This is a genomic window from Nocardiopsis potens DSM 45234, from assembly GCF_000341105.1.
Taxonomy (GTDB): domain Bacteria; phylum Actinomycetota; class Actinomycetes; order Streptosporangiales; family Streptosporangiaceae; genus Nocardiopsis_A; species Nocardiopsis_A potens.
Genome location: NZ_ANBB01000068.1, coordinates 1 through 56,936 on the forward strand (window position 1 = coordinate 1; position 56,936 = coordinate 56,936).

Genomic DNA, 56,936 nt, shown 5'->3' on the forward strand with positions numbered 1-56,936 from the left:
CCGTTGGTCTTGACCTTCGCTCTGCGGGGCGCCGCGCCGGACCGACCGGCCGGTCCCCCTCCCCGCCGTCGCCGCCTGCTTGAACCCCCGCTCCGCGAGGCGCCGCGCCCGGACGGGGATCCTCCCGTCCCTCGGCCCTTCCCGGGATCCTCGGTGCAACGGCCGCTTGCCGACGAGGCGCTCTGATGGGGCCGCAACGTCGAGATCATCGCCCTGGGGCGGACCCGCGGACCCGCGGACCCGCGGACCCGCGGGTCCGCGGGTCACATCCTGTCGACGCCGGTCACCTGGAGCACCGCGTGGCCCTCCTCGTCGGAGGCGGTCAGGTCGACCTCGGCGCTGATCCCCCAGTCGCGGTCGCCCGCCGGGTCCTCGAAGACCTGGCGGACCCGCCACAGGGCGTCCTCCGGGACCTCCTCGATCAGCAGCAGCTTGGGGCCGCGGGCGTCGGGGCCGGTGCCGATCGACTCGTGCTCGGCGTAGTACTCCTCCAGCGCCTCCCGCCACTCCTCGGCGTCCCAGCCGCCCTCGCCGTCGAGGCGGCCCAGCTCGGTGTAGCGGCGCAGCGCGGCCAGCTCGACCCGGCGGAACATCTCGTTGCGGACCAGCACCCGGAACGCGCGGGTGTTGGCGGTGACCGGCTTGTGCCGCTCCTCCAGGGCCGACTCCCGCTCCTCGTCCTCCTGCGGGTTGGTCAGCTGCTCCCACTCGTCCAGCAGGCTGGAGTCGACCTGGCGGACCAGCTCGCCGAGCCACTCGATCAGGTCGCGCAGCTCCTCGGTGCGGGCGTCCTCCGGGACGGTCTGGGCGAGCGCCTTGTAGGCGCCGGCCAGGTAGCGCAGCACCAGCCCCTCGGAGCGGGCCAGCTCGTAGAAGCCGACGTACTCGGTGAAGGTCATCGCCCGCTCGTACAGGTCGCGCGCGATCGACTTGGGCCGCAGCGGGTGGTCGCCGACCCACGGGTGCCCGCGCCGGTACACCTGGTAGGCGTGGTCGAGCAGCTCCTCCAGCGGCTTGGGGTACTCGATCTCCTCCAGCCGCTCCATCCGCTCCTCGTACTCGATGCCGTCGGCCTTCATCTCGGCGACGGCCTCCCCGCGGGCCTTGTTCAGCTGCGCGCCGAGGATCTGCCGGGGGTCGTCCAGGGTCGCCTCGACGACGCTGAGCACGTCCAGCGGGTACTCCGGCGACTCCCGGTCCAGCAGCTCGAACGCGGCCAGCGAGAAGGTGGACAGCGGCTGGTTCAGCGCGAAGTCGGGCTGCAGGTCGACGGTGAGCCGGGCGGTGCGGCCGTCCGGACCGGGCTCGGGGATCCGCTCCACGATGCCGCCGTCGATCAGCGACCGGTAGATCGCGATCGCCTCGCTGATCTGCCGCCGCTGCGACGCCCGGTCCTCGTGGTTGTCGGTGAGCAGGTGGCGCATCCCGGCGAAGCAGTCGCCAGGGCGGGCGATGACGCTGAGCAGCATCGCGTTGCTCACCTTGAACCGGGACTTCAGCGGCTCGGGGGAGGCGGCGATCAGCTTCTCGAAGGTGGACTGGTCCCAGCCGACGAAGCCCTCGGGCGCCTTCTTGCGCACCACCTTGCGCCGCTTCTTCGGGTCGTCGCCCGCCTTGGCCAGCGCCTTCTCGTTCTCCACCACGTGCTCGGGGGCCTGGGCGACGACCTTGCCCACGGTGTCGAAGCCGGCCCGCCCGGCCCGCCCGGCGATCTGGTGGAACTCCCGCGCGCCGAGCCGGCGCACCCGGGTGCCGTCGTACTTGCTGAGCGCGGTGAACAGCACCGTGCGGATCGGCACGTTCACCCCCACCCCCAGGGTGTCGGTGCCGCAGATGACCTTGAGCAGCCCGGCCTGGGCCAGCCGCTCCACCAGCCGCCGGTACTTGGGCAGCATGCCCGCGTGGTGCACGCCGATGCCGTGCCGCACGTACCGGGAGAGGTTCCGGCCGAACCGGGTGGTGAACCGGAAGTTCCCGATCTCATTGGCGATCGCGTCCTTCTCCGCCCGGGTGCACATGTTGATGCTGGTCAGCGACTGGGCGCGCTCGACCGCCTGGGCCTGGGTGAAGTGCACGATGTAGATGGGGGCCTCCCGGTTCTCCAGGAGCTCCTCCAGGGTCTCGTGCAGCGGGGTCTTCCGGTAGTCGTAGTAGAGCGGGACCGGGCGCTCCGCGGAGCTGACCACGGAGGTGGTGCGGCCGGTGCGCCGGGTCAGGTCGTCCTCGAACCGGGTGACGTCGCCCAGCGTCGCCGACATCAGCAGGAACTGGGCCTGGGGCAGCTCCAGCAGCGGCACCTGCCAGGCCCAGCCGCGCTCCGGGTCGCCGTAGAAGTGGAACTCGTCCATCACCACGGTGCCGATGTCGGCGTCGGAGCCGTCCCGCAGCGCGATGTTGGCCAGCACCTCGGCGGTGCAGCAGATGATCGGGGCGTCGGCGTTGACGCTGGCGTCGCCGGTCATCATGCCGACGTTCTCGGTGCCGAACATCGCGCACAGGTCGAAGAACTTCTCCGACACCAGGGCCTTGATCGGGGCGGTGTAGAAGGCGCACTCGTCCCGGGCCAGCGCGGCGAACAGCGCCCCCGCCGCCACCAGGCTCTTGCCCGACCCGGTGGGGGTGCTCAGGATGACGTTGCTCCCCGAGACCACCTCGATCAGGGCCTCTTCCTGGTGCGGGTAGAGGGTGAGGCCACGCTCCTCGGCCCAGGAGGCGAAGGCCTCGTAGACGGTGTCGGGCTCGGGCCGGGCCGGAAGAAGATCGATGAGACTCACGCTCTCCATACTGCCCTCTTCAGGACACCTCGCGATCCATTCCGCCGCGGCGCCGGTCCGGGCGGGCGTCCGTCCGGATGTGCCGGCCGGACACCGGCGGCGGGCCGTCCGCGACGGGGACGCGGCCGGACGGCGCGCCCTCCGCGGGCAGCGCGAAGTCCAGCTGGACCAGGCCGTCGCGGGCCATCGGGATCCGGGACGCCCGCGGGGCGTGGCCGGGAGCGGACACCAGCAGGGTGAGTCGGCCCTCCGGCAGGCCGCGGCCGAGGTAGGAGCCGTCGGCGCGGCTCTCCAGTACGGCGATCTGCGTGCCGGAGGGGTCCACCACGCCGACCACGGCGCCGGCGACGGGGGTGCCCGCCTCGTCGGTCACCCGGCCGATCAGGGAGAGCGGGGCGCCGGGGAACCGGTCGGGGTCCCCGGCGGCCGCGGCGGTGCGCCGGCGCGAGCGGTCCCGCCAGGTCGCGGCGGCCAGCAGCGCGGCGCCCAGTGCCAGCCAGCCGCCGAGCACCGCCAGCGCGGGGAGCAGCCCGGCGCCGTCGAAGTAGAGCACGGCGCGGATCGCGTCCAGGGCGCGGCCCATCGGCAGCACCGGGTGCAGCGCCTGGAAGAACTCCGGGACCATCGGCAGCGGGATCGCCCCGCCGCTGGAGGGCATGCTGAGCAGCACGAACAGTGACATCGCCACGCCCGGCAGCCACTTGGTGACGAACGGGGCCAGGCCCAGGCAGGTCCAGGAGACCGCCTGGGTGAGCAGGAAGGCGATCGGGACGACCCGCAGGTCGTGCGGGATCGCGTCGATCGAGACCGCCACCGCGTAGCAGAACGCCGAGGTGAAGGCGCCGAAGCCGAGCACCGCGAGCAGCTTGCCGCCGCGGCGCATGGCCGGCGCGTGCGCGGACAGCATCAGCACCGCGATGTAGCCGGTCAGAGTCCAGGTCAGCACCAGGTAGAACAGCGACATGCCCATCCCGTCGCCGGGGGCGGCGGGTGCGGTGTCGGTGATCTTCAGTTCGGCGCCGTCGTGCGCGGCGACCGGGGTGAAGGCGGCCACCGCGGTCTGCTCCAGGGCGGCGCCGAGCGAGCCGGCCACGACGAGCTCGTGGCCGGCGGGGGAGTAGCCGGCGACGGCGTCGCGGTCGTGCACCGCGCGCTCGGCGTCGTCGACCGGGGTGACGTCGAACCCGCCGGGGGCCGCCTCCTCCAGCGCCACCGAGACGGCGGCCGCGGCCTCGCCGCCCTGGACCGCCACCGGCAGCTCGCGCGGGTGCGGGCTGTGGAACGGCAGCAGGTAGCAGAACATGAAGCCGACGGCGAAGAGCACCGGGAACCACAGCGCGTTGGCCAGGGTCTTCACGGTCTGCAGGGCGGTAGAGGCGGTGTCGGAGGGCGGCACGGTCTCAGCGGGCAAGGCTCACCTCGGGGTTCACGGGGCACGGGGAGGGGACGGCGCAGAACGGGGGATCATCCCACCATAGAGCCGAACCTGCAGTACTGCAAAAATGCAGTAGTGTAATCTTCGGTGGAGCGAGAGGGGCGGCCGATGCCGAAGGACGGCCCGGAGGGCCTGCGCGAACGGAAGAAGCGGATGACCCGCGCGGCGCTGCGCACCGCGGCGGTCCGGCTCTTCTCCGAGCGCGGCCCGGAGGCGGTCACCGTCGAGGAGATCTGCGCCGAGGCGGGCGTCTCCCCGCGCACCTTCTTCAACTACTTCGCCGCCAAGGAGGAGACGCTCCTCCCGTTCACCCGGGACGACTGCGAGCGGTTCGCCCGGGAGGTCGCCGAGCGCCCCGGGCACGAGCGGCCGCAGCAGGCGGTGCGCGCGGTGCTGGAGGCGGCGATCGGCCGCGCGGTCGCCGGGCCCACCTGGAGGGAGGAGGCCGCCCTGCTCCGCCGCCACCCCGCCCTGGCGCACCGCGGCGTCGCGGCCACCCGGTCGCTGCGCCGGGCGCTCACCGAGGGCCTGGCCCGGCGCCTCGGCCCGCAGGCGCCCCGGCTCTACCTGCACGTGGTCGCCTCGGTGTCGGTCGCCGCGATGCAGGCGGCGGTGAACGCCTGGCAGGAGGACCCGGAGGAGGGCGACGTGCTCCGGCTGCTCGGCGAGGCGTTCGACCGGGTGGAGGCCGGGCTGGCCCCGCCGCAGGACTGACCCCGGAGACGCCGAAGGGCGCGCCCCCGGCGGAGGGGACGCGCCCGAGCGGTCGCGGCAGGCTCAGACCAGGCCGAGCTTGCGCACCGCCTCGCGCTCCTCGACCAGCTCCTGGACCGAGGCGTCGATGCGCCCGCGGGAGAACTCGTCGATGTCGAGGCCCTGCACGATCTCCCACTTGCCGTTCTTGGAGACGACCGGGAAGGAGGAGATGAGGCCCTCGGGGACGCCGTAGGAGCCGTCCGACGGGATGGCCGCCGAGGTCCAGTCGCCCTCCGGGGTGCCGTTGACCCAGTCGTGGACGTGGTCGATGGCGGCGTTGGCGGCGGAGGCGGCCGAAGAGGCGCCGCGCGCCTCGATGATCGCCGCGCCGCGCTTGGCGACCGTCGGGATGAAGTCGTTCTCCAGCCAGGACTGGTCGTCCACCGCCTTGGCCCCGGTGGTGCCGTTGACCTCGGCGTGGAAGATGTCCGGGTACTGGGTGGCGGAGTGGTTGCCCCAGATGGTCAGCTTCTTGATGTCGTTGACCGTCACGCCCAGCTTCTTGGCCAGCTGGGTCAGCGCCCGGTTGTGGTCCAGCCGGGTCATCGCGGTGAACCGCTCGGCCGGGACGTCCGGGGCGTGCGCCTGGGCGATGAGCGCGTTGGTGTTGGCCGGGTTGCCGACCACCAGCACGCGGATGTCGTCGGCGGCGCCGGCGTTGATCGCCTCGCCCTGCGGCTTGAAGATCCCGCCGTTGGCCTCCAGCAGGTCGCCGCGCTCCATGCCCTTGGTCCGCGGGCGCGCGCCCACCAGCAGGGCGACGTTGCTCCCCTCGAAGGCCTGCCGGGCGTCGTCGAAGATGTCGATCCCCTGGAGCAGCGGGAACGCGCAGTCGTCGAGCTCCATCGCGGTGCCCTCGGCGGCCTTCACGGCCTGCGGGATCTCCAGCAGGCGGAGCTTGACCGGGGTGTCCGGGCCGAGCAGCTGACCGGAGGCGATACGGAAGAGCAGCGCGTAACCGATCTGCCCGGCGGCACCGGTGACGGTGACATTGACGGGTACTTGGGCCATGACCTTCTTCTTCTCCTGGCTACGTAGGTGCGACCCGCGATGTTACTCCGCGGTTCGCCACGGCACGGCGGCCGCCCCCGGCCGAACCCGCACCCGCGCGCCCACCAGGCGACCCACCGCCCCCACCCTATTGCTCCAGCCCCGGGCCCGCCCCGGGAGCCCCCTTCCCGGCAAGCCGACGGCCGCCAGGGCCGTTCCCTATCGTCCGAGCGGCCGGGTCCGGCCGATCGGGGCGGGTAGGCGGAGGCCGCCCGCCCGAGTACCCTGGTCCTTGGATGAATGCAGAGGGGCCCCGCCGCGCGGCGGGGCCCCTCCTTCATGCCGCGGCTACAGATCGCCGCAGCGGACCTCTTCCAGGAAGGCGCGCCACTCGGTCGTAGGGAACTCCAGGTGGCCGAGCGTCCTGTTCTGCGTATCGCGGACCGCGGCCCCGCCGACGAAGTCGGCGACCTCGACGCAATCGCGGTTGGTGCTGCTGTAGCTGGACTTGCGGAAGTTCAGGTCGGATGAATGCATGTCGGCTCTCTACAGGTCGTTGTACAGGGACTTCATGAGCGTCACCGATTCGGCGGCCGAGAGGGCGGTCACCTGAAGATGGTCGAACACGTGCCGGTATTCGGCCACCTCGTCGGGCTCCTCCAGGAACAGGCCGTCTGTCCGTGCCTCCAAGAACACCAGGGACGAATCGAGCTCGTTCGGGAAATCCAAGATCACGAACGGCCCGGAGATCCCCGGATGGAGCCCTGCCGTGAACGGCAGTACCTGAACGGTGATCCCGTTGTCGGGGTCCTCTGCGGTGTCGATGAGGTGGCGGAGCTGGTCGGCCGCCACATCGTCTGCTGAGGGGAGGCGGCGGATGCACGATTCGTCGATGATCGCCCACACTGTCGGTGTCTGGTCGCCGACCAAGATCTCCTGCCGTGCGAGCCGGGCCTCGACCATGCGCGGCACGTCGCCGGAGGAGGCGTTCAGTCCGGCGCGCACGGACGCGGTGGCGTAGCCCTCGGTCTGCAACAGGCCGGGGATGACGATCGGCTGGTAGGTCGAGATGACCGACGCCTCACCCTCGAAGCCGACCAGTGAGTCACTGCCGAAGACATCGCGGAACTTGGTCCACCACCCGCGCTCCCTGCTCTGGCGAGCCAGGTTGAGGATGGCCTCGCGTTCTTCCTCGTCGTGGACTTCATAGAGGTCGAGGAGCTGTCGGATGTTCCCGACGTCGGGGCGCGTCCACTTGTTGCCCTCCATGTGAGCGAGGCGGCCGCGGCTCCACTCCAGGTCATCGGCGGCCTGCTCGATGGTCTTGCCGCTGGAGTGGCGGTAGGCGCGGAGGGCGGCAGACAGGCGCCGGCGGCGGACTGTGGGGCTGAATCTCCTGGTCATGGCACCTCTTCGCACGGTGGTAGGTCGATCGTACGGCGATCTACGCACAAGGGCATCTTTCGGAAACCTGGGTTCGGATTTCGTTCTCGTGCTTGCAAAGATTGGATTCCTAAGTTCATCATAGAAGGGCATTCATCCACGCCGCTTCCATCCAGCGGCCCATCACCAGGAGTTCGCCATGCGACTCTCGTTCCTGATCGCTGCGGCCGCGCTGCTGCGGCTCATCCCTCCCCCCGCGTCCCGGCGCGGCCGGCACGCCCGCCCGGAAGAAGGCGGCGGGGGCGGGGGCGGCGGCTCGGCGCCGCGCCCCCGCCCCTACGCCGACCAGGCCCCCGACTACAACGCCCTGTGCGACGCCACCGTGCGCCACGCCGCCCGCTGGTCCCTGGCCTACGAACCCGAGACCGCCGCCTGCTATGTCGCCCGCTCCCTCGTCGACGACGGCGTCGTGCTCGCCGCCTCCGAAGTGACCGAACTCGACCGGCTGCTCATCGAGTTCGTCCCGCCGCCCCGCATCCGCCCCTACGCCGTCGACCCGCAGGCCGCCGCCATGGCCCGCGCCTCTGAGCAGCGCCTGCTGGCCCGGATGATCCGAGAGGCGGCAGCGGCATGAACCACCGCGCAGAGGAAGGGCGGGCGGTCCGATGACCTCCGCCGAGAACCGCGCCGTCATCCGCGTCCCGCGCCCGGACGCCGTCCGCGCCGAACCCGCCCCCGAGGCCCGCGCCGTGGCCCTCGTCCTCGCCCCCGAGATCGAGGTGCTGCTCGCCGGCCCGGACGCCGCCGCCTACCTCACCCGGCTCGCTTCGGCCATCGCCACCGCCCGCGGCATGCTCCACCCGCAAAGGGGCGGGCGGTGACGCGGCGACACCCGCCCCCTCAGGAGCCGGTGACGGCGGAGCCCACCCGGTGCGGGGCATGGCTCCCCGGCCACCCGCACTCCTGCGCCCGCACCGCCGGCCACTCCGACGCACACGAGTCTGTCACCGGCCTCACCTGGGAAACCGCAGCGGAAGAGCACCCCGCCCGCCGCACCACCCCGCCGCTCCGGCCGGGTGGCGGGCGGGGCGAGCCACCGCGCACCTGAACCGCCCGCGCGCCGGAAAGGGGAACCCGGCGCCGACCCGGCCGGCACCTGCCTGAGAAGGACGAAGAGGCCGGCCACCGCCCGCCCGGGACGTCTCCACGCCCCGGGCGGGCCCGGGGCCGCCGGGGACGCCGTCGATGAAGGCGGCGTCCTGGCGGGTGCCGGTGCCTCGTCGCCCCAGGCGGTGGAGGCCGGGCGGCGTCAGCGCATTTCCGCGGAGGCGCGGACGGGGAACCTGACCCTGACCCGCAGGTGGTTCCCGAGGATGAACATCACGCGGACCTCGTCGCCGGGTGCGACGGGGCGGAACGGCTCCTCCAGTACGAGGCGGCAGCGGCCCGGCGCCATCGCGAACTCGCCCCCGGCGGGGACGGTGAACGTGTCGAGATCGACCGGCTCGGAGCCCTCGCCGCGGTCCACCGTCCGGCGGACCGCGACCTTCCGGTAGTCGGGGCTCAGGACCTTGACGACCTCGGCGTCCTCGCCGCCGGTGTTCCGGAGCGTGATGTAGCCGGCCGCGGGCAGGGCACCGGGCAGCCACCGGACCCAGAAGCTCCCGTCCACGGGTCCGATGTGCCGGGCGTTCATCCTGGAGGCCCAGAGGCTCTGCGCGGGCGCGCCTTCCGTCGCCACGAACACCTCCCTCACCGGAGGCCCCTTGCCCCCCGCGGCGACCCTATAAAGCAGAGAAGACGGCGACCGGCCCGGCCCAAAGGAGCCGCCCGGCAGGCTCTCCCGGTCGGCCCTCTCGCGTTCCCCGGCCCCCGGGAAGCGGCCCAGAGCCCCGGAACCCGCGTCGGCGGACATGACCGCGGAGAGCCTCCCTTCACGTTCGGTCGTCGGGGGAACCTCCGCTGTGTCACCGTCGTGCTACTGCGCTAGACTCGGCTCCGCTTGTGGATCGCCTACTGTGCAGGCGATTCCCGGGGCGGTAGCTCAGCTGGTCAGAGCAGGGGACTCATAATCCCTGGGTCGCGGGTTCGAGCCCCGCCCGCCCTACCTGCCCTGAACACGGAAAAACGCCGTTGACCTGCTGAGACAGGTCAACGGCGTTCTTGCGCCATGTGCGGCCGACCACGGCCGGATGCGGCCTCATCCGGTCGGCCGTGTCGAATACGTGCTGAAGTTCGGCTGCTGGGCCGCCTCCGCCTCGGGCTGTCCCCGGCCCCTGCCACCATCCGGGCATGACGTTCACGATCCCCGGCTCCCATGCCGAAGTCGGCCTGCTGACCGACTGGGCGCGGAAGAACCGCCCCGCCTCCCTCACCGCCGCGGAAGAGGCCCTGGAAGGGATGCGCGAGGGGCTGCCCGGTGCCCACCACCGGGCCGACGGGTTCCTCCGCTCGATGGAGCACTACTACGCGAAGAACCTGCCGCCGGAGCTCGAACCCTGGTTCTGGGACAGCGTCGTGCAGGGGCTGCTCCTGATGGGCGGCCCCAAGTGCCTGTGGGCCGCGGCCCGTGCCTATGCCAAGGCCAGGCAGGCCGAGGCCGACTACGGGCTGCCCATCGATACGGAGCACCACACCGGGCAGGCCCTCTTCATGGCCCGCCGCGGGGCCCTGCCCGCCAAGGAGGTGCGTGCCTTCCAGAAGTGGATCGCCGAGACCCTTCCTCCGCAGCGCGCCTACCCGGCCCTCCTCGAGCTGATGACCGCCCGCGCCGCCGGGGGCAGCGCCCCGGCGGCCAACGCCCACGGTCTTCTGGCCAAGAGCGCCAAGGCCGCCGGGGTGGGAGCGGAGGAGCAGGCCCGGGCCCTCGCCGGGCTGCTGGCCGCGTCCCGGGGCGCCGACGTCCCGGCGGCCCTGTTCAAGGGCGCGGCCAAGGTGTTCGCCAAGACCCGCCCCTCAACGGAGCACCTCGCCGCGTTCTGGGAGCTGTTCCCGCCTGGCCGATACTCGAAGAACGACGGCGGCGCGTGGCTGCACCTGCTCGACGCCTCCGGGGCGGTCGACGCCCTGGTCCGCGGTGAGATCACCCCCGAGGGCGGGGTGGCGGGCTGGCTGCAGCGGTTCAGCCGGCTGCACAAGCACGTGCGCAGCGGGCAGGGGGTCATGGCGCAGCGGATGCCGGCCGAGCTGTACGGCATCCTCCCCCGCCTGGCCCCGCGGCTGCGGGAGGAGGGGCACCCGATCGACACCTGGTCCTCGGAGGTGTCCTACAGCACGCTCGACGCCGCGTTCCTCGCCGCCTGCCTGGCCGAGGGGGTCCCGGTGCGGATCCCGGCGCGCGGCATGGAGTTCTCCTACCTCGAGGGCCCGCACCTGAGCGCCCTGTTCGCCCACCCGGTGCTGGGGCCGCGCGCGGAGCGGCAGGTCTCCCGCTACCACCGCGACCCGCACGACACGGTGCGCACCGGTGCGCGCAGCGCCGTCGGGCTCTTCCCGGAGGTGCCGGAGCTGGTCCCCATGGTGCGCTCCCGGGCCGAGCGCCTCATCGGCGAGCTCGGCGGCGCCGGCCTGCCCCGGGCCGCCGACAGCCTGCGCACCCTGGACAGCCTGCTGGACGCCGCCGCCGTCGCGGCGCTGGAGGGGATCGAGGACGACCTGGCCGCCGTCGACCCGGCCGGCCCGCTGCTGCGCGCCCTGCGCTCCGGGCTGCCCGAGGAGCTGGGCTGGCCGGCCTTCGACGCGGCCGTCGCCGAACTCGGCGGCCCGGACGCGGTGCTCCGCCTCTGCCCCTCCTGGCCGACCCTCACCCTGGTGGGGCGGGACCGCGCGATCGCCGTGGACCACACCGGGCGCCTGGCCGAGCTCGACCTGCCCCCGGCGGAGGGGACGGAGCAGGGGAGCCCCCCGGTGGTACGCCACCTGGACGGCCGCTTCCTCGTCGCCGGGGTCGGCGGGCGGCCGGGGACGGCGTACTGGTCCGACCGGCCCGATGAGGCCTTCGTGCCGGACCGGGAGCAGGACTGGGAGGTGTTCGACTGGAGCCTGGAGTACTCGGCCTACTCCAGGAGCGAGTGGTCCGGATACCGGTTCCGGCCGAGCCCGCTGCACTACCAGGGCGAGCAGATGACCGACGGCGCCACCGCCTGGTTCGGCGAGCACGGGATCGGCTCTTCCGACTGGTACGCCTGGACCGGGAGCGGCCTTGAGCTGGACCCGAGCCTGCCCGGCTTCTTCGCCGGCGGCCCGGGCGACGGCATGCGCTGGGACGGCAGGAACCTGTCCCTGGTCCGGCTCCCGGAGGGGGTGGACTCGCCGCTCGGCCACGCCGGCGGGCTCTCCGGGTTCCGCATCGCCGCCGCCACCGACCGCCCCGGCCCCTACTCCGACGACTACGTCATCGAGGGGGCCGACGGCCGCCGCGCCCTGCACCACCGCCCGCGCGCGATGGGCGCCCCCTACGCGATCCTGCGCTTCCCCGGCACCGGCACCGACCTCGTCGTCACCCAGGGGCGCGACACCGCCCACGACGAGGAGGCCTGCTGCTACTCGGCGGAGGACGGCACCCTCCAGTGGGAGGTGCTCGCCGCTCCCGCCCTGCGCCGCGAGCGGACCAGGGGAAGTCTGCCGTTCTACCCGCCGGTCGGCTTCTGGCACTTCCTCCGCCCCCGCGACCCGGACTCCTCCCGGGCCCTGCGCGGCGCCGGCCCCGACGAGGCCCGGGCCCTGCTGGAGGCGCACCTGGCCGGCGGTGGGGAAGGCGTGCTCCGCACCCTGGACGAGCGGCTGCCCGGGGTGGCGCACGGACCGGTCCGTACGGGCGTGGTCCGGGCGGTGGCCGCCACCGCCGGACTCCTGCGCGGCCGGGAGGAGCTGGTGCAGCGGGTCCGCGCCGACCGCGCCGGCTGACCCGCGCGGGTCGCCCGGGGATCTTGCGGGGCGGATCCACGAGCCCGGGTCCGGGCACCCGGAGAACACCCTCGACGGGGCGCGGGCCGCCTCCGGCGCCGGGGCGATCCCGGCCCGCGGCGCCGGGGACCGGCCCGGCGCCGCGGGCGCGGCTCAGCCCAGCCGGGCGGTCCAGGAGCGGAGGCGGTCGAGGAAGGTGCGGGCGGTGGGCGGCGGGGCCTCGGCGAGGGCCGCGGCGTGGAAGGCGTGCGGCATGCCCTCGTACAGGTCGACGGAGGCGTCCGTTCCGGCCTCCGCGGCGGAGGCGGCGAGGCGGAGGGTGTCGTCCAGGAAGAGCTCGTCCCCGCCGACCGGGAGGAGCAGCGGGGGCAGCCCGCGCAGGTCGCCGTGGAGCGGCGACTGGGGCGCCCGGTCCGGTGCCGCGCTGGCCAGGTACTGCGGGACGATGTGGCCGAGGGCCGAGGCGGGGAGCAGGTCCCGGCCCTCGTTGGCGGTGATGGACGGGGCGGAACCGGTGAGGTCGTTCAGCCCCGAGGCCGCGACCGCGCCGGCCGGGAGCGGGGTCCCCTCCTCCTTGAGCACCAGCAGCGCCGACAGCACCAGGGTGGCGCCGGCCGACTCCCCGAAGAGGACGATCCGCGGCGCCGGGACCCCCTGGGCGAGCAGGGCGCGGTAGACCGCCGCCACGTCCTGCACCGGGGCGGGGAACGGGTGCTCCGGGGCGAGTCGGTAGCCGGCGCGCAGCGCGGGCCGTCCGGCGGCCCGGGACAGCCGGTGCGCCATCACCCGCTCCAGCGCCGGGTTCTCGTGCTCGAACCCGCCGCCGTGCACGTACAGCAGCACACCGGCGCCGATGCCGGTCCGGTCGGCGTCGATCCAGTCGCAGGGCACGCCCCCGGTCTCCGGGAGCAGCGGCTCGGTGCCGGCGCCGTCCGGCAGCGCCGCGGAGAACAGCGCACCGGAGGTGAGCAGCTCCCGGACGGCGGTGCGCTCCTGCTCGGAGGCGGTGATGCGGGTGGTGGTCGGAAAAGCGGAAATGGCGGAGTTCCTTTCTGAACGGCTCATTCGGTGCAGTGGGAGCGGGTTTTCGGGCATGGCGGTGCGGCGCCGGAAACACCTCGGCCGGACCCCTCGGGAAAGGGGTCGGAAACGGCCGTCGGGAATGCCGGGGGCCGTTTCGGGAAGGAGGGTGCGGCGGCGCGGGCGCCGATGCCGGGAAGAGCGCGAAGTGCGCGATCGCCGACCGCTGCGGCGCCGGGGCGCCGACGGCGGCGTGGAGGAGGATCTAGAGCAGGCCGGGGAAGACCGTCACGGCGGCATCAACTCCTCAGGGTCGGGTACCGCCCGGCCGCTTTCCGGTCACGGAAAGGGGCGGTGCGATACGAGAGAAGATTGAAGCCGCTCTGCGCAATTCTGTCAAGGGAAAGTTCGGGGCGCGGCGGAGATTCCGGCCGGAATGAAACGGCCGGGCCGGTGCGGAGAGGCGGGGGAGCGCCTCTTCCCCGGGCGCGGCGGCGCCCGGGGAAGGACGGGGTGGGGCGGGGGCGGTCAGCGGCCGGCCGGGACCGGGGCGGCGGCCTCAGGGGAGGCGGCGGCGCCGGTGTCGGCGCCGGCCGGGGTGCGCCGCTCCAGGGAGCCGGAGACCAGCGCCAGCACCAGCGCGCTGCCGGCCAGCACGGCGCCCACCCAGTTGGGGGAGGTGTAGCCGAGCCCGGCGGCGATGGTCAGCCCGCCGAGCCAGGCCGCCAGAGCGTTGCCGAGGTTGAAGGCGCCGATGTTCATCGCCGAGGCCATGGTGGGGGCGGCCGAGGCGTGGTCCAGGATGCGCTTCTGCAGCGGCGGGACGGTGGCGAAGCCCAGCGCGCCGACGAGGAAGACCGTCGCGGCGGCCGCGGTCCGGTCGTGCGCGGTCAGGGTGAACAGCGCGAGCACCACGGCCAGCGCGGTGAGCGAGGCGTAGAGCATCGGCATCGGCCGGTGGTCGGCGAAGCGGCCGCCGACCAGGTTGCCGGTGACCATGCCCAGGCCGAACAGGACCATCAGCCAGGTGAGCGCCGAGGCCGGGTAGCCGGCGACCTCGGTCATCATCGGGGCGATGTAGGTGATCGCGGCGAACACGCCGCCGAAGCCCAGCACCGTCATCGCCATCGCCAGCACGACCTGCGGGCTGCGGAACGCGGCCAGCTCGTGCCGGATCCGCACGCCCTGCGGCTTGGGCAGGTCGGGGACGAGCGCGGCGACGCCCACCAGCCCGGCCACGCCCAGGGCGGCGACCGCGACGAAGGTGGTCCGCCAGCCGGCGGTCTGGCCCAGCAGCGTGCCCAGCGGTACGCCGACGACGTTGGCCACGGTCAGGCCGGTGAACATCAGCGAGATGGCGGTGGCCTGCCGCCCGGGGGCCACCAGTGCGGCGGCGATCACCGAGCCGATGCCGAAGAAGGCGCCGTGCGCCAGCGAGGCGACCACCCGGCCGGCCAGCATCAGGCCGAACGCCGGTGCGGCGGCGGAGAGCAGGTTGCCCGCGATGAACAGCACCATCAGCAGCATGAGCATCCGCTTGCGGGAGACCCGGGTCCCCAGGGCGGTCATCACCGGCGCGCCGGCCACGACGCCGAGGGCGTAGCCGGTCACCAGGAGTCCGGCGGTGGGGACCGAGACGCCGTACTCCGCCGCGACTTCGGGCAGCAGCCCCATGATCACGAATTCGGTGGTGCCGATCCCGAAGGCCCCGATGGCGAGGGCCAGGAGCGCGATGGGCATGAGTCGTCCTTAGAAAGATGTCTGCGCTGGTAACAAGCGAAGACAATAGTTGCAGACGCGGTATATATGCAAGCGCTGTACGATGGATCATGTCTTCGTGTGACGGCCGCCCCGCTTCCGGCGGCCGCCGACCGCTGAGGAGGTTCGGATGACCGCCACGGACCCGGCGATGACCGCTCTCGCCCAGGGCTGGTGCGCCCTGTCGCTGCTGCACGGGCGGATCGAGGCCCGCGTCGAGCGCGGCCTGCAGCGGCGGCACGGCATCAGCGTGCGCGAGTTCTCCCTGCTCGACGTGTTGAGCCGGCAGCACGACGGGGAGGGCGGCCACCTGCAGATGAAGCAGGTCGCCGACGCGGTGGTGCTCAGCCCGTCGGCCGCCACCCGGCTGGTCACCCGGCTGGAGGAGCGCGGGCTGCTCACCCGCTACCTGTGCCCCACCGACCGCCGCGGCATCTACACCGACGTCAGCGAGGCCGGGCGCACCCTCCTGGAGGAGGCCCGCCCGACCAGCAACGAGGCCCTCCGCGAAGCCCTCGACGAGGCCAAAGAGGACCCCGAACTGGCCCCGCTGGCCCGCGTCGTGGAGGACCTGCAGGCCGCGCGGACCGGCTGAGCGGACCGCCTCCGGGCGGAACGCCCCCGCTGGTGCTCCTCGCCCGCTCCGGGGACGACCGGTGCGGCGCGGGGGCGCGCCGTCCGGCCGCCTCTCCCGGCCGGTACCGGACGGGAGAGGCCGATCGGACCGCGCCCGGTCAGCCGATCCGCTTGTAGAAGAAGGTGCAGTCCCGCAGCGCACCGCCCGGGTCGGCGGCGTAGTCCGGGACGGTGCCGTAGCCGGTCCAGCCGGCCGAGGCGTACAGCCGGTCGGCGGCGCTGCCGGTCTCGGTGTCCAGGAGCAGCAGGGTCGCCCCGGTCGCCGCGGCGTGCCGCTCGGCGGTCTCCAGCAGCCGCCGGCCCAGCCCCCGCCCGCGCGCGGCCGGGGCGACCATCAGCTTGACCACCTCGGCCCGGTGCGCGCCGTTGGGCTTGGGGCTGCGCGCGAGGGCGACGGTGCCCGCCGTGCCCTGCGGCCCGCGGGCCGCCCACACGGTCAGCGACCCCTCCGCGACGGCGGTGCGCTGCGTCCGCCACCAGGCCAGCGCCTGCCCGCGGTCGAAGGGGGAGCGGAAACCCAGCGAGGCGCCGCCCGCGACGGCCTCGGCGAGCAGGGCGGCCAGCCCGCCGAGCTCGGCGTCGAACTCCTCGGCGGACAGGCGGGTGATGGCGTGCACGGCCGTGCTCCTTCGGGAGGGAGGGGAAGGGGGTGAGGGGCGGTCAGGGCAGGACGACCACGACGGCGTAGCGGGCCGGGCCGGGGCCGGGGCAGCGGAACCGGGACCGCCCCCACAGCCGGAACCGCAGGCAGTCCCCGGCCGAGAGCAGGTGCGGGGTGCCCTCCGCGGTCACCTCCAGCTCCCCCTCCAGGACCCAGATGTGCTGCTCCTGGCCGGGCACCGGCGGGCCGTCGTAGGCGATGTCGGAGCCGGGGAGCAGCGTCCCCTGGGTGACCTCGCCGCGCAGCCCCGCGGCCGGGGGCGAGACCGAGCGGCGGGTGAACCCGGAGGAGGCGTCCCGCCACACCGTCTGGTCCCCGGCCCGCACCACCCGCGGCGGCTCGGACTCGGCCTCGGCGAGCAGCAGGGAGAGCGTCCGCCCGTAGACCGCGCAGAGCCGGTTCAGCACGGCCGCGGTCGGGCTGATCTCCTGCCGCTCCGCCCGGGAGAGCGTCGACCGGCTCACCCCGGAGCGCCGCGCCAGCTCCTCCAGCGACCAGCCGCGCTCGGTGCGCAGCTCGGCCAGGCGCCGGGCCAGGCGGGCGTCGACCCCGTCGGCGCCGTCGGCACCGTCCGCTCCGTTCTCTCTCATAACCGGGAAGATATCCCGAATGCGGGAGGCTGGGGAACGGGGGGGAGGAGTGTGATCCGGGACGCCCCCGGGAAAGCGGAGGCCCCCGGCGGGAGGACGCCCCGCCGGGGGCCGGGAAAGCGGACGGGAGAAGGGTCAGAAATCGTCGGCGGTGTGCGGCAGCGACTCGGTGCGGAGGGCCGCGTCGAGCGCGGCCGCGGCGCCCGGGGTGTGCTCGGTGAGCAGTCCCGCCCGGAGCAGGTCCGCCGCCCGGGTGTCGCCCAGGTAGCAGGAGGCCAGGTCGCGCACGTCCAGGGCCAGGTCGGCCGGGCCCTCGGCCGGGGTGTAGGAGCAGCCGTCCGGGGAGGCCGCCAGCCGGTGCCGCCCCGCGTTGCCGGGGAGGTGCCCGTCGCGCACGTCCAGTACCAGGTCCACCGGGGCGGCCCAGGAGCGGGCCCGCAGGGCGGCGCCGGGGTCGAGCAGGCGGAGCCTGAGCTCGGGGGCGGTGGCGGTCACCCGGACCCGGTCCCGGTCGGCGGCGAAGAGCAGGAGCGGATCGTCGGCCGGGCGGTTCCAGGCCCGCACCTTGTCGGTCAGGTCGATCGAGGCGAGGTAGCGCCAGAGCGCGGCGGCCCCGGCCGGGGTGTCGGCCTCCAGGTCGTCCAGGCGCACTTCGGGGCGCCGGTCCTCGCCGAGGTCCTTGACCCGGTAGAGCGCGTAGCCGGTGATCGGCTCGCCGAGCACCACCACCCGGGGCGGGCCGGCCTCCTCCTCGTCCGGGTCCTTCTCCGGCAGCCACTCCTCGCGCCACCAGGCCTCGGTGCGGGCGATGCGGCCGGGGCGCTCCGCGCGGGTGCGCTCGTAGTACGGCCCGATCAGGGCGGGCGCCTCGGCCGGGTCGACCAGGCGCAGCGGGCCCTCGTCGGGGTCGATGCGCAGCCGCAGCGGGGTCCGCGAGTCGATCTCGATGGTCGTGCCCCGGGTCGCGGTCCCGTAGCCGAACCGGCCGTAGATGACGTCCTCCGAGGCCCACAGGGCGGAGACCGCCCTGCCGTTCTCGGCGGAGCGGCGGTGCAGCTCGCCGAGCATGCCGGAGAGCGCGCCGCGGCGGCGGTGCGTCGGGGCGACGCAGACGAACGAGACGCCGGCGCAGGGCAGGTCGCCGCCGGGGACCGAGAGGTCGAACCGGAAGGCCGCGGCGAGGCCGACGAGGGCGTCCCCGTCGTAGGCGCCGACGCGTTCGCAGCCGAGCAGCAGCCTGCGCTGGTGCCTGTACCGCTCCTCCTCCCTCTTCTCGTGGAAGGCGAGGTAGGCGAGGTCGAGCGCCTCGTCGAGCCGGGATTCTGGGACCTCGTCGAAGCGGAGGCCCGGGTCGTACTCCATGACCTCGGACGGTAGCCCCGGAGCGCGGCAGGGCGCACCTGGTTTTACCGGCGGGGCACCGGTCAGCGGGGCGGGGCGAGGTGCCGGAACCGCCCCGAGGCGTCCCTGCGGTAGCGGGCCCGGGACCCGTCGGGGCAGCGGAGGACGAGGGTGCGCCCCGGCAGGGGCAGGGCCGGGGCGGGGCGGCCGTCCAGCGGGCCGCCGTGCAGCTCGGCGCGGGGGAGCGCCGGCCGCGGGACGGCGTACCGGAGCACGGTCGCGGCGAGCAGGGCGCCGGCGCCGAGCGCCCAGCCGGGCGCACCGGTCCAGACCCAGAGCATGAGCGATCCGGCCACGGCCAGCAGGGCGGCGAAGGCCGCCTTCGCGGTGGACGGGGCCGGCGCGCCCCGGTCGCGGACTCCGGGCATGGTCCGCCCCCTCCTTCACGTTAGCGTACTAATGATTAGGACACTAATTGAATGCGCGGAGAAGGGCTCGGCGGGGTGCGGAAAGCGGGTCAGGCGGTGCCGGGGACGCCGAGGCGCCGCTGCTCGGCGCCGTCCGGGGCGGTGCTGAGCGCGGCGGAGATGAGCCGGTTCAGGGTGGTGTTGAGGGCGAGCAGGTCGGAGACGTCCATGCCGAGCCGCTCCATCATCCGGGAGGGGATGGACTCGGCCTGCTCGCGCAGGGCGCGGCCGGAGGGGGTCAGGCTGATCAGCAGCCGGCGCTCGTCCTCGGCGGCGCGCTCCCTGCGCACCAGGCCGGAGGCCTCCAGGCGCTTCAGCAGCGGGGAGAGGGTGGCCGGCTCCAGCTCCAGCAGGGCGGAGAGCTCCTTGACCGACAGCGGGGCGAACTGCCACAGCGCGAGCATCACCAGGTACTGCGGGTGGGTCAGGCCCAGCGGCTCCAGCACCGGCCGGTAGAGGGCGATCACGCTGCGGGACGCCACCGACAGGGCGAAGCAGACCTGGTGCTCCAAGGCCAGCGGGTCCTCGATCTCGGGAGTGCCCTCGCTCATTTCGGCCCCCTCGATGCGCGGTTCCGGAACGGTGTGCCACGATCCTACTGGTTCATAGTGCACTAACCATTCGTGCACTAATCGAATCTGCGGGCCGGTCCGGTCCGCATCCGCGAACGCACCGAGGAGGGGATCCCCCTGTCCACCGAGGCCCTGCCGCGAGCCGACTCGCGGCCGACGACGACCGCGGCCCCCGGCAGGCGGCCCGGGAGCCGGCTGGTCGGGCTCCTGACCACCACCGACCACAAGGTCATCGGCTACATGTACCTGGTGACCGCGATGGCCTTCTTCCTCATCGGCGGGGCCATGGCGCTGCTGATCAGGGCCGAGCTGTTCTACCCGGGGCAGCAGGTGATGTCGTACGAGCAGTTCAACCAGATGTTCACCATGCACGGCACGATCATGCTGTTCGCGTTCGCCACGCCCCTGTTCTCCGGGTTCGGCAACGTGCTGATGCCGCTGCAGATCGGCGCGCCCGACGTGGCGTTCCCGCGGATGAACCTGCTCTCCTACTACCTGTACCTGTTCGGCAGCCTCATCGTGCTGGCGGGCTTCCTGACCCCGGGCGGCGCGGCGAGCTTCGGCTGGTTCGCCTACACCCCGCTCTCCGACGCGGTCCGCTCCCCGGGCCTCGGCGGCGACCTGTGGATCCTCGGCCTGGTCATCACCGGGCTCTCCACCATCCTGGGCGCGGTCAACTTCATCACCACCGGGCTGTGCATGCGCGCCCCCGGCATGACCATGTTCCGCACCCCGCTGTTCACCTGGAACATCATCCTGACCAGCACGCTCGTCCTGGTGGCGTTCCCGCCGCTGGCGGCGGCGCTGATCGCGCTGGGCGCCGACCGGATGGTCGGGACGCACGTGTTCGACTCCGCGCACGGCGGCGCCGTCCTCTGGCAGCACCTGTTCTGGTTCTTCGGCCACCCGGAGGTCTACATCATCGCGCTGCCGTTCTTCGGCATCGTCACCGAGATCCTGCCGGTCTTCAGCCGCAAGCCGGTCTTCGGCTACAAGAGCCTGATCGGGGCCACCATCGCGATCACGGGGCTGTCCGTGACGGTCTGGGCGCACCACATGTTCGCCACCGGGGCGGTCCTGCTGCCGTTCTTCTCCTTCATGACGTTCCTGATCGCCGTCCCGACCGGGGTGAAGTTCTTCAACTGGATCGGCACCATGTGGGGCGGCCGGATCGTGCTGGCCACGCCGATGCTGTTCGCCATCGGGTTCCTGGTGACCTTCCTGTTCGGCGGCCTGACCGGGGTGGTCCTCGCGTCACCGCCGATCGACTTCCACGTCACCGACTCCTACTTCGTGGTGGCCCACTTCCACTACGTCCTCTTCGGCACCGTGGTCTTCGCGATGTTCGCCGGGTTCTACTTCTGGTGGCCCAAGTTCACCGGCAAGATGCTCGACGAGCGGCTCGGCAGGCTGCACTTCTGGGGCCTGTTCCTCGGGTTCCACATGACGTTCCTGGTGCAGCACTGGCTGGGCGCCGCGGGCTTCCCGTGCCGCTACGCCGACTACCTGCCCACCGACGGGTTCACCGAGCTCAACCAGATCTCCTCCATCGGCGCCTTCATCCTGGGCATCTCCACGCTGGTGTTCTTCTGGAACATGTGGGTCACCCACCGCAAGGGAGAAAAGGTCGAGGTCGACGATCCGTGGGGCTACGGCTGCTCGCTGGAGTGGGCGACGTCCTGCCCGCCGCCGCGGCACAACTTCACCTCGCTGCCGCGGATCCGCTCCGAGCGGCCGGCCTTCGACCTGAACCACCCGCACGCGGCGGACGCCTAGCACCCGGGGCGCGGGCCCTCCGCGCCCCGCTTCCGGGGAACGCGCGCGCCGCCCCTCCGGGCGACCGTAGTGTTGAGGGTGTGACGGATGCCCGGAACGGGCCGAGACCGGAGGGGCCGACCTTGACCGAGAACACCCCGGACGCGGAGGCGCTCTCCGGAGCGGTGTCAGCGGCCGACGTGGAGAAGGCGGCGGAGCGGTTCGCCGGGGTGATTCCGCCCACCCCGCTGCAGAGCGGTGAGCGGCTCTCCGAGCGGTACGGCCTGAACGTGCTGCTCAAGCGGGAGGACCTGAACAAGGTCCGCTCCTACAAGGGGCGCGGGGCGCTCAACCTGGTCCGGTCGCTCGACCCGGAGCAGCGCCGGCGCGGGGTGGTCTGCGCCAGCGCCGGCAACCACGCCCAGGGCGTCGCGTTCGCCTGCGCCTCCATCGGCGCCGAGGCCCGGGTGTACCTGCCGCGGACCACGCCCAGGCAGAAGCGCGACCGGGTGGCCCGGCTGGGCGGCGCGGCGGTGGAGGTCGTCATGGTCGGCGAGACCTACGACGACGCCGCGGCCGCGGCCCGCTCGGACGCCGAGGCCACGGGGCGGACGCTGGTCCCCGCCTTCGACGACCCGCGCACCATCGCCGGCCAGGGCACCGTCGTCAAGGAGGCGGTGGAGCAGCTGGGCCGCGCCCCCGACGCGGTGATCGTCCCGGTCGGCGGCGGCGGGCTGCTCGCCGGTACCATCGCCTGGCTCCGGGAGAACCACCCCGGGGTGCGGGTGATCGGCGCCGAGCCGGCCGGCGCCGCGAGCATGGCGCGCGCACTGGAGGCCGGGTACCCGGTCGAGCTGGAGCACATCGACCCGTTCGTGGACGGCGCCGCGGTGCGCAAGGTGGGCCGCTACACCCACGCGATCGCCGCCGCCGGGCGGCCGCGCATGGTCGCTGTCCCCGAGGGGCGGCTCTGCACCGAGATGCTCGACCTCTACCAGGTCGACGGGATCATCAGCGAGCCCGCGGGGGCGCTGGCCACCGCGGCGCTCGACACCGACCACGGCCTGCCCGAGGGCGCGACCGCGGTCTGCGTGGTCTCCGGCGGCAACAACGATGTGAGCCGCTACGCCGAGATCGTCGAGCGCTCGCTCATCCACGAGGGCCGCAAGCACTACTTCCTGGTCGAGTTCCCCCAGGAGCCGGGGGCGCTCCGCCGCTTCCTGGACGACGTGCTCGGGCCGGACGACGACATCACCCGGTTCGAGTACGTCAAGCGGAACAACCGGGAGACCGGCCCGGCCCTGGTCGGCATCGAGCTCGGCGCGCCGGAGAACCTCCAGCCCATCCTGAAGCGGATGGAGGCGGCCCCGCACCGGATCCAGCCGGTCTCCCCGGACAGCCCGCTCTTCGCCTTCCTGGTCTGACCCGGCCCCGGACCGGGTCGGACCAGGGCCGGCCCGGGTCGGGAAGGCCGACCCGGGCCGGGGCCGGGTTCAGGCCCGGCCGCCGGCCCCGGCGGCCCGGTCGAACCGGGCCGAGGGCTCCGCGGCGAGCAGCCTCCGCAGCTCGCCCTTTGCGACCCGCTCCGAGGCCGTCATCGGCAGCCCGGACCGGAAGGTCCAGTACCGCGGCACCTTGAAGTAGGCGAGCCGCTCGGCGCAGAACCCGGCCAGCTCCTCGGGCGGGCACGCGCTCCCGCGCGGCACCACCACGGCGTGCACCTCCTCGCCGCGCAGCCCGTCCGGCTCGGCCAGCACCGCGGCGGCCTCGACCGCCGGGTGCAGCTCCAGGACCCGCTCCACCTCCGCGGCGGCGATGTTCTCGCCGCTGCGCCGGATCATGTCCTTGGTCCGGCCGGCGTGGTAGAGCCGCCCCTCGGCGTCCATCCGGGCCAGGTCGCCGGTGCGGAACCAGCCGCCGCGGAACGCCCGCTCGGTCGCCTCGGGATCCCGGAAGTACCCGTGCATCAGCCCGGTCCCGCGGATCGCCAGCTCGCCGACCTCCCCGCGGGGCAGCGGCGCCCCGTCGGCGCCGAGGACCGCCGCCTCGCGCCCGGGGACGGCCCGGCCGAGGCAGCCGGTGCCGACGCAGGCGTCGTGGTCCTCCGGCCCCATCCGGATGTCGCCGCCGGTCTCGGTCATGCCGAAGGCCTCGAACCAGGGGGCGCCCCACCGCCGCTCCAGGGCGGCGTGCAGGTCGGCCGGGATGGCCGAGGCGCTGACCGCCCGGACCCGGTGCGCCCGGTCGTCCGGCGAGGCCGGCATCTCCAGCAGCAGCCTGGGCATCATCCCCAGGCAGTAGAACCAGGTCACCCCGTACTCGCGCACCTTCGACCAGAAGGATGTGGGGTGGAACCGGTCCAGCACCACCAGCCGCGCCCCGGAGGCCAGGCCCAGTGCGACGTTCCACTGCGGGTCGACGTAGTGGAACGGCTGCGCGGTCAGCACCGTGTCGTCCGCGCCGATGTCCGGGAACCCCTCGACCAGGCCGGCGGCGAGCGAGGCCCAGTACCGGTGCGGCAGCAGGCAGCCCTTCGGGGCGCCGGTGGTGCCCGAGGTGTACTGCACGTTGGCGACGGTCTCGGAGACCGGGGGGACGGGGGCGGTGAACCGGGCCGGGGGCGGGGCGAACGCGTCCAGGTCGACGATCAGCTCCAGTGAGGTCGACTCGCGGATCCGCTCCAGCAGCCCGGTGCACCCGCCCGAGGCCAGTGCGATCCGCGCGCCGGAGTGCGCGAGGACGTGCGCGGCGTCGTGGTCGCGGTAGCGGTCGTTGACCGGGACCGCGACCGCGCCGAGCTTGCCCGCGGCGAGCCAGGCGAGCGGGAACTCGGGCCGGTTGCCGGTCATCAGGGCGACCCGGTCGCCGGGCCGGGCGCCGGCCTCGGCGAGGAAGGCGGCGAACGCGTCGGTGAGCCGGTCGACTTCGGCGAAGGTGAGGTCGCGGCCGGTCTCGTCGAAGGTCCAGGCGGTCCGGTCGGGCCAGCGGCGCGCCGCCCTGCGCACCAGGTCGGCCAGGGAGAGTTCGGCCAGGGGCGGCTCGGCGGCGCTCACCGGGCGTCCCGGGCCCGGCTGGCGCCGACCGGGTCGGCGAAGAGCGCGGCGGGCCGCTCGGTCCGGAGCGCGTGCCGCACCTCCAGCTCCAGCGCGGCCTCCACGCCCTGCTCGGTCCCGGCGGTCAGGGCCTCCTTGGCCAGGGCGGTGGCGGCGCGCGGCTGGCCGGCCAGCCGCGCGGCCCGCTCCAGGGCCGCGTCCATCAGCGCCCCGGCCGGGACGACGGTGTTGACCAGGCCGATCCGGTGCGCCTCGGCGGCGTCCACCGGTTCGCCGAGCAGCACCAGCTCCTTGGCCTTGAGCGGGCCGACCAGGAGGGGGAGCAGCCGGGAGGCCGCGTTGGTGATGCTGAGCCCCAGCCCCGCCTCGGGGAAGCGGAACCGGGCGTCCTCGGCGGCGATCACCAGGTCGCAGCAGAGCGCGAGCTCGACCCCGATGCCGACGGCGTGGCCGTGCACGGCGGCGATCACCGGGGCGGGGCAGGCGCGGATCCGCCGGGTGAGATCCTGGGTGCGCTCCAGCCGCGCGGGCAGCTCCGCCGGGTCGGCGGCGGGCTCCTTCAGGTCGTGGCCGGCGCAGAACGCCCGGCCGCGGCCGGCCAGCACCACCGCGCCGGCGTGCGCCCGGGCGACCCGGTCGAACGCCTCGCCCAGCTCCTCGACGAGCGCGCCGTCGACCGCGTTCAGGCACTCCGGGCGGTTCAGCCGGATGACGCCGACCCCGCCCTCGACCTCGCACTCGACCGACGGCGGCCGCCCGCCGCCGGACCGCGTTTCGGACACCTGGAGCCTCCCGGAGGACGTGCCGAGCGACGGCCGACGCCGTCACTATCGATCGATTGATCGACTGCGGTAACGCTAAGCACCCCGCCCCGCCCGCGTCAACAGCCCGGGGCCGGCCCCGGTGGGCGTCGGGCTTCTCCCGGCGGGGCCCGCCCAGGGCGGGGGGAGGGGCCTCCGCCGGTCCGGGGCGCCCCGGCGGAGGGTCAGCCGGGGTGCGGGGCGCGGGCGCGCAGGGACGGGAGGCGGATCTGCCAGATCTCCTCGACCAGGGCGGGGATACCGGAGGTGTCCGGTGCGGCGGACGCCCCGCCGGCGGGGGCGCCGAGCATCTGCAGCACCAGGACGGCGTGGGCCGCCGAGACCGCGTCCAGGTCCAGCGGGCCCGAAGGGGAGTACCACTTGGCCACGCCCGAGCACATCTCCAGCGCCGCCATCCGGGCCAGCCGGCGGTCCGGGACCGAGAAGGCGCCCCGGTCGCAGCCGTCGGCGATGGCGTCCCGCCAGAACTCCTCGTACCGGTCGCGCAGGCGCACCATCTCGGTCCGGTGCCCGGGGGCGAGGGCGCCGATCTCGTTGTCCACCACGGTGGTCTCGTCCCGGTGCAGTGCGTGCGTGAGCACGTGCACGTGGACGAGGCGGGTGATGACCGCCTCCGGCCCGCCCCCCTCGCCGGCCACCCGCTCGGCCGCCCGGATCAGCCGGTCCAGGCAGGTGCGCATGACCGAGAAGAGCAGGTCCTCCTTGGTGCCCATGTAGTGGTAGAGGGTCGCCGAGGTCAGCCCGGCGCCCTCGGCGAGCTCCCGGATGCCGGTCCCGTGGAACCCCTGCGCGGCGAACAGGCGGACGGCCGCCTCCCAGACCCGCCGCTGGGTGCCGTCCCCGGAACGGCCTCGTGCGCTCATCGTGCCCTGCCTCCGTCTCCCGGCCGGTCGGACGGCCGCCTCCCGATCGATCACCCGATCGCCCTGACTCCTGGAGACGGTACCGGCAGCGGCGGGCCCGGCCGCGCGATTCCGGCCCGGACCCCCTTGACCGCCCGAATCGCGCCGGTCTACCGTGCATGCACTTTCTCGATCGATCGATCGAGCGATGAGGAGGCGGTATGAGCGACGAATCGGCGCCCGTCCGGCAGGCCCGGCCCCCCGCCGGCCCGGAAGAGGGGACCGCCTCCCGGCGGGGCCTGCGCCCGGGGCTCGGCGACCGGCAGATGAGCATGATCGCGATCGGCGGGGTGATCGGCGCCGGCCTGTTCGTCGGGACCGGCAGCGTGGTGCACACGGCGGGGCCGGCGGCGCTGCTCGCCTACGCCGCCTCGGGGCTCCTGGTCATCATGGTCATGCGGATGCTGGCCGAGCTCTCCGTCGCCTCCCCGAGCACCGGCTCGTTCGCCGGCTACGCCTCGCGCGAGTTCGGCGGCTGGATGGGCATGGCCATCGGCTGGCTCTACACCTACGCGTGGTGGGTCACCGTCGGCGTGGAGGCGGTCATCGGCGGCGGACTGGTGCACGGGCTGCTGCCCTCGGTCCCCGCCTGGGCGGCGGCGCTGCTGTTCATGCTGGTGCTCACCGCCTCCAACCTGGCCGCGGTGCGCGCCTTCGGCGAGCTGGAGTACTGGTTCGCGCTGATCAAGGTGGCCGCGATCGTGCTGTTCATCGGGCTCGGCCTGGCCGCGATCGCCGGACTGCTGCCCGGGGTCCCCGCGCCCGGCACCGGCAACCTCCTCGGCCAGGGCGGGTTCGCCCCCAACGGCTGGTACGCGCTGCTCCCCGCCGCCCTCGTGGCGACCTTCGCCTTCAACGGCGCCGAAGTGGTCACCATCGCGGCCGGCGAGGCCCGCCGCCCGGCCGAGGCGGTGCGCCGCGCCATCCGCTCCACGGTCGTCCGCATCCTGGTCTTCTACATCGGCTCCGTCGCGGTCATCGTCACCCTGCTGCCGCACGGAGAGGCCGGCATCGACGAGAGCCCCTACTCCGCCGTCCTGGGCCGGCTGGGCATCCCGAACGCGGACCTGATCATGGACCTGGTGGTGCTGGTCGCCGTGCTCTCCTGCCTGAACGCCGGCATCTACACCTCCTCCCGGATGGCCTACGCGCTGGCCGCCCGCGGCGAGGCGCCGCGCCTGCTCGGCCGGTCCAACGCGGCCGGGGTCCCGGTCCCCGCGGTGCTCGCCTCCGGCCTGGCCGGGCTCCTCACCGCCTGCGCGAACTACTTCTTCAGCACCGACGCCGTCTTCGACTTCCTGGTCGCCTCCAGCGGCTCGGTGATCGTGCTGCTCTACCTCTGCATCGCCGCCACCCAGATCCGCGCCCGCGGCCGGGCCGAGCGCGAGGGCCGCCGCCTCACCGTGCGCATGTGGGGCCACCCCTACCTGCCGTGGGCGGTGATCGCCGTGCTGGCCGGGCTCTTCGCCCTGCTCGCCCTCGACCCGGAGACCCGCCGCTCGCTGCTGCTGACCCTGGTGGTCGCGGCGGTCGCGGTGACCGCCGGGCTGATCCGGCAGCGCAGGCGCCGGGACACACCGGCCGACTCCGGCCTGAGCGGCCCGCCCCGGGGCGGAACACCGTAGGGTGCAGTCGTGACCGACGCGTTGCGGCCGCTGGACGGGGCGCACTGGCCCGGAGGGCTCCGGCCCTACCAGCGCACGGCGGTGCGGCGCGTCGCCGAGCGCTGGGACGCCGGGCGGCGCCGCACCTGGGTGGTGCTGCCGCCCGGCGCGGGCAAGACCCTGGTCGGCCTGGAGGCCGCGCGCGAGCTGGGCCGGCGCACCGTGGTGTTCGCACCCAACACCGCGATCCAGGGCCAGTGGACCGCGCACTGGCGCGCCTTCGAACGGCCCGACGGGTGCACCGCCGGGACCCGGCGCGACCTGCGCGACCCCGTCACCGTGCTCACCTACCAGTCACTGGCGGTGTTCGACCCCGACGCCGAGACCGACGAGGACGGCCGCCCCCGCGCCTCGCCCCGGGAGCGGCTGCACGGCAACGGCGCCGCCCTGGTCGCGGCGCTGCACCGGGCGGGCCCGATCACGGTGCTGCTGGACGAGTGCCACCACCTTCTCCAGGTGTGGGGCCGCCTCCTCGACGAGGTGCTGGCGGAGCTGGACGACGCCTACGTGATCGGGCTGACCGGCACCCCCGCGGCGAGCCTCACCGCCGCCGAGGCCCGGCTGGTGGACCGCCTGTTCGGCCCGCCGGTGGTCGGCGCCTCCATCCCGGCGCTGGTCCGCGACGGCCACCTCGCCCCGTTCGCCGAACTCGCCTACCTCACCGCGCCGACCCGGCTGGAGCGGGACCACCTCGCCGAGCAGGGCACCCGGTTCGCCGAGATGTGCACCGACCTGCTCGCCCCCGGGTTCGCCGACACCGACTTCCTGCCCTGGGTGGACGCCAGGTTCGGCGAGCGGGCCACCGCGGACGGCGAACGGCTGCCCTGGCCGCGGCTGGCCGCCCAGGAGCCCGAACTCACCGACGCGGTGCTCCGGCTGCACCACGCCGGGCTGTGCGCCCTGCCCGAAGGCGCCCGGATGCTGGAGCGCCACCGGCACCCGCCGCGTGCCGAGGACTGGACCGCGCTGATCGGCGACTACGCGCGCAACCGGCTGGACGGCGGCTCGGCGCGGGACCGCGCCGCGCGCGAGCGCATCCGGGCCGCGCTGCCCTCGGTCGGCTACCACCTGACCGCGCGCGGCGTCCGGGCCGGCGCCTCACCGGCCGACCGGGTCCTCGCCCGCAGCGCCGCCAAGTCCTACGCCACGGTGGAGATCCTCTCCGCCGAGAGCGCCTCGATCGGCGCGAGGCTGCGCGCCCTGGTCCTGTGCGACCACGAGCGGGCCGCGGCGCGCCCGCCCGCCCGGCTCCGCGGCGTGCTCGCCGACGACGCCGGATCGGCCCGGCTCCAGCTGGAGCTGCTGGCCGCCGACGCGCGCACCGAGGGCCTGTCCCCGATGCTGGTCACCGGCCGCACCGTGGCGGCCGCGCCGGGCACCGCCGCCGACTTCATCGCCTTCGCCGCGCGCGAGCGCCCCGACCTGGACCTGCGGGCCGTGCCGAGCGGCCCGCTCCACCAGGTCGAGGGCGGCTGGAGCTCCCGGATCTGGGTCGCCCTGGCCACCCGGTTCTTCGAGGCCGGCCGCTGCCAGGTGCTGGTGGGCACCCGCGCGCTGCTCGGCGAGGGCTGGGACGCGCGCGGCGTCAACACCGTCGTCGACCTGACCACCGCGACCACCTCCACCGCGGTGGTGCAGAGCCGGGGCCGCGCGCTGCGGCTGGACCCGGCGTGGCCGGAGAAGACCGCGAACACCTGGACCGTGGTCTGCAGCACCGACGGGCACCCGCGCGGCTCCGCCGACTGGAACCGCTTCGTCCGCAAGCACGAGGGGTACCTGGGCGTCGACGCCGAGGGCGAGGTGATGAGCGGCGTCGCCCACGTCGACCCGGCGTTCTCCCCGTTCGAACCGCCGCCGGAGGAGGAGCTGGACGCGGTCAACGCCCGGATGCTGGCCCGGGCCGAGCGGCGGGACGAGACCCGCCGCCGCTGGAGCCTGGGCGCCTCCTACCGGGACGAGCTCCTGCCCACGCTGCGGGTGCGCGCCGCCCGAGGCCGGGCCGCCGCCCCGGCCGGCGACGTTCCACCGCCGGAGCCCCCGACAGCACTGCCGGCGGCCGCGGGCGCGATTCCCGGCCCCGGCGCCCCGCCCGCCTCGAGCCTTGTGCCGCTGGCCACGCTCCCCACTCGGGCCGCGGCCCTGCTCGTCGCCGTGCCCGCCCCGCTCGCCGCTCTGCTCGCGCCCGTGTTCGCCGTCCTACCCGCCCCGCTCGCCGCTCTGCTCGCGCTCCTGCTCGACCTGCTCGTCTGCCTCGGTGTGATCCTCACCTTCTTCGGGGCGCCGCTCCTGGTGGTCGTGGCCTTCGTGGCGCTTCCCTGGTGGGCGCTGATCGGGCTGTTCGCCCTGCCCCCGACCCTGCTCATGATCGTGGAGGGGCGCCGGGAGCAGGCCCGGGTGCGCGGCGTGGTGCGGATGCAGGAGATCGCGGCGGAGCCGGTGGACACCGCGCGCTACGCGTCCGCGGTCGCCGACGGCCTGCGCGCGGCGGGCCGCTCCGAGGCGGGCGCCGAGGCCGTCAGGATCCGGGTGGACGCAGACGGGGTGTACCGCTACACGCTGACCGGGGCCGGGGCGACGGCGGCGGAGGAGTTCGCCACCGCCCTGGACGAGGTCCTGGCACCGCTGGTGGGCACCCCCCGCTACCTCATCCCGAGGTACCTGCCGGACGCCCCGGCGAACGGTCGCGACGCCCGCGCACGGGCCCGCGCCCAGCTGGCCGGCCGCCCCCGCGCCAACCGCGCCGCCTACCACGCGGTCCCCGGCGTCTTCGGCCGGAACAAGGAGGCGGTCCGCGCCTTCACCGGGGCCTGGAACACCTGGGTCTCCGCCGGCGAGGCGGTCTACGCCGCGAGCGCTGCGGGCCGCGAGATCCTCGCCGAGCACTACGGCACCGACCCGACCGGGACCGCCACCGCCCGCCGGATGTCCTGGTCCTGACCAGGGGACCGGCCGGAGAGGCCCGGCCTCGGGGAGGGGTCGGCCTGCCGGGGGCTGCCGGGTATGCGGCCGACTCGGCGCGGCGACGATGACGGCGGAGGAGGGGAGACGGCCAGGCCTCTCACCAGGGCACGGCGCCTCACGGGGCGGGGGTTCAAGCTGGCGGCGACGGCGGGAGGGGGACCGGCTGGTCGGTTGGGCGCGGCGCCTCGCGGGGCGGGGGTTCAGGCGGGCGGCGACGGCGGCGGTGGGGGCGGGGCGGAGGCGGTCGCCCGGGTGTCGGGCCCCACGGGGCGGGGGTTCAGGCGGGCGGCGACGGCGGCGGTGGGGACCGGCCGGTCGGTCGGTCGGGTACGGCACCCCGCAGAGCGAAGGTCAAGACGCGCGGCGACGGCGAAGGCAGGGCCGGGGCCGGGCACCCCAGCCGCGCGCGGCACCTCGCGGAGCGAAGGTTCAAGCTCGCGGCGACGGCGGCGGGTGGGGACCGGCTGGTCGGTCGGGGGTGGCAGAGCAGGGAGGGGCGGCCGGGGCGGGCAGAGGGAGCGGGTTCGCCGTGTCCGCGTCGCCCGGGGCGTCGGGGCCGGCCGCCGCTGAAACCGCTACCCCTCTCTGAACTGGGCGAATACGCAGGGGGATGGTGGGGTGGGGTGCCCTGCGCACCGCGAGAGCACCCCGGTGATTCCTGGGCGCGCATCCTGGGCCGGATCGGGCCCCGGGAGGCCCGGTTCGCCCTGATCGGGCCGGTGACGGAGGGTTCGAGCCGCCCGCAAGACCGGGATGCAGGGGGCCGGAACCCGGGGAGAGGCGGAGCGGGGGTGGGATGTCGCTTTTGTTCTCTCGGGGAGCCCCGTTTGGCCACTCTGGGTGATCGGTGAGAGGGTGGTGGGGGCTTGGGGGCTTACTACTCGCTGGTAGATGTAATCGGGGTGCTGCGGAGGTGCGCAGGGCGCCCCCGCTCCTGTCCGTTCCTCGCCGCAAACCCGGCATAGGGGATAAGGTCGCCCCCTGGCGGGAGCACGTGCCGGGCCTGGCCGGTGAACGCGGCGCCCGGCTCCCTCCCACCCTCGCCGCCTGCTTGAACCTTCGCTCCGCGAGGCGCCGCGCTCGGGTGAGGCGCCCGGCCCTGCCCCTACCTTCACCGTCGCTGCCCGTCTTGACCTTCGCTCTGCGGGACGCCGCGCCTGATCGACCGGCCGGTCCCCGAGCGCTGCCTTCGCTGCCTGCTTGAACCTTCGCTCCGCGAGGTGCCGCGCTCGGCTGAGGCGCCCGGCCCTGCTCCTACCGGCGCCGTCGCTGCCCGTCTTGACCTTCGCTCCGTGGGGCGCCGCGTTCGGGGGATGTCGGTGCCCCGGCCCTTTCTCGGCCGTTGTCGCGGAGGTGCCTCGATGGCCTTCGCTGGTTTTTCGGCGCGCGGGTGCGGGAGCGGATCGGCTGATCTCGGGCGAAAGCGCTTCGGGGGTGGGCCGCGCGGCTGCGGATCGGGCACAATCGCGGCCATGAGCGACCTGCGCATGCTCGACCCCCTCTACCAGCCTGCGGAAGAGACCGCGGAGGGCTGGTGCACCCGCGTCCATCCGGGGAACACCCCGCAGGGCGGCCGGGACGCGCTGGCCCACCACTTCCTCAAGGAGGAGGCCGCGGCCGGCGGCGACCCGGAGCGCGCGCGGGAGTTCGCCGACGCCGCCAACCTGATGGACTGGGAGAAGCACGACGAGGTGACGGTGCTCGGCCACCGGTACAGGATCGTGCGGATCGAGCGCTACGTCCTGTTCACCGGGGACGAACCGGAACCGCCCGGCCCCGCCGACGCGGATCCGCCGCGCGGCCCGGTCGGCCTCGGCGCCGACTCCGACCCCGCCCCGCGCGCCGCCGGACTCAAGGAGGAGATCGCCGGCGTGGTCCCCGCGGGCGGCCCGATCCCGCCCGAGGTCACCGAGGACGCCCTGGTCGGCAGCATGGCCTACCCCGACCTGGTGACCATGCCGCCCGACTTCCAGCTGCTCTCCAAGGGGCGCGGCGACCCGGGCTGGCGCCCGATGGGCCAGGAGCACGCCACGCTGGAGGAGGCCCGGGACGCCCTCCGCCGGTTCTTCGAGAACATGGTCCGCGAGGACGAGGAGGGCTCCTCGCTCCGCCCCGGGGTGGGCGACGCCTGCCGCAGGGAGCTGCGCCGCTGGTCGGAGGAGGACGGCCCGATCGACGCCGCCGACGTGCTGGAGCACCGCTTCCGGGTGGCGCGGGTGCTGCGCGTGGTCCGGGTGGGCTTCGACGGACCGGAACCGCCCCGGGCCAGCGACCCCGACCCCGAGCTCCCGCCCGCTGTCCTGCACCTGGAGGCGGCCGAGGCCGGCGAGCTCTCCCCGGACGACGCACCGGTCCCGCCCCGCCCCGGTCCGGAGGCGCGGCGCTTCCTCCCCGGCGACTCGCCCTAGGTGCACCGCCCCCGGCGGGGAGGCCCGTCCCGGGGGCGGTGGCCTGGCGCCGCCGGTGCCCGGAGCCGGTGTCCGCACCTGCGGCGCGGCTCCGCCGGGAGCGGAGGGCGGTCCGCGCGCCGGGCCGCCCCGAGGGCTCCGAACCCGCCCCCCAAGGCCTTGCGAGTCCCGGGGAGAGGGGCCCCGCCCCCGGTGAACTCGCCCCGGAATGCCCCGGAACGGGGCGAAATCCCTGGTCTGTGCCATCGGAGGGGGCGCGGCGTTGCTAGCATGAGCGCGCCCCGGAGACGGGGCGGCAGACGATGGAAGAGGCGGAGGAGGCGGGCGTGGCACGGATGCGGCCGTTCACCGGAATGGCGGCGGTGCTCCTGGCCGCGCTGATCGCGATGGCCGTGCCCGGCGCGCCGGCGGCCCTCGCCGACGGGCCCGGCGAGGCCCGGACCCCGGCGGCCTTCTTCGCCGAGCGGCTCGCCGAGGACCGGCCGGGGAGCGCGGTCTACGTCAGCGACGCCTTGGCGGGCGCCTACGACACCGAGGCCCTCGACGCCGAGCTGCACGGCGTGTTCGACCCGCTGGACGTCCCCTACTACGTGGTGGCCGCCCCGCCCGCGCACTCCTACGCCGAGACCGGCGCCCCGGTGTCGGCGCTGATGGACCGGGTGGGCGAGGACGGCGTCTACGTGCTGATCTCCCCCGGCACCGCCATGGTGGAGGCCGCCGCCAAGGGCGTGGACCTCCCCGCCGAGGAGGCCGCGCGGCAGCTCCTCTACAGCACCGACCTCGGCTCCGACCCGAGCATCGACGACACCGCCCGGGCCTTCGCCGAGGCGCTGACCGACCCCGCCGTCGCGGAGCGGGGCGCCGACACCGGCGCGTCCCCGCCCGACGACGGGGAGCCGTGGGACTTCCTCCCCTCGGACCTGAACCCGGGCCGGGAGACGCCCGCCGCCAATCTGGGCCTGCTCTGCGGGATGCTGGGCAGCGCCGCGGGGATCCTCCTCCTGGCCGCGGTGGTGCGCCGGTCCCTCCGGGACGGCGGGCCCTCCGCCGGGAAGAGCGGCGGGAACGGGAAGAAGGGCGGGGCGGCGCGGCGGCCGCTTCCGCTCCGGGCGGCCTGGGTGCTCGCCGGCGCGCCGCTGATGGTCCTCGCCGCGCTGGCCGCCGCGGCGCTGCCGGTCGCCGGCGGCGCGGCGCTGACCGTCGCGGTCGGGAACGACATGGACGCCTACGAGGCCGAGCAGGCCGAGCAGGCCGCCGGTTCGGGCGGGGTGCGCCGGAGCGAGGACGAGTCGTTCCGGCCCGAACCGCCCTACGTCCGGGACACCGTCCGGGTGGAGCGGATCGCCGCCGGCCTGGAGGAGAGCCGGTTCTACCTCGACCCGCTGGCCTCCTCCGCGCTGCCCCCGGAGGAGGCGGAGGAGCTGGCCGAGCGGGCCGCCGGAGCGGACGTCCCGGTCCGGGTGGCGGTCGTCGCGATGGACGGCGCCGACGAGTCCGGCGGCGACCCGGAGATCCTGGCGCACGCCCTGCACTCGGTGCTCGGCGATGACGCGGTCTACATCGTCGCCGCCGCCGGCCAGAGCGGCTACGGGGTGACCGCCGTCCCGTTCGGCGCCGGCCCCTCCGAGTACGACATCCGCGAGGGGATGAGCCGGGAGCAGGAGAAGGAGGACCCCGGCACCGCGCAGGTGATCGGCGCCGCCCTCAGCACCGTCGAGCAGGGCGACCCGGACGGCTGGAAGACCTACCCGGTCCCCGAGCCGTACCTGCCCGAACCGCCCGAGCCGGCGGACCGCCCCTACCTCGGCGACTATTTCGGCGGCGAGGGGGTGATCCCCGGGTCGGCCGTCATGGGGCCGCTGCTCGCCGCGGCGCTCGGCGCCGCCTGGTGGGCGCTGAGGCGCTTCGGGCCCCTGCTGCCGCTCCGCCTCCCGATGCCCGGCACCGCTGGGTCGGCGGCCCGGGCCGGGGCCGACCTGGGCGACCCGGACGCCCCGCGCCGCCCCGGCCGGTCCGCGCTGAACCGGATGTTCGACCGGGAGTGCGCGGAGCTCAAGCAGGCGGTCGAAGAGGCCGGCGAGGGGCACCGCCGCTACCCCGAGGCGATGTCGGCGCTGGACGCCGCGCTGCTGCTCGCCGACGAGGAGCACGACGAACTCGACCTGGTCGGCCTGGTGGTGCTGCTGCGCACCGCCCGCGGCCGGCTGCGCGGCCTCGCCTCGGCCGACCGGCCGGTGTGCGGAATCAACCCGCTGCACGGTCCGGCCCAGGGCAGGAGAGGGGGCCGCGACGGGCGGCTCTCGGCCTTCTGCCCCGCCTGCGCCGCTCTCACCTCGGCCGAGCGGGCCGAGCGGGTGCTGCTGGTCCGGGCCGGCGGGCGCGCGGTGCCGCACACCGAAGTGGACCGGTTCTGGACCGCGACCGGCTACGGTGCGGACGGCACCGACCTCGCCGGCGAGGTCCGGGCCCGGCTGGGGGTGCGGTGAGCGGCGGACGGAACACGGACCGGGCGCCGGTACGGCGCGGAACGACGGGGAACACGGGAGGCGGAACGGTGCTCGGCAGGACTGGAAACGGCCCGGCGGCCGCGGGGCGGCGGGCCGCGCGCGCGGCGGCGCTGCTGCTCGGCGCGGCCGCACTGCTCGGTGCGGCCCCGGCGGCGGCCGACGCGGCGGCCGACACGGACGGCGGCGCGGCCCCCGGCGGCGCGGCCGAGATCGCCGAGGCGCTGCAGGAGTCGCCGGTCCTGGTGGACCCCGCCTACGCCTCGGCGCTGCCCGAGGAGAAGGCCGGCGCCATCGCGGAGAGCATCGAGGAGAGCGGCGAGCCGCTGTTCGTGGTCGTGCTGCCCGTCGCCAAGGGCGACCGGTGGCAGGGCGAGGTCGACAACCTCCTCGAAGCGGTGCACGACCGGTCCGGCCTGTCCGAGGCGCACTACATCGCCTTCGGCGGGCAGTCGGTGGAGGGCGCGGACTACCCGGCGGACAGCGCCTACGAGGAGGGCGGCGTCAACGCCTCCCTCGCGGCCCTGGCCCCCTCCTACGAGAGCGACTTCGAGGGCACCCCCGGCGAGGAGATCGAGCGCGCGGTGGAGATCGCCCTCTCCGGGGAGGCGGAGCGGCTCTACGAGGACGCCAAGGCGGGCTACGAGGAGCGCAACGGCGGCCTGTTCGACACGTCGGGGCCGCTCACCTGGCCGATCCTGCTGGCCTGGGCGGCCGGAGCGGCGGCGCTGATCGCCGGGGCGGTGCTGCTGCTGGTCCGGGTGCGGCGCAGGGCCGCGCGGACCAGGCACGCGGTCCGGGCCGCCCCGCTCACCGCCTTCGACAACGCCGACGCGGCCCGGCTCGACGAGCTGTCCGAGCGGGTCGGCGCGGAGATCGTGGCGGTCGGCGAGCGGCTGAGCCGCGCCGAGACCGGCGGCCGCGGCGGCGCGGAGGCCACCGAGGCGCTGCAGGGCGCGCTCAACGCGCACACCGCGGCGGGCAAGGCGCACGACGCCGCCCGGGACGGCGAGGCGGACCTCGCCGACGAGGTCGGTGCGCTGGTCCTGCTCGACGTCGCCGAGTACCGGATGGCGCGGGCGGCGGCGCTGGCCGCGGGCCGGCGGCCGCCCCGGGAGCGGCGGCACTGCTACGCCAACCCGCTGCACGGCACCTCCACCGCCGACACGGAGTGGCGGCCGGTGGGCAGCCGGCGCTCCGCCACCGTGCCGCTCTGCTCCGACTGCGCCCGCGCGGTGCGCCGCAGGGCCGCACCCAAGGCGCTGGTGGTCCGGCACGGCGGCGCGGACCTCCCGTACTACACGGTTCCGGCGGAGGAGAGCGTCTGGTCGGCCACCGGCTTCGGCGCGCTCCGCTCCGACCTGGTGGACCGGATCCTCCGCGGCGACCTGCGCACCCCGGACCGGGAGCCCCGCGGCTGACCCCGGAGCGGGGCCGCCGGGGCGGCGGGGGAGGCTGGGATGCGGTAGAAACGCCCCATGAACTCCTCCTCCACCGCCGACGGCCGCGCCGACCACCCGCTGCGCGGCGAAGTCCGCGAGATCGCGACCAGGGCCGGCGCCACCAGCCTGGAGTACGCCCCCGAGCCCGACGGGCGGGCCGACACCGGCGAGGTCGTCTGGACCTGGGTGCCCTACGAGGAGAACGACGGCCGGGGCAAGGACCGCCCGCTGCTGGTCGTCGGCCGCAAGGGCACCCGGCTGCACGCTCTGATGCTCTCCTCCCAGGAGCCCGACCCGCACGAGGAGCACGACTGGCTCGAACTCGGCGAGGGCCCCTGGGACTCCGGCGGCCGCACCTCCTACCTCTGCCTGGACCGGCTCTTCGAGATGGAGGAGGACGACATCCGCCGGGAGGGCGCGGTCCTCGACGGCCGCCGCTTCGCCGAGGTCGCCGCGGTCCTCCGTCGCCGCTACGGCTGGCGCTGACCCCGCCTCGGGAAGAGGGGCCGCCGGGCGGGGCGCACGTGCCGCCCGGCGGCCCCTCTCCCCGCCGACCCGGCCCCTCGCCTCCGGCAGCGGGCGCGGTGCCGGGATCGGCGCCCTGGGCGGGCTTCCGCCGTGGGCGGCCCCGGCGGCCCGCCCCGGAAGGCCCGGGGCGCGCAGGCGCCGTCCGGCGGCCTCCGCAGTCGGAGCGCCCGCCGGGGCCGGGCCGCCCGGTGCGCCCGTCCGGCGCCCGCCGTCCGCGCCCCGGAGCCGGAGGACGCGGACGGGCCCCGCTCCGAGCGGGCGGACCGGGTCCGAGGTGCGCCGGCCGGTGCGGTCAGGCGGCGGGCAGGGCGGCGGCCTCCGCGATGAGTTCGGCGGAGCGGAGGCGGGACGCCGGGTCGCCGGCCTGGAAGGCGATGATGAGCTCGTCGGCCCGGGCGTGCGCGGCGAAGTCGTTGAGGTAGGCGACGACCTCCTTGGGGTCGCCGACCGCGGAGTAGGTGGCCATCTGCTGCACGTGCCGGCCGGCGGGCGACTCCAGCGCGGCGTCGGCCTCCTCCGGGCTGAGCGTGCGGCCCCGGGCCAGCAGCTGGGCGGCCATCCGGCGGCGGGCCAGGTGCGCCTGGCGCCGGGCCTCCTCGGAGGTGTCGGCGGCGGTGGCGTTCACCCCGGCGATCACGTACGGCTCGGCCAGCTGCTCGGAGGGGGAGAACTCGGCGCGGTAGACCGCGACGGCCTCCTCCAGCGCGGCCGGGGCGAAGTGCGAGGCGAACGCGTACGGCAGGCCCAGCGCCGCGGCGAGCTTCGCGCCGAACAGCGAGGAGCCGAGGATGTACAGCGGGACGTCGGTGCCCTTGCCCGGGGTGGCCTCCACGCCGGGAACCACCGACCGGCCGGAGAGGTAGCCCCGCAGTTCCAGCACGTCGTCGGGGAAGGCGTCGGCCGCGGACGGGTCGCGGCGCAGCGCCCGCACCGTGTTCTGGTCGCTGCCGGGCGCGCGGCCCAGGCCCAGGTCGATCCGGCCGGGGTGCAGCGTCTCCAGGGTTCCGAACTGCTCGGCGACGGTCAGCGGGGCGTGATTGGGCAGCATCACGCCGCCCGCGCCGACCCGGATCCGCTCGGTGTGCGCGGCGATGTGCGCGATGAGCACGGCGGTGGCCGAGGATGCGATGGTCGCCATGTTGTGGTGCTCGGCGTACCAGACCCGGCGGTAGCCCAGCCGGTCGGCGGCCTGCGCCAGTTCCAGGCTGGCCTGCAGGCTCTCCCGGGCGGTTCCCCCCTCCGGGATGTGCGCGAGGTCGAGGACGGACAGCGTGGGGGCGGAACCGGGCGCGGACAAGGTCGGCGGCCTTTCGTGACGGGGTCTCGGGGCGCGGCCGCGGGAGGGTCGCCCTTCGCTCAACCGCGCCGCTCCGCCCGTTATTTCTGATCCGTCCCCGCCGCACCCGCCCCGCCGCGCCCCGCCGCAGGCCGGAGCGGGCGGCGGGAGGGCGGCGCGGCGCGCCCGCCCCGGGCCCGGAAAGCCCCGCCGCGGGGCCGTTTTCGTGTCGGACGCCCGGAATCCACCCCGGGGACGGGGGCGGAGGTGACAATGAGGCCCGTGTCTCTCGGAGAGGACGGTCACATGGCCCGCACATCCCCCGGAACGTTCACGAGACGGCTGATGCTGTACTCCGCGGCGCTCGCCCTGGTCACCGCGGTCGGCGTGCTGGGGCCGCCGCCCCGGGAGGCGGCGGCCGAACCGGCCCCGCCGGGCGGCGTCGCCCGGTTCTACGACAACGAGGGCATCTCCGACGACGGCGAACCGGACGGGGCGGACCTGGACGGGGACGGGCGCAGCCTGTCCGCCCAGGCGCTGGCCGCCGCCGGCTGGGGCCCCGGGGACGCCGTCGTCCTGCACGGCACCGAGCTGCGGATGCCCGACACCCGCCCGGGCGAACCGGACAACGCGGTCGCCGACGGGCAGCGGGTGCGGCTGCGCGGCGCGGTCCGGGCCGTCACCTTTCTGGCCGCGGCCACCGGCGGCGACGCCACCGGCACCGGGCGGATCATCTACCGGGACGGCTCCGAGGAGTACAGCGTCACCACCCCCGACTGGGAGACCGGCCCCCTGGCGACCAAGGCGGTGGCGCTGCCCTACGCAAACACCCCGGACGGGCCGGCCGGGGAGCAGGTGCGGCTGTACGCCGTCACCGTGCCGGTCGACCCGGACCGCAGGCCCACCGGCATCGAGCTGCCGGAGATCGGGGGCGGCGCCCGGATGCACGTCTTCGACCTCGGCGTGCGCAGGGAGCAGCGGGACTGGACCGGGACCTGGTCGGCCTCGGCCTCCGGCTACGCCGAGGTGGGCCCCTGGGAGGACCAGACCCTGCGGCTGGCGGTGCGGACCGGCGCCGGCGGTCCGGACACCCGGCTCCACCTGGACAACGTCTTCGCCGCGGCACCGGTCGAGATCGGCGCGGTCACGGTCGCGCTGCGGGACGAGGGGGCCGCGGCCGCGCAGCGGCCGGTCCCGGTGGAGTTCGGCGGGGAGCGGTCCGCGGTCATCCCGGCCGGGGGCAGGCTGACCAGCGACCCGATCGGCCTCGCGCTGTCGGACGCCGCCGAACTGCTGGTCAGCATCCACCTGCCGGGGCGGGTGGAGGCGGCGCCGGTGCACACCGCGGCCACCGGGACCAGCTACGCGGGCGAACCGGGGACCGATCTGAGCGGGGAGGCGGACGGCTCCGGCTTCACCCGGACCTTCGAGAGCTGGCCGTTCCTCGCCGGGATCGACACGGCCGGCGGGACCGGCTCGGTGGTCGCGCTGGGCGACTCGATCACCGACGGCGTCGGCTCCACCCCCGGGGCGGACCGCCGCTGGCCGGACGTGCTCACCGACCGGCTCCTGGACCAGGACCGGGTGCCCCGCTACGGGGTGCTCAACCAGGGCATCTCGGCCAACCAGGTGCTGGCCGACCGGTACGGCGGCGACGGGGTGAGCAGCGACACCGGCGGGGTGAGCGCGCTGAACCGGCTGGACCGGGACGTGTTCGCGCAGACCGGGGCCCGGACGGTGGTGGTGTTCCAGGGGATCAACGACGTCCGCTGGGGGGCTGGCGCGGACGAGCTCGCGGACGGCCTGCGCACCATCGCCGAGCGCTCCCGCGCGCACGGGCTGCGGGTGGTGGCGGCGACCATCGCGCCCTGCGGCGGCTACCCGGACTGCACGGCGGACGTGGACGCCCGCCGCACCGAGGTGAACGCCTTCATCCGGGAGAACTCCGGCCCGGGCGGCCTGTTCGACGCGGTGCTCGACTTCGACGAGGTGCTCCGCGACCCCGAGGACCCGTCCCGGCTGCTGCCCGAGTACGACTCCGGCGACCACCTGCACCCGGGCGACGCGGGCCTGCGCGCGATCGCGCACTCGGTCGACCTGCGCCTGCTGGTCCCCGAGGAGTCCTAGCCCGCCGGCGGGGGAGGGGCGGGCAGGGGAGCCCGGCCGCCGCCCCTCCCCGTTGATCTTGGTGCTGCGGGCCCATCAGAGCGCTCTGATGGGCCCGCAGCACCAAGAACATCGCCCGGGGAGCGGGACCCCGGGCGGGCGTTCCGGCTCAGGCGAAGTTCTTCATGATGGAGCCGAGGAAGCGCGCGGTCTCGGAGGCCGGGGCGGCGTCCACGCACAGCCGGTCCATCACCACCATGTACTTGTCCGTCTCCTCCGGCTTGTCCAGGTAGACGGCGCTGGCGAGCTGCTCCAGGTAGACCACGTCGGGCAGCTCGGCCCCGGTGAAGCGGAGGATGCTGAACGGGCCCCGGCGGCCGCGTGCCCGCCCTTGGCGAACGGCACGATCTGCAGCGTGACGTTGGGCAGCGTGGCCATGTCGATGAGGTGCTCGATCTGGCGCCGCATGGCGCCGGTCCCGCCGAGCGGGCGGTGCAGCGCGGCCTCGTCCACCACGGCCCACAGCTTGGGCGCGCCGGGCTCGGTCAGCCGGCGCTGCCGCTTCATCCGCAGCGCCACCCGGCGCTCGATCTCGTCCCCGGGGGCGTCGCCGTGGCCCAGCATGACCACCGCGCGGGCGTACTCCTCGGTCTGCAGCAGGCCGGGCACGAACTGCAGCTCGTAGCTGCGGATGATGGAGGCGGCCTCCTCCAGGCCGACGTAGACCTCGAACCAGCTCGGCAGGACGTCGCTGTACTTGTGCCACCAGCCGGGGTTGTTGGCCTGCCGGGCCAGGGCGACCAGGCTCTCCCGCTCCTCGGGGTCGGTCACCCCGTAGAGGGTGAGCAGGTCGGCCACGTCGCGCTCCTTGAAGCTGACCTGGCCGAGCTCCAGCCGGCTGATCTTGGCGTGCGAGGCGCGGATCTCGTATCCGGCGTCCTCGCGCGAGATGCCCTTCTCCGTGCGCAGGCGGCGCAGCTGGGTGCCGAGGAGGATCCTCAGGACCGTGGGGCCGCCGCGGGGCGGGGAGAGGACGTTCGCGGTGGGGACCGCTTCCGTGCGCGCTAATTGCATGTGCCCTCCGGGGGGTGCGGTTCGCGCGGGGTCGGTGGAACAGGATAGGGGGAAACCGAGCCCGGGGCTCCCGGACCGCGTTCCTTCTCACCATGCGGACCGGGTTCTCACACCTCGGAGGCAACGGTAACCCCCGGGCGGGCGCCCGACAACACCCTGGGACGATATCTGCACGGAGCACCTGCACGGGGCGCATGCACGGGAATGTGTCTGAAATGTGCCGAAAACCCGGTCTGGACGGGAGAAGAAGGACGCCGCCCTCCCCGGCGGAGGAGGGCGGCGCCCGGTCCTGGGGGCCCGCAGCGCGAACGGGGAACGCTGCGGGCGGGGGTCAGAGCGCGCTGTCGAGGGGCGTGGCGAGGTCGTCGAAGTCGCCGCGCTTGGCGCCCTGGACGAAGGCGGAGATCTCGGCGGGGGTGTAGACGAGCGCGGGCCCGCTCGGGTGTCGGGAGTTGCGTACCGCGATCTCGCCACCGGGCAGCCGGGCCAGCTCGACGCAGTTCCCGCTGGGGTTGCTCAGCGAGCTCTTGCGCCACACGGCGCCCGCGATCCGGTCGGCGGGGGCGCCGTTGCCGACCTGGGCGGACTGACTCATGCGTTCCTCCTTCGTCGCTCTCCGGGCGGACCGGGCCGCCCGGGGTGCTGCCGCGAGTATTGCATGCACGTGCATTCGTGTTTGCACCGGTGCTTGCGTCGGTAAGCACAATAATCTTCGCTAAACGCTCGAAATCAGTGCGCCGGTGACGATTCAGACAGTGACCGGTGCGCCTCTGTCGGTGTCCCGGCGGAGGTCACGGCGGCGGAGCGGGTCCGGGGCCGGTGCGGCCCGGCCGGCGGCGCCGCGGGCGGCCGCCGCGGCGGCGGCCGGCCGATAGATCCGATGAACCTGCAGTTCGCGACCTATTTGTGAAATGGTGCGCGGCGGGGCAACGGTGACCCGAGGGGAGAACGGCGGGCAGGGGGCACGTTTCAATAACAAAGAGGTGCGGGGGCGACACTTTGCCCGAGCCTCACTAGACTGCGGTGTGCACGTGCATCCGTGCTTACACTCGTAAGCGACGGCGAACCGGTCGAAACCCGGCCGGAGGGCGTTGGACGTGCGGAAACCCCGCGGACGGCGCGAGCCGGCCGAGACCAAGCCATCCAGCAGCCCAGCGGTACGAGGGATGACATGACGGCCTACCCCGCACACTCCGGCCCCGGCGACCTGTCCGCGGTCCCCTTCTTCGCGCCGCGGTCCTACCTCCGCGCGAACCCCGCACCCGCCCCCTGGGACTGGACCGGACTCTCCGCCGCCCCGCTCCCCGCCGGAGACCTCTTCGTGAACGCGGCCACCGCCGTCCAAGGGCTCGCGTTCAACGCAGCCTCGGTCAAGGCCGCCCGCGACTTCACCACCCGGGTGCTCCGGGAGTGGGAGCTGGAACCGCTCCGCTCCGACACCCTGCTCGTCGTCTCCGAACTGGTCACCAACGCCTGCCGGCACGCAGTCCCCGGCGCGGGCGCGCTGTCCGACTGGTCCATCCAGTTCGGCCTGGTCCGGCACGAGTCGCGGCTGGCGTGCCTGGTCTTCGACCCCAGCACCGAGGAGCCGGTCCGGGTCGACCCGGACGAGCGCGCCGAGGGCGGCCGCGGCCTGGCGCTCATCGAGGCGTTCAGCTCCGACTGGGGCTGGCGGGCGCTGCGCGGCCAGGGCAAGGTCGTCTGGGCCTCCTTCGACACCGCGGCCTGAGCACGCCCGGACGCTCGCGGCCCCTATCGCACGCCGTTCCTGAGAGGGCCGGTCCTCCGCACCGTCCACGGGGGACCGGTCCTCTCACGAGCGGCGTCCCGGCACCGCGACCCGGATGAAGATTTCTTCATCGGCGTTTCATCTTCACTTGAAACCGGTCCGGGATGCTCTTCCCATGAGACCGCTGCACCGATTCGCCCTGATCGGGGTGGTCTGCGCCGTCCTGGCGGTGGCCGCCGCCATGGCCTGGAGCGCGGGCCGCACGGCTCCCGACTCGCGCCCGCCCGGCGAGGTGGTCGTCGGGGAGTCGCCGGAACCCCCCTCCGCCTCCTCCACCACCGGGCCGGGGGAGGGCGGCGACGAGGGCGTCGTCGACCCGCCGCCCGCGGTCTCCGGCGACGGCTCGGAACCCCCGCCCCCCGAGTCCTCGCGCTCCCCGGGACCCCCGGGGTCCCAGGAGACCCCCGCCCCGCCGCAGCCCCTGCCCGGGGGCGATGACGACCTCGACGATGATGATGACGATGACGATGACTGACGGCCCGGACCGCGGCCCCAGACCGGTGATCGGGCCGACCGCGCCGCTCGCCGAGGACCTGGTCACCACCGACCCGCAGGGCACCGGCACCGACGGCGCCCGGCCGCGGCTCCGCCTCCCCGCCAGAGTGCGGATCATGCTCTGGGTCGCCTCGCTGACCGCCGCCGTGCTCCTGCTCGTCGTGCTGGTCACCTGGCAGTCGCTGCTCGGCGGCATGAACGGGCGGGTGGACGCCGCCCTCGACCAGGAGATCGAGGAGTTCGAGGAGTACGCCCGGGTGGGCATCGACCCCGAGACCGGGCGGAGCTTCACGCACACCGAGGCGCTGATGCGCACCTACCTCACCCACCAGCAGCCCGACGACTCCGAGATCCTCTTCGGCCACGTCGACGAGGCCCCCGGCGCGCAGGTGCCCACCGGCCGGGTCCGGCAGGGCCCGGAACCGGTCCACGACGTCTCCGCCGACGGCGCGCTGCTCCGGGAGATCCTCGACGACTCCGCGGCCCGCGGCTCGGTGAACACCCCCGAGGGGGAGATGCACTGGGAGAAGCTGCGGGTCAGGGCACCGGCCGGCAGCGGCAACCCGGACGGCTGGTTCGTGGTCGGCTACTTCACCGCCGCCGACCTGGCCGAGCTGGGCGCCACCACGCGCACCGTGGGGCTGGTCGGCGCGGTCGGCCTGCTGCTCACCGGCACCGCGGCCTGGTGGGTCTCCGGGCGGATCCTCGCCCCGGTCCGGCTGGTCCGCCAGGCCGCCGCGGAGATCTCCGAGGAGGACCTCACCCGCCGCATCGACGTGCCCGGCAACGACGACGTCGCCGCGCTGGCCGAGCAGTTCAACGGCATGCTCGACCGCCTGCACGACGCCTTCGACGTGCAGCGCCGGTTCATCGACGACGCCGGGCACGAGCTGCGCACCCCGATCACCATCGTCCGCGGCCACCTGGAGCTGATGGGCGACGACCCCGAGGAGCGCCGCGAGGTGGTCCGGCTGGTCACCGACGAACTGGACCGGATGGCCCGGATCGTGGAGGACCTGCTCCTGCTGGCCAAGGCCGAGCGGCCGGACTTCCTGCACTACGAGCGGGTCTCGGTGGAGGAGCTCACCATCGACATCGACGCCAAGGTGCGCGCACTGGGCGACCGGGAGTGGCGCCTGGAGGAGATCGGCGAGGGCCCGATCCGGGCCGACCCGCAGCGGGTCACCCAGGCCATGGTGCAGCTCGCCGCCAACGCCGTCCGCTACACCCCGCCCGGCTCGATGATCTCGATCGGCTCCCGCGTCTCCGGCGACGGCGAGCAGGCGTCGTTCTGGGTGCGCGACACCGGACCCGGCATCGCCCCCGCCGACCAGGAGCGCATCTTCGCCCGGTTCGCCCGCGGCACCTCCGCCGGCGGCGACCGCGCCGGGGCCGGCCTGGGCCTGGCCATCGTCCGCGCCATCGTGGACGCGCACCACGGATCGGTGCACCTGCGCTCGGCGCCCGGCGAGGGCGCCTCCTTCACCCTGACCTTTCCGACCGGCGCGAGGAGTGACCGCCCGTGACCCGCATCCTCATCGCAGAGGACGAGGAGCGCATCGCCTCCTTCGTCCGCAAGGGCCTGACCGCCAACGGCTTCGCCACCACCGTGGTGGGCACCGCCCGGGAGGCCGTCGAGTACGCGCTGACCGGCGACTACGACCTGATGGTGCTCGACCTGGGGCTCCCCGACGACGACGGGTTCGCCGTGCTGCGCAAGGTCCGCGACAGCGGCTCCCCGCTCCCGGTGGTGGTGCTCACCGCCCGCGACGGGGTGCGGGACACCGTCACCGGGCTGGAGATCGGCGCCGACGACTACATGACCAAGCCGTTCCGGTTCGAGGAGCTGCTGGCCCGGGTCCGGCTCCGGATGCGCGGCGAGCGCACCGGCGAGGCCACCGTCCTCGCGCACGGCGACCTCTCCCTGGACCTGCGCACCCGGCGGGCCACCGCCGGGCGGGAGACCGTCGACCTCACCGCCCGCGAGTTCGCCCTGCTCGAACTGCTGATGCGCCACCGCGGCCAGGTCCTCTCCCGGCAGCAGATGCTCTCCCAGGTGTGGGGGTACGACTACGACCCCGGGTCCAACGTGGTCGACGTCTTCATCCGGGCGCTGCGCAAGAAGGTCGGCGCCGGCCGGATCCAGACCGTGCGCGGCATGGGCTACCGGCTCGCCGACTGAGCCGGGCCGCGCCGGGGTACCTATCCCACCGGGCCCGGAGGCCGGAACGGCGAAGGGAGCGGCATGGCGGCGCTGAAGGCGGGGATCCTCTCCACCCCGGGGCAGCGGCGGGCGGCGGTCGTCCCGGCGGGGGTCGGGGCGCTGCGCGACGCGGGCCTGGAGGTCCTGGTCGAGACCGGGGCCGGCGCGGGCGCCCGGTTCCGCGACGACGACTACACCGCGGCCGGCGCGCGGGTCCTCCCCGCCGAGCAGGTGCGCGGCACCGCCGACCTGTGGCTCTGCCTCACCCGCCCGGAGGCCGCCGTGCTGCGCGGCCTCCGCGCCGGCCAGGCGGTCGCCGGCATGCTGCGCCCGATGCAGGCCCCCGGGCTCATGCGCGAACTGGCCGAGCGCGGCGCGACCCTGGTCAGCCTGGACGGCCTGCCCCGCACGCTGAGCCGCGCCCAGCCGATGGACGCGCTCACCTCGCAGGCCAGCGTGGCCGGGTACAAGGCGGTGATCACCGCCGCCGCGGCCTACGACCGCTACCTGCCGCTGCTGATGACCGCGGCCGGGGTGGCCCGCCCGGCGCAGGTCCTGGTCCTGGGGGCCGGCGTCGCCGGGCTGCAGGCCATCGCCACCGCGCACCGCCTCGGCGCGGTCGTCACCGGCTACGACGTCCGCCCCGAGGCGCGCGAGGAGATCGCCTCGGTGGGCGCCTCCGTGCTGGAGGCCGACGCCCCCGCCGGGGCCGGCGAGGGCGGGTACGCCCGCGCCCTCACCGCCGGCGAGCAGCGGGCCCAGGGCGGCGCGCTGGCCGCCGCCGCCGGCCGGTTCGACATCGTGGTGTGCACCGCCCAGGTCCCCGCCGGGCCCCCGCCGCTGCTGCTCGACGCCGCCGCCCTGGACCGGCTGCGCCCCGGCGCGGTGGTGGTCGACCTGGCGGCCGGCCCGGACGGCGGCAACACCGAGCTGAGCGTGCCCGGCCGGACCGTGGAGACCCCGGGCGGCGCGCTGGTCATCGGCGCCGCGGAGCTGGCCGACACGGTCCCCAGGGCCGCCTCCGAGGCCTACTCGCGCAACATCTCGGCGCTCCTGGCCCACCTGCTGGACGGCGGCCGGCTGGCGGTCGGCCCGGACGACGCCCCCGGCGACGAGATCCGCGCCGGCGTGGTCGTCGCGCACGGCGGCCGGCTGCTCCGCCCCGACGTGGCCGCGGCGGCCGGCGCCGACCCGGCGTCCTCCCCGGTCCGGTAGACCGCCGATGGGAGCGGAGAGGCGCGAGCAGGGCACCCCGCCCGCCCTTCCCCCGACGGACGCGGCACCGCGGGGGCACCGGGGGACCCCCGCCCGGCACCGGTACCGCCGCCGGGGGAGGCCGCCCCCGGAGGCCGGGCGCGCCGGCCCGCGGCCGCCGGCCGGGGAGCGCGATCCCCGCCGGCGGCGCGGGCCCGCCGCACCGGGCCCGCCCGCTCCTCCCGACCCAGCCGAGACCGACAGCCGCAGGGAGTGCCCATGACGCCCGACGCGATCGGCGACCTCACCGTCTTCGTCCTGAGCCTGCTGGTGGGCTTCGAGGTGATCAGCAGGGTGCCGGCCACCCTGCACACGCCGCTGATGTCGGCGGCCAACGCGGTGCACGGGGTGGTGCTGGTCGGCGCCATCGCGATCGGTACCACCGCGCACACCCCGTTCGGCTACGCGCTGGCCTTCCTGGCCTGCGCCTTCGCCGCGATGAACGTGGTCGGCGGGTACGCGGTCACCGACCGGATGCTGCACATGTTCCGCTCCCCGGCGGGCCGGCGGTGAGCCCCGCGGAGAGCGCCGTCGCGGTGGTCTACCTCGCGGCGGCCGCCTGCTTCGTGGTCGGCCTGCACCTGATGAACGCCCCGGCCACCGCGCGCCGGGGCAACACGCTGTCCGGCGCGGGCATGGCCGCGGCGGTCGCCGCCACCCTGGTGCTCGCCGCGGTCTCCGGGGAGGCCTCCCCGATCGCGTGGGCGGTGATCGCCGCGGGGACGTCGCTGGGCGCCGCCGCCGGCCTGTACGCCGCACTGAACGTGCGGATGACCGCGATGCCGCAGCTGGTCAGCCTCTTCAACGCGGTGGGCGGCGGCGCGGCGGCGCTGATCGGCGGCTACGAGTACCTCCGCCTGGCGGAGGAGGGGCGGCCCGGCGCCGCGGTCACCGCGCTGGTCGCGCTGGACGCGGTGATCGGCGCGGTCGCCTTCTCCGGGTCGCTGGTCGCCGCCGGCAAGCTGCACGGGCTGGTCGCCGGGCACCCGGTGGTGTTCCGCGGCCGGGGCGCCCTCGACGCGCTGCTGGTGCTGGCCGCGGCCGGCGGCTGCGCGGCACTGGTCGCCGGGGCCGGCGGGGCCTGGCCGCTGGCCGCCGCGGTCGCCGCCGCGCTGGCGCTCGGCGTGGTCGGCGTGCTCGCCATCGGCGGCGCCGACATGCCGGTGGTGGTGTCGCTGCTCAACGCCTGCACCGGGATCGCGGTGGCGATGGCCGGCTTCGTGGTCGGCAACGCGATGATGGTCATCGCCGGGGCGCTGGTCGGCGCCTCCGGTGCGATCCTGACCAAGCTGATGGCGGACGCGATGAACCGGCCGCTCCGCGCCATCCTGGTCGGCGGGTACGGCACCGGGGACGAGGACGCGGGCGGCGGGCCCGCCCGGCAGGGCGTCGCCACCGTCACCGCCGACGACGCGGCGATCCGGCTGGCCTACGCCTCCCGGGTGATCATGGTGCCGGGCTACGGGCTGGCCGCCGCCCAGGCCCAGCACGAGCTGCGCGAGCTCGCCGAGCGGCTGGAGGCGGGCGGCGTCCGGGTGGACTACGCGGTGCACCCGGTCGCCGGGCGGATGCCCGGCCACATGAACGTGCTGCTGGCCGAGGCCAAGGTCCCCTACCCGCAGATGAAGGAGATGGAGGAGGTCAACCCCGAGTTCGCCCGGGCCGACGTGGCGCTGGTGGTGGGGGCCAACGACGTGACCAACCCGGCCGCGCGCCGCCCCGGCAACGCGGTCTCCGGGATGCCGATCCTGGACGTGGACAAGGCGGAGACGGTGATCGTGATCAAGCGCTCCCTGGGGCACGGCTACGCCGGCATCGACAACGAGCTCTACACCGACCCGCGGACCCGGATGTTCCTCGGCGACGCCAAGCAGGCGCTGGCCGAGCTCACCGCGGCGGTGAAGGCACTGGCCGCCTGAGACCGCGGCAAGGCGATGACCGGGGCCCGGCCAGAGCGTTCCGGCAGGGCCCCGGCGCCGCGGTCATCGGGGGCCGGCGGGCGGGCCGAGCATCCGGCGCACCACCAGGTCGACGTAGGCCTCGGCGAGCACGTGCTCGGGCGGCGCGCCGGGCGACCCGAGCCAGCTGGAGGCCGAGTCCAGCACCGCGAGCACCCGCCGGGCGGCCCCGGCCGCGGCGGCCCGCGCGGGCAGCCCCGCGGGGGCGCCGGGGAGTCCGAGGGACCCCTCGGCCAGGCCCTGGGCGATCACCGTGCGGACCCGCTCCCGGTACCGGCCCAGGGCGGCGGAGAGCTCACGGTCGCCGCTCTGGGCCGGCACCGGGGCGGTGCCGCGCAGCCGCCGCCACGCGGTCTGCTCGGCGCAGTGCCGCACGTGGCGGCGGACGATCGCGCCGAGCACCAGGTCGGCGCGGCGGGGCAGCGGACCGGGCGCGCCGCCGCCGGCCTCGGCGTCGGCGCCGTCGGCCAGCGCCCGGGCGGAGCGCAGTGCGAGCAGGCGGACGGGGTCGTCCGGTTCGGCGAGGCGTTCAGGGGAGGGAGACAGTTCGGCCGTCATCGAGAGGATTCACCGACGTGCGCCGACCCGGGGGACGGCGCGGGCTTGAGGGGGCGGCCCCGCGTCGGGACCGCCCACCAGCCTAGCCCGCACGGGGGCGGGAATCCGGGGAATTCGCGAAAAAGCCCCGCTCGTCCCCGTTCCCTACGGGACCGCCGCCCGGGACGGCCCTCCCGGCGGCGCTCCGCGGCGGCCCGGCGCCCGGACCGGTCCGGGCGCCGGGCCGCGGGGCAGGCCCGCGCCGACCGGCCCGCCCGGGAGGGCAGCCGCTGTGCCGGCCGCGGGGGCGGTCCGCGCCGACCGGGGCGCCCGCGGCCCCCACCGTCCCCGGCACGGGCTCGGCCTGGCCGCGGCCCTCGGCGGTGAGCTTGGCCAGCTCCGCGATCTCCTCGGTGACCAGCGCGTCCACCCCCATCCCGATGAACCGGGCCATCTCCGCGAAGTCGTTGACGGTCCAGGCGGCCACCCCGTGGCCGCTCCGGTGCGCCTCGGCGATCAGGTCCCGGGTGATCAGGTCGGCCCGGTAGCGGAGGAACCGGGGGTGCAGGCCGTGCCGGAGGTCGCCGGGCGGGGCCTCCTCCTGCTCCCGGTCGAGCACGGTGCCGGCGCCGGGCCGCCGGGCCGCGAGCGCCTGCAGCGCCTCGGCCGGGCCGCTGTAGAGCATGTGCTCGGTGAAGGAGTGCTCGGCGGCCACCGCGTCGGCGGCCAGCGCCGCCTCGGCCGAGGCCACATCGGCCAGCAGCGGCACCACGCGCGGCCGGGCGGTCTCGGCGAGGGCCTCCATCAGGGTGGGGATGCGCTGCCCGCCCTCGCTGGTGACCGCCGCGATCTCGGCCAGGGTGAGCTCCCGCACCGGCCGGTGCAGGCCCCAGCTCCGTTCGGCGGCCTCCTCCCGGATGAGCACCACGTGGTCGTCCGCGGTGAGCCGGAGGTCGACCGCGATCGCGTCGGCCCCCTTGTCGATGGCGGATCTGAGCGCGGGGATGGTGTTCTCCCGGAACCGGGGTGTGTCGCCTCGGAGGGCGATCGCCAGAGTCATGAAACCTCTCCGTTGCGGGACGGATCGACGACCTCACTACCGGGGGGTTCGGGACCAAGGTTGCCACCCCGGGACGTCCTATGTGGGGAAGACGGCAAAAACGTCGAAAAGAACGCGTTCCCGCTGGCCGGAACCGGACCCGTGGGGGGATGCGAGGCGATTCACCCGTGGGGGATCGCGGTGTCCGCCGGGGAGCTGGGAAACTGGTGGTGCAGCCCGAACGTTCATCACAGCAGTGCACATCCGTCCCGGCCGGCGGCACAGCCGCGGTCCGCGCACCGGGCACGACCACGAAGGCGAAAAAGGCGAAAGATGATCCCCGACCAGCGTCGCGAGCACATCCTCAAACTCCTGCAGGAACGCCATGTGCTGAGCATCAACGAGCTCACATCGCTGCTGTCGGTCTCGCACATGACGGTGCGCCGGGACATCCAGGCGCTGGAGAACGACGGCAAGGTGCTGTCGGTCACCGGCGGCGTGCGCCTGGCGGCGCGGCTGAAGAGCGAGCCCTCCTACCTGGCCAAGGCGCAGCTGGAGGTGCCCGCCAAGCGGGCCATCAGCCGGGCGGCCGCGGCCCTGGTGCGGGAGAACTTCACCATCTTCCTGGACGCGGGGACCACCACCCTGCAGATGGTGCCGATGCTCACCGACAAGGCGGGCCTGACGGTGATCACCAACGACTTCAACGTCGTCGGCCACCTGATGGAGTATCCCAACATCGAGCTGATCCACACCGGGGGCGTGGTCTCGCACACCGACCACTCGTCGGTCGGCCAGTTCACCGCGGACTTCCTCGGCCGGGTCAACGTCGACCTCGCGTTCATCGCGAGCAGCTCCTGGGACGTGGACCGCGGCTCCACCACGCCCTCGGAGGCCAAGGTGGTCGCCAAGCAGCAGCTGCTGAGGATCGCCTCCAAGAGCGTGCTCACCGTGGACAGCACCAAGTACGGCAAGTTCGGCACGTTCCGGGTGGCCCGGCTGGAGGAGTTCGACGCGATCATCACCGACGACCGGCTGCCCCAGTCGGCGGTGGAGGACATGCGGAGCAGGGACGTCCGGCTGCAGCTGGTGCGGCCGGAGTAGAGGAGCGGGAGCGGTGGCGGCCGCCGGAGCGCCCCGGGCGCCCGGCGGTCTCAGTCGCCGTCGTCGCCGATCTCGGCGGGGGCGAACAGCTCCAGCTGTATTCCGTCGGGGTCGCTGAAGGCCAGCACCGAGCCGTCCGGGCCGTGCACGATCGGCGCGTGGTCCACGTCCAGCTCGGTCAGCCGCTCCTCCCACAGCTCCAGCTCGGCCACGGAGGCGGCCTGGAAGGCGATGTGGTCGGCACCGGCGTGCCGCGGGTCGAACAGCGAGTTGAAGTGGTCCTCGTGCTGGGTGAGGAAGAGGACCATGCCGCAGGCGCTGCGGCACTCCGTGGTCAGCATCCGCTTGCCGTCCTTGGTCCGGACGGCCTTGAACCCGAGGACGGTCCGGTAGAAGTCGAGGCTCTCGCGGATGTCGCGCACCGACAGGGTGATGTGCGCGATCCCGGTCACCTGGGGCACGGGCACCTCTCTTCGGCGCGGGGGCGTCCGACGCATCCGGGGTGGGAACAACGTAAGCACGTCGAACGACACTACGCCGCTCCCGAGCGTGCTTCGTCCCTGTTAACGGCGCTTTAACGCCCCCGGGCCGGCGACGTGGGACACACCCCGCCGCCGGCCCCCGGGGACCCCTGTCAGACCGCGCCGGCCGGGGCCGGAGAGCCCTGCCCGGCCGCCCGGTACCAGCGGGACCGGACCACCCCGGCGGCGACGGCCAGAGCGGTCGCCGACGCGCCGAGGCTGAGCAGGAAGGCGCCGTGGAAGCCGAACTCCTCGGCCAGCCTCCCGGCCGCCATCGACCCCAGCGACTGGCCGACGATCAGGCTGCTCAGGATGACGGTCATCGCCTGCCCCAGCCGGGCGGCCGGAGCGGCCCGCTCGGCCAGCCCGAACAGCGAGACGATGTGCGGGCCGATGCCGCAGCCCAGCGCGAGCATGGCCAGGGCCAGGCCGACCGGGCCGGGGGCGAGCAGCAGCGGCACCGAGCAGACCGTCATCATCAGTGCGGCGGCGCGGAGCCGGAGCGGGAGCGGCACCGAGGCCGGCACCGAGGCCATCAGCAGCCCGGAGAGCGCGCTGCTGACGCCCATCACCGCGTACATCAGGCCGGCCATGTCGCCGTGCCCGGCCTCCTGGGTGAACGCGGTGACCCCGGTGGAGGTCGCGCCGAAGAACAGGCCCTGGCAGAACATCGGGACGGTGAGGACCAGCAGGCCGATCCGGGCCAGCGACTCCTTCGCCGCCCCGCCGGGCGCGCCGGGGAGCGCGGTGGGGTGCAGGGCGAACGCGGAGCCGAAGACGCCGATCAGGAACGCGGCGCCGAGCACCGCGATGCCCGGGTCGGCGGCCACGGCGAGCAGCCCGACCAGGGCCGGGCCGACCACGAAGCCGGTCTCGTCCAGGACGCCCTCCACCGAGAGCGCGGCGGCCACCGAGCGCTCCCGGTCGTGCTCGCGCCGGTTGGCCAGGGCGATCCAGCGGGACCGGGCCAGCGGGCCGATCTGCGGCATGCACAGCCCGGCCAGCGCGGCGGAGGCGACCAGCAGCGGCAGCGGGGCGCCGGAGTAGACCGCGGCGACCATGGCGGCGATCAGCGCGGCGTCCAGGACCGAGGTCGCCAGCACCACCGGGCGCTGGCCGAGCCGGTCGGCGAACCGGGCGATGACCGGGCCGCCGAGCGCCTCGCCGAGGGCGATCGCGCCGGAGACCAGGCCGCCCGCGGCGACGCTGCCGGTCTCCGCGGTGACCAGGGTGAGGGTGCCGATGAGCACCATCGAGACCGGGAGGCGGGCGAGGAAGGAGACGATCAGCTGCGGGGCTCCGGCGATCGCATGCATGCGGCGCAGGGTTCCCAACGGGGACATGGGGCTCCTCTTCGGAACGTCGGACCGGTGCGCTGACGGGCGCGGCGGCCGACGCGGAAGAGCCGCGTGTGCCGCTCTCGCCGCCTCCGGGGACGGGGCGACGGGCGCGGGGATTGACGATAGAAGTCGGTAAAGATCCCATCGTCAGCTGAATGACGACTTAAAGATACTACTTTCGGTACTTCTGTCGAGGCGCGGAGAGAGCGCCCGCAGTGTGATCTAAGTTCTGCTTACCAGTGGGTTGAGAAGTAATCAGTTGTGCTTCAGTCGCTCGGGTGGCAGGGTGGGCGCATGGGCAACGACACCACCCCCCTGCACGTCGCCACCGTCTTCCAGGGCGGCGAGAAGTCCGCCCCCACCGGGGGCAACCTGCTCGGCGTCTTCTTCGACGCCCCCGGCCTCGGCGCGGAGCTGCGCCAGAAGATCGCCGCCGACCTCGGCTTCTCCGAGACGGTCTTCGTCGAGGACCCGGAGACCGCCCGGCTGCACATCCACACGCCCGGGGTCGAGCTCCCGTTCGCCGGGCACCCGCTCATCGGCACCTCCTGGCTGCTGGAGCGGCGCGGGGCGCGCCCCGCCGCGCTGCTGCCGCCGGCCGGCCCGGTGCCCACCTGGACCGAGGGCGACCTCACCTGGATCCGCGCCGACCCCGCGACCGCGCCGGAGTTCACCAGCGTGCAGCTGGGCTCGGCGGCCGAGGTGGACGCGGCCGAAGGGCGCCCCGGGGCCGACCTGCACGTGTGGGCCTGGGAGGACGAGGAGCGCGGCCTGGCCCGGGTCCGGGTCTTCCCCCGGCTGATGGGCATCGAGGAGGACGAGGCGACCGGCGCGGCCGCGGTCCGCCTGGGGGAGCGGCTCCGCCGCCCGGTCAGCATCCGCCAGGGCGTCGGCTCGCGGATCGAGGTGCGTCCCGGCCCGGACGGCACGGTCGAGGTCGGCGGCCGCTCGGCGCTGGTGGAGACCAGGGACTACCGGATTCCCGCACTGTGATTCCCGCGACGTGACCGCCCGGCCCTAACCTCGGGGGAGGGGCGCCCGCCCGGGCGCCCCGACCCGGGGAGGGGCGGGCGATGTCGGCGACGCGGTTGCTGGTGCTGGGCGTGGTGCGGTCCTGGGGCCGGGCCCACGGCTACCAGGTCCGGCGCGAGCTGCTCTCCTGGGGCGTGGAGCAGTGGGCCAGCGTCAAGCCCGGCTCGATCTACCACGCCCTGCGCCAGCTGCTGAAGACCGGCGCGCTGCGCACCGCGGGCGTGGAGGAGAGCGGCGAGGGCCCGGAGCGGACGCTCTTCGAGGTCACCGAGGCCGGCGAGGACGAGTTCCGCAGGCTGGTCGCCCGGGCGCTCTCCGACGGCGGGGCCAAGCCCGAGGTCTTCGGCGCCGGCCTGGTCTTCATGACCTGCCTGCCGCGCGAGCAGGTCGTGCCGCTGCTGGAGCACCGGCTCCACGAGCTGGAGGCCGAGCTGCGCAGCAGCGAGTCGCTGCTCGCCCCCGAGGTGCTGGGGTACAAGCCCGCGCACGTGGCCGAGCTGTTCCAGTGGTGGGCGCGCTCGGCCGAGGCCTCGGTCCGGTTCAACCGGGAGCTGCTGGACCGGGTCCGCGGCGGCGCCTACACCATGGCGGGCGAGCCGGGGGCGGCCTTCGGCGAGCCCCCGGCCGGCGGCCCTCCGGCCGGGGAGCCCGAGCGGGCCTGACCCCGCTCTCCGCGCTCTCCCCGCGTTGATCTCGGCGCCGCGGGGGAGGGGCCGTCATCGCTTCGGCCGCTTTTCCGGGCCGAGGTATTCAAATTTGACTACCGGGGTGCGGCGGGGTCAAGCTGAACCCGTCCGAAGCACCGCCCGCCCCTTCGACGGGATGAGAGAACCGTGATCCACACCCGGAACCTGACCCGCGAGTTCCGCACCGGCGGAGGCACCGTCCAGGCCGTCAAGGGCCTGGACATCGACGTCGGGGCCGGCGAGCTGGTCTCCTTCCTCGGCCCCAACGGCGCCGGGAAGTCCACCTGCCTGCGCATGCTCACCACACTGCTGCTGCCCACCTCCGGCAGCGCCACCGTGGCCGGCCGCGACGTGGTCGCCGACCCGGACGGGGTGCGCGCCGCGATCGGCTACGTCGGCCAGGGCCACGGCTCCGGCGGCGACCAGCGGGTCCGCGACGAGCTGGCCGCCCAGGGCCGCTTCTACGGCCTGACCAAGGCCGAGGCGCGCACCCGCGCCGCGGAACTGCTCGAAATGCTGGAGCTGGACGCCGCGGCCGACCGCCCCGCCGCCCGGCTCTCCGGCGGCCAGCGGCGCCGCCTGGACATCGCGATGGGCCTGATCCACCGCCCGCGGCTGCTCTTCCTGGACGAGCCCAGCACCGGCCTGGACCCGCACAGCCGGGCCAACCTCTGGGAGCACATCCTGCGGCTCCGCGCCGAGCAGGGCACCACCGTCTTCATGACCACCCACTACCTGGACGAGGCCGACGCCATGGCCGAGCGGGTCGTGGTGATCGACGACGGCCGGGTCATCGCCGACGGGACCGCCGACGAGCTCAAGGGGAAGGTCTCCGGCGACCTGGTCGCCTTCGGCGTCGCCGACCCCGGGGAGGCCGAGCGCGCGGCGGCCGCCGCCCGGCCGCTGGCCGGCGCCGACGGGGTGCAGGCCGACGGCACCGAGCTGCGGATGCGCGTCACCCGGGGCGAAGAGGCCCTCCCCGGCCTGCTCCGCGCCCTGGACCGGGCCGGCGTCGGGCTCACCACCGTGCGGGTCCAGCGCCCCACCCTGGACGACGTCTTCCTCACCCTCACCGGGCGCAGCCTGCGCGAGGGGGACGGATGAGCACCGCCGCCGCCCGCACCGGGCCGCCCGGCACCGCCCCCGCCCCCGACCCGCGCCGACCCCCGGGCGCCCCGATCCCCGCGGGCCGCCGG

Annotated in this window: 47 protein-coding genes, 1 tRNA gene and 1 pseudogene; 26 read left to right on the forward strand and 23 right to left on the reverse strand. The window is 75.0% G+C overall.

All coding sequences use genetic code 11. From position 1 onward, the window contains the following. Nucleotides 1-263 precede the first annotated feature (263 nt). Entirely contained in the window at nt 264-2,783 is a 2,520-nt protein-coding gene (locus D459_RS0126235) for a DEAD/DEAH box helicase (protein WP_017595972.1), read from the reverse strand. A 10-nt stretch (nt 2,784-2,793) separates the two neighbouring features. After that, nucleotides 2,794-4,185 carry a carboxypeptidase regulatory-like domain-containing protein gene (locus D459_RS0126240; protein WP_051065550.1) on the reverse strand — a complete coding sequence of 464 codons (1,392 nt, stop codon included), beginning with the start codon at nt 4,183-4,185 and terminating at the stop codon, nt 2,794-2,796. Nucleotides 4,186-4,317: 132 nt separating this feature from the next. Between D459_RS0126240 and D459_RS0126245 the strand changes: the two genes are divergently transcribed. Beyond that, nucleotides 4,318-4,923, forward strand: coding sequence for a TetR/AcrR family transcriptional regulator (locus D459_RS0126245; protein WP_017595974.1), 606 nt, complete (start codon nt 4,318-4,320; stop codon nt 4,921-4,923). A gap of 63 nt (nt 4,924-4,986) precedes the next feature. Here the strand turns inward: D459_RS0126245 and D459_RS0126250 are convergent, their stop codons facing one another. The 3 genes from D459_RS0126250 to D459_RS0126260 all read right to left on the reverse strand — a co-directional run bounded on the left by D459_RS0126250 (nt 4,987) and on the right by D459_RS0126260 (nt 7,359). Further along, nucleotides 4,987-5,976, reverse strand: coding sequence for a malate dehydrogenase (locus tag D459_RS0126250; RefSeq protein WP_017595975.1), 990 nt, complete (start codon nt 5,974-5,976; stop codon nt 4,987-4,989). Between the two features lie 327 nt (nt 5,977-6,303). Continuing rightward, nucleotides 6,304-6,492, reverse strand: a complete 189-nt coding sequence (locus D459_RS0126255; RefSeq protein ID WP_017595976.1) for a DUF397 domain-containing protein — start codon at nt 6,490-6,492, stop codon at nt 6,304-6,306. A 9-nt stretch (nt 6,493-6,501) separates the two neighbouring features. Continuing rightward, nucleotides 6,502-7,359 (reverse strand): helix-turn-helix domain-containing protein, encoded by an 858-nt coding sequence (locus D459_RS0126260; RefSeq protein ID WP_017595977.1) that lies wholly within the window; start codon nt 7,357-7,359, stop codon nt 6,502-6,504. Nucleotides 7,360-7,537: 178 nt separating this feature from the next. On the opposite strand from D459_RS0126260, the gene D459_RS0126265 reads away from it, so the two are divergent. Both D459_RS0126265 and D459_RS0126270 read left to right on the forward strand, forming a co-directional pair. Continuing rightward, a complete protein-coding gene (locus D459_RS0126265) occupies nt 7,538-7,972 on the forward strand; it encodes a hypothetical protein (RefSeq protein ID WP_017595978.1) in 435 nt (144 codons plus the stop codon). Between the two features lie 31 nt (nt 7,973-8,003). After that, on the forward strand, nt 8,004-8,219 hold the full coding sequence (locus D459_RS0126270) for a hypothetical protein (protein WP_017595979.1): 216 nt from the start codon (nt 8,004-8,006) through the stop codon (nt 8,217-8,219). Nucleotides 8,220-8,647: 428 nt separating this feature from the next. Here D459_RS0126270 and D459_RS34750 read toward each other — a convergent pair whose 3' ends face one another. Next, nucleotides 8,648-9,079, reverse strand: coding sequence for a copper chaperone PCu(A)C (locus D459_RS34750; protein ID WP_161634180.1), 432 nt, complete (start codon nt 9,077-9,079; stop codon nt 8,648-8,650). A 292-nt stretch (nt 9,080-9,371) separates the two neighbouring features. On the opposite strand from D459_RS34750, the gene D459_RS0126280 reads away from it, so the two are divergent. Beyond that, nucleotides 9,372-9,445: transfer RNA gene (locus D459_RS0126280), tRNA-Ile, on the forward strand. Nucleotides 9,446-9,630: 185 nt separating this feature from the next. Further along, nucleotides 9,631-12,243 (forward strand): hypothetical protein, encoded by a 2,613-nt coding sequence (locus tag D459_RS0126285; RefSeq protein ID WP_017595981.1) that lies wholly within the window; start codon nt 9,631-9,633, stop codon nt 12,241-12,243. Nucleotides 12,244-12,396: 153 nt separating this feature from the next. On the opposite strand, the gene D459_RS0126290 is transcribed toward D459_RS0126285, so the two are convergent. Both D459_RS0126290 and D459_RS0126295 read right to left on the reverse strand, forming a co-directional pair. After that, nucleotides 12,397-13,308, reverse strand: a complete 912-nt coding sequence (locus tag D459_RS0126290) for an alpha/beta hydrolase (protein ID WP_017595982.1) — start codon at nt 13,306-13,308, stop codon at nt 12,397-12,399. A 483-nt stretch (nt 13,309-13,791) separates the two neighbouring features. Then, entirely contained in the window at nt 13,792-15,003 is a 1,212-nt protein-coding gene (locus D459_RS0126295) for an MFS transporter (protein ID WP_017595983.1), read from the reverse strand. A 148-nt stretch (nt 15,004-15,151) separates the two neighbouring features. Between D459_RS0126295 and D459_RS0126300 the strand changes: the two genes are divergently transcribed. Beyond that, nucleotides 15,152-15,616 carry a MarR family winged helix-turn-helix transcriptional regulator gene (locus tag D459_RS0126300; protein ID WP_017595984.1) on the forward strand — a complete coding sequence of 155 codons (465 nt, stop codon included), beginning with the start codon at nt 15,152-15,154 and terminating at the stop codon, nt 15,614-15,616. 139 nt (nt 15,617-15,755) lie between these two features. Here the strand turns inward: D459_RS0126300 and D459_RS0126305 are convergent, their stop codons facing one another. The 5 genes from D459_RS0126305 to D459_RS0126325 form a co-directional block, all read right to left on the reverse strand. Further along, nucleotides 15,756-16,274 carry a GNAT family N-acetyltransferase gene (locus D459_RS0126305; RefSeq protein ID WP_017595985.1) on the reverse strand — a complete coding sequence of 173 codons (519 nt, stop codon included), beginning with the start codon at nt 16,272-16,274 and terminating at the stop codon, nt 15,756-15,758. 43 nt (nt 16,275-16,317) lie between these two features. Continuing rightward, nucleotides 16,318-16,908: a helix-turn-helix domain-containing protein gene (locus D459_RS0126310; protein WP_017595986.1), complete on the reverse strand. Its 591-nt coding sequence runs from the start codon at nt 16,906-16,908 to the stop codon at nt 16,318-16,320. 135 nt (nt 16,909-17,043) lie between these two features. After that, the gene (locus tag D459_RS0126315) at nt 17,044-18,270 is read right to left on the reverse strand and encodes a GNAT family N-acetyltransferase (RefSeq protein WP_017595987.1); all 1,227 of its coding nucleotides are present in this window, start codon (nt 18,268-18,270) and stop codon (nt 17,044-17,046) included. A gap of 62 nt (nt 18,271-18,332) precedes the next feature. Next, nucleotides 18,333-18,677, reverse strand: a complete 345-nt coding sequence (locus tag D459_RS32905; protein WP_017595988.1) for a hypothetical protein — start codon at nt 18,675-18,677, stop codon at nt 18,333-18,335. A gap of 89 nt (nt 18,678-18,766) precedes the next feature. Then, a complete protein-coding gene (locus tag D459_RS0126325; RefSeq protein WP_017595989.1) occupies nt 18,767-19,267 on the reverse strand; it encodes a MarR family winged helix-turn-helix transcriptional regulator in 501 nt (166 codons plus the stop codon). Between the two features lie 153 nt (nt 19,268-19,420). Between D459_RS0126325 and ctaD the strand changes: the two genes are divergently transcribed. Continuing rightward, nucleotides 19,421-21,064 carry an aa3-type cytochrome oxidase subunit I gene (gene ctaD / locus D459_RS0126335; protein WP_086003924.1) on the forward strand — a complete coding sequence of 548 codons (1,644 nt, stop codon included), beginning with the start codon at nt 19,421-19,423 and terminating at the stop codon, nt 21,062-21,064. A 122-nt stretch (nt 21,065-21,186) separates the two neighbouring features. Continuing rightward, a complete protein-coding gene (gene ilvA, locus D459_RS0126340) occupies nt 21,187-22,467 on the forward strand; it encodes a threonine ammonia-lyase IlvA (RefSeq protein WP_017595992.1) in 1,281 nt (426 codons plus the stop codon). Nucleotides 22,468-22,536: 69 nt separating this feature from the next. Here ilvA and D459_RS0126345 read toward each other — a convergent pair whose 3' ends face one another. The 3 genes from D459_RS0126345 to D459_RS0126355 all read right to left on the reverse strand — a co-directional run bounded on the left by D459_RS0126345 (nt 22,537) and on the right by D459_RS0126355 (nt 25,780). Continuing rightward, nucleotides 22,537-24,096 carry an AMP-binding protein gene (locus D459_RS0126345; protein WP_017595993.1) on the reverse strand — a complete coding sequence of 520 codons (1,560 nt, stop codon included), beginning with the start codon at nt 24,094-24,096 and terminating at the stop codon, nt 22,537-22,539. After that, a complete protein-coding gene (locus D459_RS0126350; protein ID WP_017595994.1) occupies nt 24,093-24,878 on the reverse strand; it encodes an enoyl-CoA hydratase/isomerase family protein in 786 nt (261 codons plus the stop codon). The genes D459_RS0126345 and D459_RS0126350 overlap by 4 nt, the downstream gene beginning before the upstream one ends. A 203-nt stretch (nt 24,879-25,081) precedes the next feature. Beyond that, nucleotides 25,082-25,780: a TetR/AcrR family transcriptional regulator gene (locus D459_RS0126355; RefSeq protein ID WP_017595995.1), complete on the reverse strand. Its 699-nt coding sequence runs from the start codon at nt 25,778-25,780 to the stop codon at nt 25,082-25,084. A gap of 200 nt (nt 25,781-25,980) precedes the next feature. Between D459_RS0126355 and D459_RS0126360 the strand changes: the two genes are divergently transcribed. From D459_RS0126360 to D459_RS0126385, 6 genes are all read left to right on the forward strand, one after another. Further along, nucleotides 25,981-27,444, forward strand: coding sequence for an amino acid permease (locus D459_RS0126360; RefSeq protein ID WP_017595996.1), 1,464 nt, complete (start codon nt 25,981-25,983; stop codon nt 27,442-27,444). 9 nt (nt 27,445-27,453) lie between these two features. Beyond that, the gene (locus D459_RS0126365; protein ID WP_017595997.1) at nt 27,454-30,420 is read left to right on the forward strand and encodes a DEAD/DEAH box helicase family protein; all 2,967 of its coding nucleotides are present in this window, start codon (nt 27,454-27,456) and stop codon (nt 30,418-30,420) included. A gap of 1,496 nt (nt 30,421-31,916) precedes the next feature. Next, complete coding sequence (locus D459_RS0126370; protein WP_017595998.1) at nt 31,917-32,852, forward strand: DUF5954 family protein; 936 nt, start codon at nt 31,917-31,919, stop codon at nt 32,850-32,852. Between the two features lie 326 nt (nt 32,853-33,178). Continuing rightward, nucleotides 33,179-35,338, forward strand: a complete 2,160-nt coding sequence (locus D459_RS0126375; RefSeq protein ID WP_152523118.1) for a hypothetical protein — start codon at nt 33,179-33,181, stop codon at nt 35,336-35,338. 68 nt (nt 35,339-35,406) lie between these two features. After that, nucleotides 35,407-36,777, forward strand: coding sequence for a hypothetical protein (locus D459_RS0126380; RefSeq protein ID WP_017596000.1), 1,371 nt, complete (start codon nt 35,407-35,409; stop codon nt 36,775-36,777). A gap of 57 nt (nt 36,778-36,834) precedes the next feature. Next, a complete protein-coding gene (locus D459_RS0126385) occupies nt 36,835-37,284 on the forward strand; it encodes a type II toxin-antitoxin system PemK/MazF family toxin (RefSeq protein ID WP_017596001.1) in 450 nt (149 codons plus the stop codon). A gap of 334 nt (nt 37,285-37,618) precedes the next feature. Here D459_RS0126385 and D459_RS0126390 read toward each other — a convergent pair whose 3' ends face one another. Further along, nucleotides 37,619-38,623 (reverse strand): LLM class flavin-dependent oxidoreductase, encoded by a 1,005-nt coding sequence (locus D459_RS0126390; RefSeq protein WP_017596002.1) that lies wholly within the window; start codon nt 38,621-38,623, stop codon nt 37,619-37,621. Nucleotides 38,624-38,908: 285 nt separating this feature from the next. Here D459_RS0126390 and D459_RS0126395 point away from each other — a divergent pair, with 285 nt between their 5' ends. Continuing rightward, nucleotides 38,909-40,729 carry an SGNH/GDSL hydrolase family protein gene (locus D459_RS0126395; RefSeq protein ID WP_040711165.1) on the forward strand — a complete coding sequence of 607 codons (1,821 nt, stop codon included), beginning with the start codon at nt 38,909-38,911 and terminating at the stop codon, nt 40,727-40,729. Between the two features lie 148 nt (nt 40,730-40,877). Here the strand turns inward: D459_RS0126395 and D459_RS32910 are convergent. Together D459_RS32910 and D459_RS0126405 are read right to left on the reverse strand one after the other, a co-directional pair. After that, nucleotides 40,878-41,782: pseudogene (locus D459_RS32910) on the reverse strand (helix-turn-helix domain-containing protein). A gap of 331 nt (nt 41,783-42,113) precedes the next feature. Further along, nucleotides 42,114-42,377 carry a DUF397 domain-containing protein gene (locus D459_RS0126405; protein ID WP_017596005.1) on the reverse strand — a complete coding sequence of 88 codons (264 nt, stop codon included), beginning with the start codon at nt 42,375-42,377 and terminating at the stop codon, nt 42,114-42,116. A 576-nt stretch (nt 42,378-42,953) separates the two neighbouring features. Between D459_RS0126405 and D459_RS0126410 the strand changes: the two genes are divergently transcribed. From D459_RS0126410 to D459_RS0126445, 7 genes are all read left to right on the forward strand, one after another. Beyond that, on the forward strand, nt 42,954-43,511 hold the full coding sequence (locus D459_RS0126410) for an ATP-binding protein (protein ID WP_017596006.1): 558 nt from the start codon (nt 42,954-42,956) through the stop codon (nt 43,509-43,511). A gap of 175 nt (nt 43,512-43,686) precedes the next feature. Further along, nucleotides 43,687-44,046, forward strand: a complete 360-nt coding sequence (locus D459_RS33925; protein WP_051065551.1) for a hypothetical protein — start codon at nt 43,687-43,689, stop codon at nt 44,044-44,046. Next, nucleotides 44,039-45,592 carry a sensor histidine kinase gene (locus D459_RS0126425; protein ID WP_020380341.1) on the forward strand — a complete coding sequence of 518 codons (1,554 nt, stop codon included), beginning with the start codon at nt 44,039-44,041 and terminating at the stop codon, nt 45,590-45,592. The genes D459_RS33925 and D459_RS0126425 overlap by 8 nt, the downstream gene beginning before the upstream one ends. Then, complete coding sequence (locus D459_RS0126430) at nt 45,589-46,248, forward strand: response regulator transcription factor (protein ID WP_017596008.1); 660 nt, start codon at nt 45,589-45,591, stop codon at nt 46,246-46,248. Before D459_RS0126425 ends, D459_RS0126430 begins: the two co-directional genes overlap by 4 nt. A gap of 63 nt (nt 46,249-46,311) precedes the next feature. Then, nucleotides 46,312-47,484: a Rossmann-fold NAD(P)-binding domain-containing protein gene (locus tag D459_RS32920; RefSeq protein ID WP_017596009.1), complete on the forward strand. Its 1,173-nt coding sequence runs from the start codon at nt 46,312-46,314 to the stop codon at nt 47,482-47,484. A 258-nt stretch (nt 47,485-47,742) separates the two neighbouring features. After that, the gene (locus D459_RS0126440) at nt 47,743-48,036 is read left to right on the forward strand and encodes an NAD(P) transhydrogenase subunit alpha (RefSeq protein ID WP_017596010.1); all 294 of its coding nucleotides are present in this window, start codon (nt 47,743-47,745) and stop codon (nt 48,034-48,036) included. Continuing rightward, a complete protein-coding gene (locus D459_RS0126445) occupies nt 48,033-49,442 on the forward strand; it encodes an NAD(P)(+) transhydrogenase (Re/Si-specific) subunit beta (RefSeq protein ID WP_017596011.1) in 1,410 nt (469 codons plus the stop codon). Before D459_RS0126440 ends, D459_RS0126445 begins: the two co-directional genes overlap by 4 nt. 63 nt (nt 49,443-49,505) lie before the next feature. Here D459_RS0126445 and D459_RS0126450 read toward each other — a convergent pair whose 3' ends face one another. Continuing rightward, on the reverse strand, nt 49,506-50,039 hold the full coding sequence (locus D459_RS0126450) for a hypothetical protein (protein WP_017596012.1): 534 nt from the start codon (nt 50,037-50,039) through the stop codon (nt 49,506-49,508). Between the two features lie 82 nt (nt 50,040-50,121). Beyond that, on the reverse strand, nt 50,122-51,078 hold the full coding sequence (locus tag D459_RS32925; protein ID WP_017596013.1) for a glycerophosphodiester phosphodiesterase: 957 nt from the start codon (nt 51,076-51,078) through the stop codon (nt 50,122-50,124). Nucleotides 51,079-51,390: 312 nt separating this feature from the next. On the opposite strand from D459_RS32925, the gene D459_RS0126460 reads away from it, so the two are divergent. Continuing rightward, nucleotides 51,391-52,161 carry a DeoR/GlpR family DNA-binding transcription regulator gene (locus D459_RS0126460; RefSeq protein ID WP_017596014.1) on the forward strand — a complete coding sequence of 257 codons (771 nt, stop codon included), beginning with the start codon at nt 51,391-51,393 and terminating at the stop codon, nt 52,159-52,161. Between the two features lie 50 nt (nt 52,162-52,211). Here the strand turns inward: D459_RS0126460 and D459_RS0126465 are convergent, their stop codons facing one another. Further along, on the reverse strand, nt 52,212-52,622 hold the full coding sequence (locus D459_RS0126465; protein ID WP_017596015.1) for a VOC family protein: 411 nt from the start codon (nt 52,620-52,622) through the stop codon (nt 52,212-52,214). 173 nt (nt 52,623-52,795) lie between these two features. Beyond that, on the reverse strand, nt 52,796-54,025 hold the full coding sequence (locus tag D459_RS0126470) for an MFS transporter (protein WP_026120782.1): 1,230 nt from the start codon (nt 54,023-54,025) through the stop codon (nt 52,796-52,798). 291 nt (nt 54,026-54,316) lie between these two features. Between D459_RS0126470 and D459_RS0126475 the strand changes: the two genes are divergently transcribed. From D459_RS0126475 to D459_RS0126485, 3 genes are all read left to right on the forward strand, one after another. Next, nucleotides 54,317-55,015 carry a PhzF family phenazine biosynthesis protein gene (locus tag D459_RS0126475; RefSeq protein WP_017596017.1) on the forward strand — a complete coding sequence of 233 codons (699 nt, stop codon included), beginning with the start codon at nt 54,317-54,319 and terminating at the stop codon, nt 55,013-55,015. A gap of 80 nt (nt 55,016-55,095) precedes the next feature. Then, nucleotides 55,096-55,716 (forward strand): PadR family transcriptional regulator, encoded by a 621-nt coding sequence (locus tag D459_RS32930; RefSeq protein WP_017596018.1) that lies wholly within the window; start codon nt 55,096-55,098, stop codon nt 55,714-55,716. Nucleotides 55,717-55,887: 171 nt separating this feature from the next. Then, nucleotides 55,888-56,844, forward strand: coding sequence for an ATP-binding cassette domain-containing protein (locus D459_RS0126485; RefSeq protein WP_017596019.1), 957 nt, complete (start codon nt 55,888-55,890; stop codon nt 56,842-56,844). Nucleotides 56,845-56,936 lie beyond the last annotated feature (92 nt).

Coding starts and splice junctions, on each gene's coding strand:
- D459_RS0126245 (WP_017595974.1), top strand. CDS start 4,318: ATGCCGAAGGACGGCCCGGAGGGCCTGCGCGAACGGAAGAAGCGGATG.
- D459_RS0126295 (WP_017595983.1), bottom strand. CDS start 15,003: ATGCCCATCGCGCTCCTGGCCCTCGCCATCGGGGCCTTCGGGATCGGC.
- D459_RS0126360 (WP_017595996.1), top strand. CDS start 25,981: ATGAGCGACGAATCGGCGCCCGTCCGGCAGGCCCGGCCCCCCGCCGGC.
- D459_RS0126235 (WP_017595972.1), bottom strand. CDS start 2,783: ATGGAGAGCGTGAGTCTCATCGATCTTCTTCCGGCCCGGCCCGAGCCC.
- D459_RS33925 (WP_051065551.1), top strand. CDS start 43,687: ATGAGACCGCTGCACCGATTCGCCCTGATCGGGGTGGTCTGCGCCGTC.
- D459_RS0126410 (WP_017596006.1), top strand. CDS start 42,954: ATGACGGCCTACCCCGCACACTCCGGCCCCGGCGACCTGTCCGCGGTC.
- D459_RS0126385 (WP_017596001.1), top strand. CDS start 36,835: ATGAACTCCTCCTCCACCGCCGACGGCCGCGCCGACCACCCGCTGCGC.
- D459_RS0126450 (WP_017596012.1), bottom strand. CDS start 50,039: ATGACGGCCGAACTGTCTCCCTCCCCTGAACGCCTCGCCGAACCGGAC.
- D459_RS32920 (WP_017596009.1), top strand. CDS start 46,312: ATGGCGGCGCTGAAGGCGGGGATCCTCTCCACCCCGGGGCAGCGGCGG.
- D459_RS0126270 (WP_017595979.1), top strand. CDS start 8,004: ATGACCTCCGCCGAGAACCGCGCCGTCATCCGCGTCCCGCGCCCGGAC.
- D459_RS0126425 (WP_020380341.1), top strand. CDS start 44,039: ATGACTGACGGCCCGGACCGCGGCCCCAGACCGGTGATCGGGCCGACC.
- D459_RS0126285 (WP_017595981.1), top strand. CDS start 9,631: ATGACGTTCACGATCCCCGGCTCCCATGCCGAAGTCGGCCTGCTGACC.
- D459_RS0126290 (WP_017595982.1), bottom strand. CDS start 13,308: ATGAGCCGTTCAGAAAGGAACTCCGCCATTTCCGCTTTTCCGACCACC.
- D459_RS0126265 (WP_017595978.1), top strand. CDS start 7,538: ATGCGACTCTCGTTCCTGATCGCTGCGGCCGCGCTGCTGCGGCTCATC.
- D459_RS0126310 (WP_017595986.1), bottom strand. CDS start 16,908: ATGAGAGAGAACGGAGCGGACGGTGCCGACGGCGCCGACGGGGTCGAC.
- D459_RS0126260 (WP_017595977.1), bottom strand. CDS start 7,359: ATGACCAGGAGATTCAGCCCCACAGTCCGCCGCCGGCGCCTGTCTGCC.
- D459_RS32905 (WP_017595988.1), bottom strand. CDS start 18,677: ATGCCCGGAGTCCGCGACCGGGGCGCGCCGGCCCCGTCCACCGCGAAG.
- D459_RS0126250 (WP_017595975.1), bottom strand. CDS start 5,976: ATGGCCCAAGTACCCGTCAATGTCACCGTCACCGGTGCCGCCGGGCAG.
- D459_RS0126440 (WP_017596010.1), top strand. CDS start 47,743: ATGACGCCCGACGCGATCGGCGACCTCACCGTCTTCGTCCTGAGCCTG.
- D459_RS0126355 (WP_017595995.1), bottom strand. CDS start 25,780: ATGAGCGCACGAGGCCGTTCCGGGGACGGCACCCAGCGGCGGGTCTGG.
- D459_RS0126370 (WP_017595998.1), top strand. CDS start 31,917: ATGAGCGACCTGCGCATGCTCGACCCCCTCTACCAGCCTGCGGAAGAG.
- D459_RS0126470 (WP_026120782.1), bottom strand. CDS start 54,025: ATGTCCCCGTTGGGAACCCTGCGCCGCATGCATGCGATCGCCGGAGCC.
- D459_RS32930 (WP_017596018.1), top strand. CDS start 55,096: ATGTCGGCGACGCGGTTGCTGGTGCTGGGCGTGGTGCGGTCCTGGGGC.
- D459_RS0126475 (WP_017596017.1), top strand. CDS start 54,317: ATGGGCAACGACACCACCCCCCTGCACGTCGCCACCGTCTTCCAGGGC.
- D459_RS0126325 (WP_017595989.1), bottom strand. CDS start 19,267: ATGAGCGAGGGCACTCCCGAGATCGAGGACCCGCTGGCCTTGGAGCAC.
- D459_RS32925 (WP_017596013.1), bottom strand. CDS start 51,078: ATGACTCTGGCGATCGCCCTCCGAGGCGACACACCCCGGTTCCGGGAG.
- D459_RS0126255 (WP_017595976.1), bottom strand. CDS start 6,492: ATGCATTCATCCGACCTGAACTTCCGCAAGTCCAGCTACAGCAGCACC.
- D459_RS0126395 (WP_040711165.1), top strand. CDS start 38,909: ATGGCCCGCACATCCCCCGGAACGTTCACGAGACGGCTGATGCTGTAC.
- D459_RS0126460 (WP_017596014.1), top strand. CDS start 51,391: ATGATCCCCGACCAGCGTCGCGAGCACATCCTCAAACTCCTGCAGGAA.
- D459_RS0126300 (WP_017595984.1), top strand. CDS start 15,152: ATGACCGCCACGGACCCGGCGATGACCGCTCTCGCCCAGGGCTGGTGC.
- D459_RS0126405 (WP_017596005.1), bottom strand. CDS start 42,377: ATGAGTCAGTCCGCCCAGGTCGGCAACGGCGCCCCCGCCGACCGGATC.
- D459_RS0126315 (WP_017595987.1), bottom strand. CDS start 18,270: ATGGAGTACGACCCGGGCCTCCGCTTCGACGAGGTCCCAGAATCCCGG.